51 protein-coding genes, 1 tRNA gene and 1 pseudogene (2 of these 53 running past the window's edge) are annotated in these 56,725 nt (G+C 68.8%); 28 read left to right on the top strand and 25 right to left on the bottom strand.

The genetic code is table 11. The features are described 5' to 3' along the window. A protein-coding gene (locus tag E0H73_RS36195) for an aminotransferase class V-fold PLP-dependent enzyme (RefSeq protein WP_131364145.1) crosses the window boundary here: on the top strand, window positions 1–1,024 show its 3' portion. It extends 713 nt beyond the left edge of the window; the window shows 1,024 of its 1,737 coding nt (coding positions 714–1,737); its start codon lies beyond the left edge, outside the window; its stop codon occupies window positions 1,022–1,024. Here E0H73_RS36195 and E0H73_RS36190 read toward each other — a convergent pair. Together E0H73_RS36190 and E0H73_RS36185 are read right to left on the bottom strand one after the other, a co-directional pair. After that, complete coding sequence (locus E0H73_RS36190; RefSeq protein ID WP_131364143.1) at window positions 1,021–2,118, bottom strand: ankyrin repeat domain-containing protein; 1,098 nt, start codon at window positions 2,116–2,118, stop codon at window positions 1,021–1,023. The two genes, E0H73_RS36195 and E0H73_RS36190, sit on opposite strands and share 4 nt — an antisense overlap. A gap of 116 nt (window positions 2,119–2,234) precedes the next feature. Next, a complete protein-coding gene (locus E0H73_RS36185) occupies window positions 2,235–3,197 on the bottom strand; it encodes an SMP-30/gluconolactonase/LRE family protein (RefSeq protein WP_131364141.1) in 963 nt (320 codons plus the stop codon). Between the two features lie 141 nt (window positions 3,198–3,338). On the opposite strand from E0H73_RS36185, the gene E0H73_RS36180 reads away from it, so the two are divergent. Genes E0H73_RS36180 through E0H73_RS36170 form a run of 3 tightly spaced genes read left to right on the top strand, consistent with a single transcriptional unit; the run spans window position 3,339 to window position 5,647 of the window. Beyond that, complete coding sequence (locus tag E0H73_RS36180) at window positions 3,339–4,538, top strand: sensor histidine kinase (protein WP_131364140.1); 1,200 nt, start codon at window positions 3,339–3,341, stop codon at window positions 4,536–4,538. Next, a complete protein-coding gene (locus E0H73_RS36175) occupies window positions 4,535–5,155 on the top strand; it encodes a response regulator (RefSeq protein WP_131364138.1) in 621 nt (206 codons plus the stop codon). The genes E0H73_RS36180 and E0H73_RS36175 overlap by 4 nt, the downstream gene beginning before the upstream one ends. A 9-nt stretch (window positions 5,156–5,164) precedes the next feature. Then, window positions 5,165–5,647, top strand: a complete 483-nt coding sequence (locus E0H73_RS36170; RefSeq protein WP_131364136.1) for a RidA family protein — start codon at window positions 5,165–5,167, stop codon at window positions 5,645–5,647. Window positions 5,648–5,680: 33 nt separating this feature from the next. Here the strand turns inward: E0H73_RS36170 and E0H73_RS36165 are convergent, their stop codons facing one another. The 5 genes from E0H73_RS36165 to E0H73_RS36145 all read right to left on the bottom strand — a co-directional run bounded on the left by E0H73_RS36165 (window position 5,681) and on the right by E0H73_RS36145 (window position 9,140). Continuing rightward, window positions 5,681–6,475, bottom strand: a complete 795-nt coding sequence (locus tag E0H73_RS36165) for a hypothetical protein (protein ID WP_131364134.1) — start codon at window positions 6,473–6,475, stop codon at window positions 5,681–5,683. Window positions 6,476–6,489: 14 nt separating this feature from the next. After that, window positions 6,490–6,978, bottom strand: coding sequence for a SigE family RNA polymerase sigma factor (locus tag E0H73_RS36160; RefSeq protein WP_131364132.1), 489 nt, complete (start codon window positions 6,976–6,978; stop codon window positions 6,490–6,492). Between the two features lie 404 nt (window positions 6,979–7,382). Then, window positions 7,383–7,455: transfer RNA gene (locus E0H73_RS36155), tRNA-His, on the bottom strand. Window positions 7,456–7,534: 79 nt separating this feature from the next. Then, the gene (orn, locus tag E0H73_RS36150; protein WP_131364129.1) at window positions 7,535–8,155 is read right to left on the bottom strand and encodes an oligoribonuclease; all 621 of its coding nucleotides are present in this window, start codon (window positions 8,153–8,155) and stop codon (window positions 7,535–7,537) included. An 82-nt stretch (window positions 8,156–8,237) separates the two neighbouring features. Further along, on the bottom strand, window positions 8,238–9,140 hold the full coding sequence (locus E0H73_RS36145) for a class I SAM-dependent methyltransferase (protein WP_131364127.1): 903 nt from the start codon (window positions 9,138–9,140) through the stop codon (window positions 8,238–8,240). A 133-nt stretch (window positions 9,141–9,273) separates the two neighbouring features. On the opposite strand from E0H73_RS36145, the gene E0H73_RS36140 reads away from it, so the two are divergent. The 3 genes from E0H73_RS36140 to E0H73_RS36130 are packed head-to-tail and all read left to right on the top strand — an operon-like array spanning window position 9,274 to window position 13,335. Continuing rightward, window positions 9,274–12,471, top strand: coding sequence for a tetratricopeptide repeat protein (locus E0H73_RS36140; protein WP_238164496.1), 3,198 nt, complete (start codon window positions 9,274–9,276; stop codon window positions 12,469–12,471). Window positions 12,472–12,504: 33 nt separating this feature from the next. After that, window positions 12,505–12,855: a M23 family metallopeptidase gene (locus E0H73_RS36135; RefSeq protein ID WP_131364123.1), complete on the top strand. Its 351-nt coding sequence runs from the start codon at window positions 12,505–12,507 to the stop codon at window positions 12,853–12,855. A 3-nt stretch (window positions 12,856–12,858) separates the two neighbouring features. Next, the gene (locus E0H73_RS36130; protein ID WP_238164495.1) at window positions 12,859–13,335 is read left to right on the top strand and encodes a GNAT family N-acetyltransferase; all 477 of its coding nucleotides are present in this window, start codon (window positions 12,859–12,861) and stop codon (window positions 13,333–13,335) included. A gap of 47 nt (window positions 13,336–13,382) precedes the next feature. Here the strand turns inward: E0H73_RS36130 and E0H73_RS36125 are convergent, their stop codons facing one another. Both E0H73_RS36125 and E0H73_RS36120 read right to left on the bottom strand, forming a co-directional pair. Further along, window positions 13,383–13,586, bottom strand: coding sequence for a cold-shock protein (locus E0H73_RS36125; protein WP_131364121.1), 204 nt, complete (start codon window positions 13,584–13,586; stop codon window positions 13,383–13,385). Window positions 13,587–13,776: 190 nt separating this feature from the next. Further along, window positions 13,777–15,180, bottom strand: a complete 1,404-nt coding sequence (locus E0H73_RS36120) for an MFS transporter (RefSeq protein WP_131364118.1) — start codon at window positions 15,178–15,180, stop codon at window positions 13,777–13,779. 46 nt (window positions 15,181–15,226) lie between these two features. Between E0H73_RS36120 and E0H73_RS36115 the strand changes: the two genes are divergently transcribed. Further along, window positions 15,227–15,664, top strand: coding sequence for a MarR family winged helix-turn-helix transcriptional regulator (locus tag E0H73_RS36115; RefSeq protein ID WP_131364116.1), 438 nt, complete (start codon window positions 15,227–15,229; stop codon window positions 15,662–15,664). Window positions 15,665–15,686: 22 nt separating this feature from the next. Here E0H73_RS36115 and E0H73_RS36110 read toward each other — a convergent pair whose 3' ends face one another. Continuing rightward, entirely contained in the window at window positions 15,687–16,469 is a 783-nt protein-coding gene (locus E0H73_RS36110) for a hypothetical protein (protein ID WP_131364114.1), read from the bottom strand. Between the two features lie 28 nt (window positions 16,470–16,497). Here E0H73_RS36110 and E0H73_RS36105 point away from each other — a divergent pair, with 28 nt between their 5' ends. Beyond that, entirely contained in the window at window positions 16,498–17,436 is a 939-nt protein-coding gene (locus E0H73_RS36105) for a sigma-70 family RNA polymerase sigma factor (protein WP_131364112.1), read from the top strand. Here E0H73_RS36105 and E0H73_RS36100 read toward each other — a convergent pair. Further along, a complete protein-coding gene (locus E0H73_RS36100) occupies window positions 17,419–17,985 on the bottom strand; it encodes a dihydrofolate reductase family protein (protein WP_131364110.1) in 567 nt (188 codons plus the stop codon). The two genes, E0H73_RS36105 and E0H73_RS36100, sit on opposite strands and share 18 nt — an antisense overlap. Before the next feature lie 170 nt (window positions 17,986–18,155). Between E0H73_RS36100 and E0H73_RS36095 the strand changes: the two genes are divergently transcribed. Beyond that, window positions 18,156–18,377, top strand: a complete 222-nt coding sequence (locus tag E0H73_RS36095) for a hypothetical protein (protein WP_238164494.1) — start codon at window positions 18,156–18,158, stop codon at window positions 18,375–18,377. Window positions 18,378–18,387: 10 nt separating this feature from the next. Further along, complete coding sequence (locus tag E0H73_RS36090) at window positions 18,388–19,413, top strand: 2-dehydropantoate 2-reductase (protein ID WP_131364108.1); 1,026 nt, start codon at window positions 18,388–18,390, stop codon at window positions 19,411–19,413. A gap of 45 nt (window positions 19,414–19,458) precedes the next feature. Here the strand turns inward: E0H73_RS36090 and E0H73_RS36085 are convergent, their stop codons facing one another. The 4 genes from E0H73_RS36085 to E0H73_RS36070 form a co-directional block, all read right to left on the bottom strand. Continuing rightward, complete coding sequence (locus E0H73_RS36085) at window positions 19,459–21,192, bottom strand: glycoside hydrolase family 35 protein (protein WP_131364106.1); 1,734 nt, start codon at window positions 21,190–21,192, stop codon at window positions 19,459–19,461. Window positions 21,193–21,257: 65 nt separating this feature from the next. Next, window positions 21,258–22,553, bottom strand: a complete 1,296-nt coding sequence (locus E0H73_RS36080) for an ABC transporter substrate-binding protein (RefSeq protein ID WP_238164493.1) — start codon at window positions 22,551–22,553, stop codon at window positions 21,258–21,260. 26 nt (window positions 22,554–22,579) lie between these two features. Continuing rightward, window positions 22,580–23,443 carry a carbohydrate ABC transporter permease gene (locus tag E0H73_RS36075; RefSeq protein WP_202867723.1) on the bottom strand — a complete coding sequence of 288 codons (864 nt, stop codon included), beginning with the start codon at window positions 23,441–23,443 and terminating at the stop codon, window positions 22,580–22,582. Further along, complete coding sequence (locus tag E0H73_RS36070; protein WP_131364104.1) at window positions 23,440–24,372, bottom strand: carbohydrate ABC transporter permease; 933 nt, start codon at window positions 24,370–24,372, stop codon at window positions 23,440–23,442. The genes E0H73_RS36075 and E0H73_RS36070 overlap by 4 nt, the downstream gene beginning before the upstream one ends. A gap of 127 nt (window positions 24,373–24,499) precedes the next feature. Between E0H73_RS36070 and E0H73_RS36065 the strand changes: the two genes are divergently transcribed. Continuing rightward, window positions 24,500–25,531: a LacI family DNA-binding transcriptional regulator gene (locus E0H73_RS36065; RefSeq protein ID WP_131364102.1), complete on the top strand. Its 1,032-nt coding sequence runs from the start codon at window positions 24,500–24,502 to the stop codon at window positions 25,529–25,531. Here the strand turns inward: E0H73_RS36065 and E0H73_RS47555 are convergent, their stop codons facing one another. The 4 genes and pseudogenes from E0H73_RS47555 to sucC form a co-directional block, all read right to left on the bottom strand. Continuing rightward, the gene (locus tag E0H73_RS47555) at window positions 25,532–25,795 is read right to left on the bottom strand and encodes an NAD-binding protein (protein ID WP_238164492.1); all 264 of its coding nucleotides are present in this window, start codon (window positions 25,793–25,795) and stop codon (window positions 25,532–25,534) included. It abuts the gene before it with no gap. A 65-nt stretch (window positions 25,796–25,860) separates the two neighbouring features. After that, window positions 25,861–26,115 (bottom strand): annotated as a pseudogene (locus E0H73_RS47550) (NAD(P)-binding domain-containing protein); the annotation flags it as partial. A 41-nt stretch (window positions 26,116–26,156) separates the two neighbouring features. Next, complete coding sequence (sucD, locus tag E0H73_RS36055) at window positions 26,157–27,050, bottom strand: succinate--CoA ligase subunit alpha (protein WP_131364100.1); 894 nt, start codon at window positions 27,048–27,050, stop codon at window positions 26,157–26,159. Between the two features lie 14 nt (window positions 27,051–27,064). Further along, window positions 27,065–28,228 carry an ADP-forming succinate--CoA ligase subunit beta gene (gene sucC / locus E0H73_RS36050; protein ID WP_131364098.1) on the bottom strand — a complete coding sequence of 388 codons (1,164 nt, stop codon included), beginning with the start codon at window positions 28,226–28,228 and terminating at the stop codon, window positions 27,065–27,067. A 142-nt stretch (window positions 28,229–28,370) separates the two neighbouring features. Here sucC and E0H73_RS36045 point away from each other — a divergent pair, with 142 nt between their 5' ends. The 5 genes from E0H73_RS36045 to E0H73_RS36025 are packed head-to-tail and all read left to right on the top strand — an operon-like array spanning window position 28,371 to window position 33,262. Next, complete coding sequence (locus E0H73_RS36045; protein WP_238164491.1) at window positions 28,371–29,792, top strand: OFA family MFS transporter; 1,422 nt, start codon at window positions 28,371–28,373, stop codon at window positions 29,790–29,792. Then, entirely contained in the window at window positions 29,789–30,364 is a 576-nt protein-coding gene (locus E0H73_RS36040) for a hypothetical protein (RefSeq protein ID WP_131364096.1), read from the top strand. The genes E0H73_RS36045 and E0H73_RS36040 overlap by 4 nt, the downstream gene beginning before the upstream one ends. A 39-nt stretch (window positions 30,365–30,403) precedes the next feature. Beyond that, on the top strand, window positions 30,404–31,417 hold the full coding sequence (locus E0H73_RS36035) for a Gfo/Idh/MocA family protein (RefSeq protein WP_131364094.1): 1,014 nt from the start codon (window positions 30,404–30,406) through the stop codon (window positions 31,415–31,417). After that, complete coding sequence (locus E0H73_RS36030; protein ID WP_202867722.1) at window positions 31,414–32,415, top strand: Gfo/Idh/MocA family protein; 1,002 nt, start codon at window positions 31,414–31,416, stop codon at window positions 32,413–32,415. Before E0H73_RS36035 ends, E0H73_RS36030 begins: the two co-directional genes overlap by 4 nt. 1 nt (window position 32,416) lies before the next feature. Next, window positions 32,417–33,262, top strand: coding sequence for a Gfo/Idh/MocA family oxidoreductase (locus E0H73_RS36025; RefSeq protein ID WP_165555951.1), 846 nt, complete (start codon window positions 32,417–32,419; stop codon window positions 33,260–33,262). Window positions 33,263–33,317: 55 nt separating this feature from the next. Here the strand turns inward: E0H73_RS36025 and E0H73_RS36020 are convergent, their stop codons facing one another. Then, the gene (locus tag E0H73_RS36020; protein WP_131364090.1) at window positions 33,318–33,602 is read right to left on the bottom strand and encodes a hypothetical protein; all 285 of its coding nucleotides are present in this window, start codon (window positions 33,600–33,602) and stop codon (window positions 33,318–33,320) included. A 137-nt stretch (window positions 33,603–33,739) separates the two neighbouring features. Between E0H73_RS36020 and E0H73_RS36015 the strand changes: the two genes are divergently transcribed. From E0H73_RS36015 to E0H73_RS35965, 11 genes are all read left to right on the top strand, one after another. Then, on the top strand, window positions 33,740–35,455 hold the full coding sequence (locus tag E0H73_RS36015; protein ID WP_202867721.1) for a thiamine pyrophosphate-binding protein: 1,716 nt from the start codon (window positions 33,740–33,742) through the stop codon (window positions 35,453–35,455). 12 nt (window positions 35,456–35,467) lie between these two features. After that, complete coding sequence (gene frc / locus E0H73_RS36010; RefSeq protein WP_131364088.1) at window positions 35,468–36,694, top strand: formyl-CoA transferase; 1,227 nt, start codon at window positions 35,468–35,470, stop codon at window positions 36,692–36,694. Window positions 36,695–36,731: 37 nt separating this feature from the next. Continuing rightward, complete coding sequence (locus E0H73_RS36005; RefSeq protein WP_131364086.1) at window positions 36,732–38,876, top strand: acetate--CoA ligase family protein; 2,145 nt, start codon at window positions 36,732–36,734, stop codon at window positions 38,874–38,876. A gap of 101 nt (window positions 38,877–38,977) precedes the next feature. After that, window positions 38,978–40,477 (top strand): Nramp family divalent metal transporter, encoded by a 1,500-nt coding sequence (locus E0H73_RS36000; RefSeq protein ID WP_131364084.1) that lies wholly within the window; start codon window positions 38,978–38,980, stop codon window positions 40,475–40,477. Window positions 40,478–40,479: 2 nt separating this feature from the next. Beyond that, window positions 40,480–41,022, top strand: a complete 543-nt coding sequence (locus E0H73_RS35995) for a hypothetical protein (RefSeq protein ID WP_131364082.1) — start codon at window positions 40,480–40,482, stop codon at window positions 41,020–41,022. Window positions 41,023–41,404: 382 nt separating this feature from the next. After that, window positions 41,405–43,693: a winged helix-turn-helix domain-containing protein gene (locus E0H73_RS47545; RefSeq protein ID WP_238164490.1), complete on the top strand. Its 2,289-nt coding sequence runs from the start codon at window positions 41,405–41,407 to the stop codon at window positions 43,691–43,693. 34 nt (window positions 43,694–43,727) lie between these two features. Next, the gene (locus E0H73_RS35985) at window positions 43,728–45,224 is read left to right on the top strand and encodes a cytochrome ubiquinol oxidase subunit I (protein WP_131364080.1); all 1,497 of its coding nucleotides are present in this window, start codon (window positions 43,728–43,730) and stop codon (window positions 45,222–45,224) included. After that, window positions 45,221–46,261, top strand: coding sequence for a cytochrome d ubiquinol oxidase subunit II (locus tag E0H73_RS35980; protein WP_131364078.1), 1,041 nt, complete (start codon window positions 45,221–45,223; stop codon window positions 46,259–46,261). Before E0H73_RS35985 ends, E0H73_RS35980 begins: the two co-directional genes overlap by 4 nt. Before the next feature lie 65 nt (window positions 46,262–46,326). After that, window positions 46,327–48,186: a glycoside hydrolase family 15 protein gene (locus E0H73_RS35975; protein WP_131364076.1), complete on the top strand. Its 1,860-nt coding sequence runs from the start codon at window positions 46,327–46,329 to the stop codon at window positions 48,184–48,186. Beyond that, window positions 48,183–49,514 (top strand): NAD(P)/FAD-dependent oxidoreductase, encoded by a 1,332-nt coding sequence (locus E0H73_RS35970; protein ID WP_131364074.1) that lies wholly within the window; start codon window positions 48,183–48,185, stop codon window positions 49,512–49,514. The genes E0H73_RS35975 and E0H73_RS35970 overlap by 4 nt, the downstream gene beginning before the upstream one ends. 10 nt (window positions 49,515–49,524) lie before the next feature. After that, window positions 49,525–51,078, top strand: coding sequence for a GMC oxidoreductase (locus tag E0H73_RS35965; RefSeq protein WP_131364073.1), 1,554 nt, complete (start codon window positions 49,525–49,527; stop codon window positions 51,076–51,078). Window positions 51,079–51,246: 168 nt separating this feature from the next. Here E0H73_RS35965 and E0H73_RS35955 read toward each other — a convergent pair whose 3' ends face one another. The 5 genes from E0H73_RS35955 to E0H73_RS35935 all read right to left on the bottom strand — a co-directional run. Next, the gene (locus tag E0H73_RS35955) at window positions 51,247–53,361 is read right to left on the bottom strand and encodes a winged helix-turn-helix domain-containing protein (protein WP_131364071.1); all 2,115 of its coding nucleotides are present in this window, start codon (window positions 53,359–53,361) and stop codon (window positions 51,247–51,249) included. A gap of 204 nt (window positions 53,362–53,565) precedes the next feature. After that, window positions 53,566–54,975 (bottom strand): glucose-6-phosphate dehydrogenase, encoded by a 1,410-nt coding sequence (gene zwf, locus E0H73_RS35950; RefSeq protein ID WP_131364069.1) that lies wholly within the window; start codon window positions 54,973–54,975, stop codon window positions 53,566–53,568. Window positions 54,976–55,156: 181 nt separating this feature from the next. Further along, window positions 55,157–55,912, bottom strand: coding sequence for a GntR family transcriptional regulator (locus E0H73_RS35945; protein ID WP_131364067.1), 756 nt, complete (start codon window positions 55,910–55,912; stop codon window positions 55,157–55,159). A gap of 137 nt (window positions 55,913–56,049) precedes the next feature. Continuing rightward, the gene (locus tag E0H73_RS35940; protein WP_131364065.1) at window positions 56,050–56,229 is read right to left on the bottom strand and encodes a hypothetical protein; all 180 of its coding nucleotides are present in this window, start codon (window positions 56,227–56,229) and stop codon (window positions 56,050–56,052) included. Window positions 56,230–56,335: 106 nt separating this feature from the next. After that, window positions 56,336–56,725: the 3' end of an NAD-dependent formate dehydrogenase gene (locus E0H73_RS35935; protein ID WP_131364063.1), read on the bottom strand. The gene runs 771 nt beyond the window's last position; the window shows 390 of its 1,161 coding nt (coding positions 772–1,161); its start codon lies beyond the right edge, outside the window; its stop codon occupies window positions 56,336–56,338.

Here is a 56,725-nt window from a genome sequence, read left to right as displayed (position 1 = left end):
TGCCGCCGCGGCGCCGTACGTCGAGATCGGCATGTACGCCGGCCGCGAGGTCGACCCGCTGTCCTACAAGGACGCGATCTTCCTCAGCCCGCACAAGCTGATCGGCGGTCCCGGGACTCCCGGCGTACTCGTCGCCCGGCGCGAACTGCTCCACAACCGTGTCCCCGACGTCCCCGGTGGCGGGACGGTGCGGTACGTGAACCAGTTGGAGCATCGCTATATCGACGACCCGGTGCACCGCGAGGAGGGCGGCACGCCGGCGATCATCGGGTCGATCCGGGCCGGCCTCGCGTTCCAGCTGAAGCAGGCGGTCGGCATCGACGTGATCCGCGCCCACGAGGACTCCTACCTGCGCCGCGCGGTCGAGGCCTGGAAGGCCGAGCCGAAGGTCCAGATCCTCGGCAATCTTGATGCCGAGCGGTTGTCGATCGTGTCGTTCGTGGTGAAGGCACCCTCCGGGCGGTTCCTGCACCACAACTTCGTGGTCGCGCTCCTGAACGACCTGTTCGGCATCCAATCGCGCGGTGGGTGTTCGTGTGCAGGCCCGTACGGGCACACACTGCTCGGGATTGATTTGGTGCAGTCGCACGAGTTCGAAGAAGAGGTCATGCACGGCTGCGAGGGGATCAAGCCGGGCTGGGTCCGGGTGAACTTCAACTACTTCATCTCGGAGGCCGTTTTCACCTACGTCGTCGAGGCGGTGAAGCTGGTCGCGCGGGATGGCTGGCGGCTGCTCGGTGACTACCGCTTCGATCCCACCAACGGGTTGTGGCGGCATCATCGCGGCGCGGTCGAGCCGCCCCTGCGGTTGTCCGAGGTCGGGTACGACGCCGACGGGACGCTGCGCTACCCGCGCCACGACACCACGGCGCCGGAGTCGGCGCTGCAGGACTACCTCGCCGAGGCGCGGGATCTGCTGTCCACCTGCCAGGAGGAGAGCATCCATCATGAGGGCACGGTGAATTCCGAGTTCGATCACCTCAGGTGGTTCGACCTTCCGTCGAGGTGTCTGAACCACGACTAGGCCGCGGCCTCCAGGATTGCCGCGATCTCGTCGTATCCGCGGCTGCGCGCGTGCTGGAGTGGCGTCACCCCGTCGCCGTCGGGCAGTGACTGGTCGGCGCCGGCGGCGAGGAGGATGCGGACGATCTCCTGCCACGGCTCGGTGCCCTTGCCGAGGATCACGGCCTCCAGCAGTGCGGTCCAACCGAGGTCGTTGACGTGCTTCACGTCGATCTTGGTCTGTACGACGCGACGGACGTAGTCGACGTGACCGCGTTCGCTGGCCGGGATCACCGAGATGCCGCCGAAACGGTTGCGGAGCTTGAGGTCCGGGTTCGCCGGGAGGAGCGTCTCGAGCATCGCCACGCTGCCGGTGACCCCGGTGACGAGCCAGGCCGAGTCGCGGCGGTCGTCCTGCGCGTCGGGGTCCGCGCCGAGGCCGACCAGGAGCCGGGCGACGTCGACGCGATCGTTCAGGGACGCGAGAAGGAGAGCGGTACGCCGGTTGTCGTCGCGGGACTCGAGCGGCGCTCCTGCTGCCAGCGCGGCGGCGGTCTTGTTCGCGTCGCCTGCCATGGCTGCGGCGAGTAGGGCGGAGGCTGCGGAGGTCGGGCGCGCGGTAGTGAGTACGGCGGTTACCGCGGTCTGACCTAGCTTCTGCGCACCTTGTACTGGGGTGGCTCCGTCACGTTCGGCCGGGCGGTCGCGGTCGGCGCCTGCGGCGATGAGGAGGCGGACGGTGTCGACGTACTGCGGGGTGCCCTTGCCGAGGAGGACTGCCTCGTGGAGGGCGGTCCAGCCGAGGCGGTTCACGTGGTCGACGGCTATACCGGCGCGGAGCAGGCGGGCGACTATGGGCGCGTGACCGCGTTCGGCTGCGCGGATGAGTGCTGTGCCTTGGTAGCTGTCGAGGCCGGCGACGTCGGCGCCGTGCTGGAGGGTGAGGTTGAGGAGGTCGAGGTAGCCCTCGCTCGCGGCGATCAGGAAGGCGCTCTGGACGGTGTCGTCGACCGCGTTGACGTCGGCGCCGGCGGAGATCAGGCGGCGGGCCTCGGTGACGTCGTTCTTCCAGGCGGCGGCGATGAGTTGGGTGTCGAGAGTGTCGTCGGTCGGCACGGCGGAAGTCCTTGAGGTAGTCGGCGTGGACTGTGGTGTAGGAGTTGAAGCGGTCGTGCAGCCGGTGGCTGTCGTCATCAGGATGACGGCAGCCACGGCGATCGGGCGACGGCGGGTCATCGGCGCGGCGGGGTCAGGGCGACCACCTGGTACGGCGGGAGCCCGACCGGCTCGTCGAACTTGCTGTCGACCAGCAGCAGCCGGCCCTGCGCGAGCTTCGCGGTCGTGAACACCCTCTGCGGGTCGGTCGCGGTGGCGTTCACCAGTTGCGCCGTACGACCGTCCTGGGACAGCCGGAGCGTGGTCAGCACCCTGGAGGAGTTCCGCACGACCCAGAGCGTGCGACCGTCCTGGACGAGACCGTCGGCGTTGACCAGGTCCGCCGTACCGCTGTCGATTGTCGACACCCGACCGGTCCGCAGATCGAACCGCCACAGCTTGCCAACGTTGCCCTGGGCCACGACCAGCGCGCGGCGGTCCGGCGACAGCACGATCCCGCCGAGGTTGAACCCGCTCTGCGTCGGGATGGTCGCGGTCGCGTCCACCCAGGTCCGGATCGTCCAGCGGCCGTGCTTCTCGGCGACCCGAAACACCTGTGGCGCGTTGGAGTTGGTGACGTACGCCGCTCCGTCCGGTCCGATCACCAGGTCGTTCAGGAACGCATTCGGTACGCCGGTGGGGAGCGCGGCCAGCAGCTTGCCGTCGCGGTCGTACACCCACAGGTCCGGCGCGCCCGGGTGGTCGATGCCGTTCGGACCACCGGCGACGTACACGTGTCCGTGCGAGTCCACAGTGACTCCGCGCGCGGTCCAGCGGCCGTCCGTGCCGTCTCCCTGCAACCACTCGGTCGCGGCGGCGGACCGGAGCGACCCGCGGTGGATCTCGCCACCGGTCGTCTCCGACACGTAGAACCGCTGCGTGCGTACGTCGTGCCCGATGCCCTCGAACTTGGACCCGCCGCTCGCTACCGGGTCGCCGGGCAGCTCGTACGTGCTGGTCCGGGCGGACGCCAGCGGCGCGCCGACGCCGAGCAGTACGGCGGAGAGCGCGAGAGTCGCGGAGAGGGAACGGACGGACATGAGTACCTCGCATCAAGTGTCGTGGACTGTGCCTCCAGCCTGGTCGACGGAGGACGCGGGTACGACGGGCGTTCGGGGACGATCGAGTAGCCGTTCGGATGATTCGATTGCGGGCTGACCGGGCCTACCATCGGCTGAACCATGACTACACCAGGGACCACTTCACGTGCGCCGGCCTGGACTGCCGGGATCCTGGGCCCCGCCAGCGGGCTGGTGACGGCGCTGCACACGGCGTTCGTCGTGCTGGTGGTGGCGTCCGCGGTGCGGTACCTGTCCGGCCATGGGTTCGGGGACCGAGCGCCTTGGGTGCTCGGTGGGGCCGCAGTGCTGCTGGCCACCTATGCCGCGCACCGACTGCTGCCGAGCCGGCTGTGGCTGGCGTTGCTGGTGGCGGTCTGGTTCGGTCTGGTGCTGGTGGCGCCGTCGTTCGCGTGGTGCGCCGTACCGCTGTCGTTCGTGGCGCTGCGGGTGCTGCCGTTCTGGCCGGCTTGTGCGGTGGTGGCTGGGATGGTCGCCACCACAGTGGTCACGTGGACGCGGATGACCGACCGGCTTGACCCGACGATCGTGCTGGGGCCGGTCTGCGTCGCCGTACTCGCTGTTGGTGCGTATCGAGCGCTGGAGCGGGATGCGCTCGCGCGGCAGGCGTTGCTGGACGATCTGCATGCCGCGCAGGGCGATCTGGCCGATGCGCAGCACCGGGCCGGCGTACTGGCCGAGCGGGCGCGGCTGTCGCGGGAGATCCACGACAGCGTCGCTCAAGGGCTGTCGAGCATCAATCTGCTGTTGCAGGCCGCCGAACACGAGTGGGACGACCGGCCTGCCGCGGCCCGCGAGCACGCTGCCCAGGCGGCGGCGACTGCTCGCGACGGACTGGACGAGGTACGCCGAGTGGTCCAGGACCTGGCGCCGGCGGAGTTGGCGAGCGATCTGGGGGAGCCCGCGCTGCCGGATGCGTTGCGGCAGACCTGTGAGCGACTCGCCGCGCACGCGAGTGTGGAGGTTCGTGTCCAGGTGCACGGGACGCCGGTGCCGCTTGGCGCGGAGATCGAGACCGCGTTGCTACGGACTGCACGTGGTGCACTGGCTAATGTGCTGGAGCATGCAGCTGCGAGCACAGCCGTGGTGACGCTGACCTATCAGCCGGACGCCGTCGTACTGGACGTCCGCGACGACGGCCGTGGACTGCCGGACCCCACTGGCAGCGCCGATCCGGATCGTGGACGAGGCCTGGCCGGCATCCGCGATCGTCTGCGTGGGCTAGGCGGCACTCTGGTGCTGGAGAGCGAGCCAGGCGAGGGTACGGCGCTCGCAGCGTCCGTCCCGCTGGTGCGCTCATGATCCGGGTCGCGCTCGTCGACGACCATCCGGTGGTCCGTGCGGGGATGCGTGCGCTCGTCGAGGGGCAGGAGGACCTGTCCGTGGTCGGCGAGGCGTCCGACGCGCACAGTGCCGAGCAGTTGGTCGCCGCGGTTCGGCCGGACGTCGTACTGATGGATCTCAATCTGGGCACCGGGCCGGGCGGTGCTGAGGTCACCGCGCGGCTGCGGGCGCTGCCGGAACCGCCGCAGGTCCTGGTGCTCACGACGTACGACACCGAGGCCGACATCATGAGCGCGATCGACGCCGGTGCCTCCGGCTACCTCCTGAAGGATGCACCGCCCGACGACCTGTTCCGCGCCATCCGCGGCACTGCTCGCGGCCAGGTCATCCTGGCGCCCGCGATCGCGGCCCGGCTGGTGAAACGCCCCGGACCGACGCTCACCGAACGCGAGGTCGAGATCCTCGGCCTCCTCGCGACCGGCCGGTCGAACCGCGAGATGGCCCGCCAGTTGTTCGTCAGCGAGGCCACGGTCAAGTCCCACCTGTCGCACATCTACACCAAGCTCGAAGTCGACACCCGTGCCGCCGCCGTCGCCCGCGCGATCGAGCAACGCATCATCCGACCACCGTCCTGAGGAAACTCCATGGAGATCGAGAAGAGACTGGCCGAGCTGGGACTCACGCTTCCGGAGCCGATGCAGCTGCCCGGCGTCACGCTGCCCTTCCCCTGGGTCCGCGTGTACGGCGATCGCGCGTACGTCTCCGGTCACGGGCCACTCACGGCCGACGGGAAGCTGCCGGAACCGCTCGGCAGGGTCGGTGCGGAGGTGACGGAAGAGCAGGCGTACGACGCGGCCGCGCTGACCGCGTTGTCGATGCTCGCCTCGTTGCGCCGGGAGCTGGGCGACCTGGACCGGATCGTTGCCTGGCTACGGGTCTTCGGGATGGTGAACGTCGCGCCGGGCTTCCACCGGATGCCGGCGGTGATCAACGGCTTCTCGGACGTGATCCTGCAGCTGTGGGGTGTGGAAGCGGGCCAGCACGCCCGATCGGCGGTCGGCCACGCCGCCCTCCCCTTCGACATCCCGGTCGAGATCGAGGCCGAGGTCGTCATCACCCCACGGTGAGCGGCCCGGCCGCTGTGCAGCCGGGCCTTTCAGCTACCTGCCCTTGCGCGTGGTCGAGGGCTTGTCGCCCTTCATGGGCTTGACGGCCGTGTGCGCCGGGAACTTCCAGCTCGTGCTCTGGGCCATGGTGGCGAGTTGGTCGGCGGTGAACAGCGGCTTCGCGCGGGTGTGCTTGATCCCCTTCTCGGCCGGCCCGTTGTAGCTCACGAGGCCGATGTAGCGGTCGTCGGGGTAGGACAGCTCGACGCGGTTGAGGAGGACGCCGTACTGCTCGTTCCGGGCGTCGGAGTACTCCGGCTCGTCGGAGGAGGAGTACATGCTCGAGCCATCGGGGTTGGTGCTGCAGCCGGGGCCGCTGTCGAAGCAGGGGTTCGCCGTACCGTCGGCGGCCAGTAGGACCTCGACGAAGGACGCGCCGTTGCCGTCGTCGACGAGGTACGACGCGGCGATGAAGCCCTCCTTCGCGCCCCCACGGACCGTCGGTTCGGACAGCGTGCGGCCGGGCGCCGCGATGAGACGCTTGAGGGTCGCCAGAGCTTGCTGCGGCGTCCCCGCGGCCGGTGCGAGCGGGGTTGGGGTCACGATCGGGACCGGCGTACCCGCGACGGAGGCCTCGGACGGCGTACCCAGCAGCTGGATCCCGCCCGCGACGAGTCCGGCGGTGGCCAGTACGGCGCCCGCTCCGGTCACGGAGAGCAGCGTCGTACGCCGGCGGCGTAGCCGGAGCCCCTGCTGGACGCTCCGGTCGAGAAGGTCGGTGCTGACCGGCTCGAGGTTCTCGGTGGCCCGGTCCATCAGGCTGGGCAGCGTGTCGTTCAGGTTGTTCATCATGTTCCTCTGGGTCAGTGGGCGATCAGCTGTACGGCGTTGTCACCCAGCACCACGCGCAGGCGGTCCAAAGCCCGGGCCGTCCGCGTAGTGATCGCGCTGGCGTTCTTTCCGAGATCGAGCGCGACCTGCTCAACGCTGCGATCTTCGAAGTACCGCAGCACCAGCACAGCCCGATCCAACGGCGCCAACTCACCCAGCGCCTCCCGCAATGCGACTCGAAGCTCGACATCGCCCACCCGCTCGACCTGCTCAGGCAGCTCAGCAGTAGGCCGCTCCGACCAACTCCGTCGCCGCCGCTGCGAAATGAACGTCCGGGCCATCGCAGTCCGCGCATAGGCCCCCGGATTGTCGATCCGAGCCCACGTCTTCAGCATGTTCGCGAGCGTGTCCTGCACAAGATCCTCAGCATGATGCCGGTCGCCAGTCAGTAACCAAGCCGTCCGGTACAACCGAGGTATCCCCGCCCGAGCAAACTCCTCGAAGTCTTCGGTACCCGCCATCCCCAGCCTCTCGTCGACGCCTACACCCCACAAGACGCACCGACCCCCCGACGAGATCACACCCCCAGGGTCAGAAAACCAAAGAAAGCACCCAAACACAGAACGCGAGAACCCCAACGACGAACGTCACAAGAAGAACAACCCCATACCCAAACCACACAGACCCCGAGAGTTTCACAGCCCCATCCCACCAGCCCGAACACAAAACAGACAAACCACATCAGCCACAGCAGAAGCCGACAGGCAACCCCGACCACCGCAGATGGCCGACCGACAACCCCGGCCGGGGTGTGGGGGTGTGGGTGGCGAAGCCCCCACTCCGCGGCAAGCGAAGCGCAGCCGCACAAAATGCCGAAGGCGACCAGGTCTGCGCTCTCCGCAGACACAGGTCGCCCTCGCCTTCGGGTGAGTGACGGGACTCGAACCCGCGACCACCTGGACCACAACCAGGTGCTCTACCAGCTGAGCTACACCCACCATTGCCGTCCGAGTGCGACGGCTGAGCAATCATAGCGACGATGTCCGGGGACATGAAATCGGGCCCGGACGGCCCTGTTCAGGAGGCCGGCTGGGAGTCTCCGACGGGGTCGCTGATGAGGCTGGCGGCGGCCCGGGCGGTGTCGGAGTCGGGTCCGGGCTGGGGCACGAACACGGTCCGGCGGTAGTACCGGAGTTCTTCGATGCTCTCGGTGATGTCGGCCAGGGCGCGGTGATTGCCGGTCTTGGCGGGGGTGGCGTAGTACACCCGCGGGTACCAGCGGCGGACGAGTTCCTTGATGGAGCTGACGTCGACGTTGCGGTAGTGCAGGTGGGCTTCGACCTTGGGCATGTCGCGGACGAGGAAGGTCCGGTCGGTGCCGACGGAGTTGCCGGCCAGGGCGGCTTTGCGGGGTTCTTTGACGTAGCCGGAGATGAAGTCGAGGACCTGCTGTTCGGCGTCGGCGAGCGGGATGCCGGTGGCGAGTTCGTCGAGCAGGCCGGAGGCGGTGTGCATGTCGCGGACGAAGTCGCCCATCTGCTCGAGGGCGCCTGGTGGTGGTGCGATCACCAGGTCGATGCCGTCACCGAGCACGTTGAGCTCGTAGTCGGTGACGAGTACGGCGACCTCGATCAGGGCGTCTGCCGCCAGGTCGAGGCCGGTCATCTCGCAGTCGATCCACACCAGCCGGTCGTTCATGGGCACCCACCTTACGGCGAGCCGCCGACACCTTGGCGCCCGGATGCTCGAACTCCCGGCGTGGCGTGGATCTGGAGGGTGGTCAGCGGGGTGCGTGGCCGAGGTGGATGCTACGAACGGAGAGGACGAAGAGATCGGTACGGCGGCCGAGGTACTGGTCGCTGTCCGGGTCCAGGAGCCGCTCCCAGGTGGCGAGATCCTCCGGGCTCAACCACTCACCGTCGCCTGGGCTCACGTGACCGTGACCATGCCCGTGCCCATGTGTGGGTGAGGCGTCGAGGGTGAGGCGTTCGACCCGGTGCCGGAACTGGGTGACGACGCTCTCGCGCTCCTCGTCGGACAACGGAGCCGGCGTCTCGGTCAGGATGCTGCGCGTCGTGACGCCGGTCAGGCCGGCGCGGGAGAGCGCGTCGGTCCAGCCGTACGGCATCGGCACTGTGCCCGGGAGCGACTCACGCATCGCCTTGAACCAGCGGTCCTGCGCGTGATCGAGCCGCAGTTCGAGTCCGGGCTCGCCCACACCGAGGTCCCATGGCAGGCTGCGGGCCGGCAGACCGCCCTCCGCAAGCGCAAGCCGCCCGCCTGGTGCCAGAAGCGACGCCAGCGCGTCGACCGCCGCCTGCTGGTCGGCTGCGTGATGTACTGCGGCGGCCGCCCAGATCAGGTCAGCCGGTGCGTCGATTGCCTTACGCAACGGCTCCGCACCGTCATCCATAGACGCCAGCTCACACCGAACGGCGCCTGCCGTGTGCTCGCGAGCCTGCTCCAGTACGTCCGGGTCCGAGTCAATCGCTACCACCGTCGCACCGGCCGTCAAAGCTTCAGCCAGTGCTTTGGCCATCCCGCCGCCACCACAGCCGACGTCCACCGCCACCTTGTCGCTCTCACGGACGAGACTGGTCGCGACTTCCCTGTTCCAGCCCGCTTCCCCCTCTGCCGAAGCCCGCAACCGTCCAGCCTGCTCTGCCCAATCAATCTCCACCATGCCTCCAGTCTCAACCGCCGACCGATGCTCCACCTCATCTTTTTGCCAATTCAGCAACTGGATCAGGGCTAGCACGGTTGCGGCGTACGTCTGGAGGGTGCTGTCCTGTTGGGGATCTGGGGAGGTGAGGCGGGTGGAGTCTGGGGCGGTGGGGCGGCCGAGGCTGGTGGCGTTGCTGGATGAAGGGGTTCAGCGACGGCTGCTGACGGTGGTGGCGGACGCTGGGTTCGGGAAGTCGACGCTGTTGGGCTCATGGGCGGCCGGACGAGCCTGTGCCTGGCACACCGTGCGCGCCGAGGACGGTTCGCTGTCCGCGATGGTGTCCGGCCTCGTCGGCGCCCTCCGGCGGCAAGTGCCCGAACTGGACACCATCCCGGCCGAGTTGCAGAGCCCTCGCGGGCCCGACGCCGACGCCGAGCAACAGACCAGAGCCCTCGCGTACGCCGCTCTGCTCGCCGACGCGCTGGACGCGAACCTCAGTCACGACCTGGTGCTCGTCCTCGACGACCTGCACGAGCTGCACCCGGCCGCACCCGCTACCAAGCTCGTCGAGGGCCTGATCCGTACCGCCCCGCCGAACCTGCACGTGGTCGTTGCCTCCCGCACCCCGATGCCCTTCGGGATCGATCGGCTCCGCGGCCGCGGCCAGGTGCTGGAGATCGACGCCACCGCCCTCGCGTTCACAGTCGCCGAGACCCTCGCCGTACTGGAGAACGTCCTCGGCGACGGCACTGAGGACCTCGCCGAGCCACTCCAGTCCGCGGTCCACGGCTGGCCGGCCGCCGTACGTCTCGCCGTGGAAGCACTGCGGACCGCACCAGCCGACCAGCGCGCGATCCGCCTCCGCCGGGCTCTCCGCTCGGACGGTCCGCTCTACGACTACCTGGCCGAGGAGGTCTTCGCGGCAGAGCCTCCAGCAGTACGGCGCTTGGTCGCCGGCGTGGCTGTATTACCCCGGTTCGGTGCGGAGCTGTGCAAGGCGATCGGACTTACCGACAGCGCGGAAACGCTGCAGCAGCTCCGCACGCGCGGACTGCTCGTGTCTGCCGGCGAGGACGACGGCTACGAGCTCAATCCGCTGGTGAAGAACTTCGCCGCCGACAGACTGGTCGTCGACGAGCAGGAGTTGACCGAACTGTCGCTGCAAGCGGGGCAGTGGTTCGAGTCGGTGGGGGAGCATCGCGACGCACTGGCGTGCTACCAGGCCGTCGACGCGGCCAGGGCGGCCCGCATGTTGACTGAAAGCGGGCATGCGATGGTCAGCGGTGGCATGGCCGAGACCGTGGTCGCATCCGTCGGCGCCCTGCCCGTTGAGCTGCGCGACGCCGCGATGGATCAGCTGGAAGGCGAAGCCCGGCAGGTCCTCGGTGACTGGCAGGGCGCGATGGAGTGCTTCGACCGGATCATCGAGCCGGAGGGCGAGATCCCGGTCGCCATCGCCTGGCGGCTGGGCCTGATCCATCACCTGCGCGGCCAGACGGACGTGGCGATCGCGACGTACCAGCGTGGACGGATCGACGGGCGGCACCCGACGGACGAGGCGCTTCTGCAAGCCTGGTGGGCCGGTGCGCACTGGCTGCGTGGCGAGTTCGAGGAGTGCCGCGCGCTGATCACCACGGCGTACGAAACCGCGAAAGTATCCGGCGACGACGGGGCGCTGGCGATCGTGCACACCGTCCTCGCGATGCTGGCCGCGGTGGACAGCGACCCGCGTGGCAACTCATCCCACTACGTGCGGGCACTCGAACATGCGGAGCGCGCGGGCGACCTGCTGCAGGCGATCCGGATCAGGGTGAACCGCTCCTCGCACCACATCTCCGAAGGCGACTACGCACTCGGCCTGAAGGAGCTGGACATCGCACTGGAGCTCGCGGATCGCGCGGGCTTCGCGGTGTTCCGGGCGCTGGCGTTGAACAACCGCGGTGAGGCGCTGCTCAGACTCGGCCGGTTGGACGAGGCCATCGGCGAGCTGGAGGCGTCCCGCGCGCTGTACCAGAAGCTCGAGTCCAAGCGAGTCGCTCAGCCGCTGTCGGTACTGGGCGAGGTCTACCGCCAGCGTGGCGACCGTGCCCTGGCCAGAGCTTGTTTCGAGGAAGCCATCCCGATGGCTGAGGAGACCAGGGACATGCAATCCCTCGTCCCGTCGCTGGCCGGATTGGCGAGGGTCCTGGCAGTGGAGGAGCCGGAGCGAGCCGCCGAGCTGGCCGCACTGGCACGCCAGGCCGTCGATTACGGGCCTGTCCTCGGTCTCTCCGGCGCACTGGTCGCTCTCGGCTGGGTAACCCTGCACGCGGGCAACCAGACCGAGGCGGCGGCCACCGCAGAGGAAGCCGCCGCGATCAGCCGCAAGCGGCGCGACCGAGCAGGTCTGGCAGACGCTCTGGAGTTGTACGCCGCAGCCGGCGGCGGCGAGGTCCTGCACGAGGTGCTGAACATCCGCAGTGAGTTGGGCGACCAGCTCGGAGAGGCGCGGGCCGAACTGATGCTTGCCGGGCGCACCAATGGTCCGGAAGGTCGTGAGCTCGCGCTGCGCGCACACCAGCAGTTCCTGGCGGCAGGCGCAACCCGCTACGCGGCAGCTGCGCTGGCGGCCAGTGACGCGACCGGTCCGGCGCCGGTCCGCATCGAGTGCCTGGGTGGCTTCCGCGTACTGAGGGCCGGGAAGGCGATCCAGCTCGGGGAGTGGCCGTCGAAGAAGGCACGCGACCTACTGAAGATCCTGGTCGCCCGCCGCTGCCATCCGGTCGCCCGTGTGCAGTTGCTGGATCTGCTCTGGCCGGACCAGGACGAGTCGGTCGCCTCACCACGCCTCTCGGTAGCGCTGTCGACCGTCCGCTCGGTGCTAGATCCGAATAAGAGGTACCCGGCGGACGGCTTCGTCGGTGCGGACCGGGCGACGATCTGGCTGGACGGCGAGCAGGCGGCCGTGGATGTGGAGCTGTTCCTGCACGACGCGCGAGAGGGCCTCAATACCGGCGATCTGCGGTTGCTGCGCGCAGCCGAGGCGGCGTACAGCGGGGACTTCCTGGAGGAGGACGTGTTCGCGGACTGGGCCGCGGGGATGCGGGAGGAGGCGCGGGCGCTCTACGTGCGGGTCGCGCGGGTGCTGGCCGAGCGCGGCCGGCGTGACCCCGACGCGGCGGCCGGGTACCTGCTGCGGATCCTGCAACGGGATCAGTACGACGAGCGCGCGCATCTGGGCCTGGTGTCAGCGTTCCAGGCGAGTGGTGCGCACGGTGAGGCCCGTCGGGCGTACCGCACCTACGTGCAGCGGATGGCTGAGCTCGAAGTCGAGCCGGCGCCCTATCCGGGAGTGCCGGCCCGGCTTTAAGGCTGCCTGAAGGTTCCGCCGCACGATCTGAGGATGGCTGCGCCGGTGCACAACCCTGTGGTGGTCCGCGAGTTCGGGGACGCGGGTCATTCCGGTCGCGACTACCGGACCGAACCCGGTACGCCGGTCAGGGCGACCCTGGCCGGTGTGGTGGTCCAGGCCGGTGCTGGTGAGGTTGTGGTCGAGTCGAACGCCATCTGGCACGTCTACGACCATCTGGGCGATGTCACGGTCCGCCAGGGGGAGACCGTGGAGACAGGGGACCGGCTGGGGGCGGCAGCCGGTACCTACCTGCACTACGAGGAGCGGGTGGCGCCGTACGAGGCGGACGGCCACCGGAGTCCGCAGTTCGACCTGCACACGAATGCGCGGCGCTACGGTTGAGCCGTGATCACGCCCTTCCGGACCGCCCGCCTGGCAATGCTCCCGCTGAAGGTCGAGTACGCCGCGCAGATGGCCAAGGTGCTCGCCGACCCGGCGCTGTACACCTTCATCGGTGGTGAACCGCCGTCGGTCGAACGCATCGAGGCTCGCTACAAGCGCCAGCTCGAGGGACCGGGACGTCCCGACGAGCACTGGCTCAACTGGGTGATCCAGCACGACGACGAGCTCGTCGGCTACGTCCAGGCCAGCGTCACCGGCAGTACGGCGGAGATCGCCTGGGTCATCGGCACCGACTGGCAGGGACGCGGCTACGCGAAGGAGGCCGCTCAGGGTCTGGTCGCCTGGCTGAACGCGCAGGGCATGCAGCGCATCATCGCCCACGTCCACCCGGACCACGCCGCGTCGGCAGCCGTCACCACGGCCGCCGGGCTGACCCGCACGGACGAGCTGGACGACGGCGAGTACCTCTGGACCACATGACAACAGCCCCCGACCGAAGCTCGGCCGGGGGCTGCTGTTTGCTCAGGTCAGAGCGGGCGGACGTTCTCCGCCTGCGGGCCCTTCGGGCCCTGGGTCAGGTCGAACTCGACCTTCTGGTTCTCGTCCAGCGAGCGGTAGCCGCTCGACGCGATCGCCGAGTAGTGCACGAACACGTCGGCGCCGCCGTCATCCTGGGAGATGAAGCCGAAGCCCTTCTCGCTGTTGAACCACTTCACTGTGCCGCTGGCCATGATCTTGTTCCTTCTGTGGGTCCTGATGGGTGTCGGTTGCCGCAACCAGCCCTCCCACACAAGGCCTCGATCAGGCCCGGAATGAGAAAACGCCCGGCGGATCACAAATCCGCGGGCGTCTTGAACGTACGTGGAACTGCAAAACTGCAACCGCTGGAAACCGTAGCACACCTGGGCGTCCGCGGCGTGATCACCAGGAGCCACGGTGGTCGGGCACGAACAGCGTCAGCGGCAGGATCAGCAGCAGTACGACGGCGAAGACGACGAAGCTGTTGGCCTGGGCCAGGCCGCCGTTCTGGGCGTGCGCCAGCAGCGCGGTGGTGATCGAGACCGCGACGATTCCACCCGACTGCCGGAACATCCCGCGCAGCCCGGCGATCGCCGAGATCTGCGCCGGCGCCAGCTGCAGACTGGCGTTGTTCGACGCCGGAATCGACAATCCCATCCCGATGCCGGTGATCCCCGCCGCCAGCGCGAGCCACGCGTACGGCGTCAATCCGTGCGGGGCGAGCGACATCACCGTCATCCCGGCCGCCACCAGCACGAACCCACCGATCATCGGCGTCCGGTACCCGGTCCGGCGCAGCGCGAAGACAGCCAGGCCTGCCACACAGATCATTCCGACGGCCCTTGCCGTGAGCAACGTTCCGGCCTGGAGCGGCTGGATCCCGTACCGCGATTCGGCATAGAGCGGAACGAGCGCGCCGAAGCCCAGCACCGCCGCGCCGAACAGGAAGTTGATCGCGTTCATCGCCCCGAAGCCACGCCCGCGCAGCAACGAGATCGGGATGAACGGCGCGGCCCGGCGGTTCGCGTGCCGGACGAACAGGACGCCGAGCACGATCGCGATCACCTCGGCGCCGATGAAGAACGGATCGGCGGGCGTCGCGCCGTTCCCGCCGAGCAGCGTGATCCCGTACATTCCGAACAGGATGGTCAGCCCCAGCAGGACGGCGCCGAACCCGTCGACCCGGGCGGCGCGCTGCGGCACACTGCGCGGGATGAACCGCAGACCGAGCACGATCAGCAGAACGCCGATCGGCACGTTGACGATGAAGATCTCCCGCCAGGACCAGTAGGTGACGATGATGCCGCCGATGATCGGGCCGAGAATGCCGCCGATCGGGAAGATCGAGGTGAACATGCCGATGGCCCGGTCCCGGTCGCGCCCGAACTGCTCGGACACGATGCCGGTCGCGGTCGGCATGAAGGCGCCGCCGCCGATCGCCTGCAGGGCCCGGAACACCACCAGCAGGTAGATGTTGTCAGCCAGGCTGCACAGCAGTGACGCGACGGTGAAGAGCACCGCCGCGCCGAGGAAGATCCGCCGCCGGCCGAACTGGTCACCGAGCCGGCCGGCCAGCGGCATCACGATGATCTGGCCCAGCGCGTAGATGGTGATCGTCCAGCCGCTCCAGGTCAGCTCCGCGTTCAGGTCGCCGCGGATGGCGTTGAGCGCGGTCGCCACTATGGTCTGATCAATCGAAGCCATCAGGAGAGCGATCGAGACGATGCCGAAGACGACCCGCCGGTGGGCCAGTGGTTCGTCCGCGGCCGGTTCGGCGATCTGCTGGGGTGCACTCGACGATTCCATCGATGAACAGATTACATTGCTTGCCGGCAGGCAATAAAGGGGTGACATGACGGATACCGAGACGTTGAGCCGGCTCCGCGGCGTGATCTCCAGGCTCGCGCGGGAGCTCAACGCCACGGCCACCGGCGAAGGGCTGACGCCGACCCAGGCGTCCGTGCTGGGCCTGATCGCGTTCCGCGGTCCGCTCGGCCTGACCGAGCTGGCGCAGCTCGAGGGCGTCAATCCGACGATGCTGTCGCGGGTCGTCGGCCGGCTGACGGAGCTCGACCTGATCCAGCGCGACCCGAACCCGGAGGACCTGCGGGTGATCCAGGTCGAGGCGACCGAGGCCGGGCGCGAGGTGCACGAGCGGGTCAAACTGCTGCGCACCGAGGCGATCGGTGCCTGCCTCGACGAGCTCCCGGACAAGTCGGCCCGGCAGATCATCGACGCGCTGCCGGCGCTGGAGGAGCTCGCCCTGGCCCTCCGCGCAACCCACTCCTAGTGCGTGACGACGCGACACACTCCTAGTGCGTGACGAGTAGCCCGTCGACAGCGTCGTACGCGTCGGGTGTCCCGGACCAGGTCTCGGCGCACCCGGAGCTGCCGCACTCGCACGCGAACGGGTACGGCGGCAGCTCGGCCAGTCCGATGTCCGCCTGCCACAGTCGTCCCTGACGACACGCGGCCGCGTTCTCGAACTGCCGCTGGGCGCTCAACGCCGGACCTGCAGGTAGCCGCGGCAGCTCGCCCAGTGCAGACTCCACCCCGCGAGCGATCGCGGCCCAATCCGGTGTGGCCGGTACTTCGATGAGCGTCCGCCCGTACTCCGCCGCCTCACGCCGTACCCGGTCAGCCAGTACGGCGTCCCGCGCCAGCAGACCCTCCAACCGGGCGCGCCCCTCCGGATCGTGAGCCCGGGCCAGCCGCTCCTCCCGCGCCCGCCGCGTCTGTTCCGCGTCCGGCACCAACCACACCGCTGCCATGACCGACTGATCGGTCATCGACGGGTACAACTGCGGCCCCTCCACCAGAGCCGGTACGTCGCCCAGCCGGCGCGCCCGCACGTCCTCGGCAACGAGCTCCAGCCGCGTCCGCGCGATCCGCACGAACGCGTCGGCGGCGTACTCCGGCCCGTCGGCCAGATCCTCAGCCAGCGACCGCATCGGTGGCATCCGCCCGACATGGTCGTACGTCCACAGGTCCACCGGATGCAGCGGAAGGTCCGAGCACCGCGCAAGATCCCGCGCGATCGTCGACTTCCCCGCTCCCGGTGCCCCGCCGATCCACACCGTCCGCGGCCAGGTCATCGCCCCATCCTGCCAACACAATGGTGCAGTGACCTTTGACGGGAGCTTCGAGACGAGCACAGCGCCGTACCGGCGGGAACTGCTGCACCACTGCTACCGCATGTCCGGCTCGATCCACGACGCCGAGGACCTGCTGCAGGAAACCATGGTGCGTGCCTGGCGTGCCTTCGACCAGTACGACGGGACCAGGGCGTCGCTGCGCACCTGGCTCTACCGGATCGCCACGAACACCTGCCTGACCGAGCTGAAGAACCGCGGACGCCGCCCGCTGCCGTCAGGACTGGTCGCCCGCGGTGAGGATCCGGAGGGGGCACTTGTCCGTGGTGAGGAGGTGCCGTGGCTGCAGCCGTTCCCGGACGACCCCGCCGCCGTGGCGGGGGAGCGCGGCAGCCTGCGGCTCGCCCTGATCGCCGCACTGCAGTTCCTGCCCGCGAAGCAACGCGCCGTACTGATCCTGCGCGACGTACTGGACTGGTCGGCGGCTGAGGTCGCGACCGCCCTCGAGGTGACGCCGGCCTCGGTCAACAGCGCGCTCCAGCGCGCCCGCGGGAAGCTGGCGGACACCGGACTGGCCGAGGACGACGTACTCGAGCCCGATGACCCGCGCTCCCGGCAGCTCGTCGAGAAGTACATCGCCGCGTTCGAGAAGGCGGACGTCGCCGCGTTCGCCGAGCTGCTCACGGCGGACGTCGTACTGGAGATGCCGCCGTTCTACAACTGGTACGCCGGACGCGAGGACCACCTGCGGTTCGTGGCGCGGGTCTTCGCGCTGCGTGGCACCGACTGGCGGGTGTTCCCGATCGCGGCCAACGGCCAGGCCGGGATCGCGGTCTACCGCGGTGAGGGCGAGGTTCACAGGCTGCACACCCTGCATGTCTTCACCGTCACCGCGGCCGGCATCAGCCACAACCGGGTCTTCCAGGACGAGGCCGTCTTCGCGGCGTTCGGGCTAGCTCCCACTCTCTGACCGCTGGTACGTCGCCAGCGTGGCCGCGCCGGCCTGGTCGACCGAGTCCAGCCGCAGGTGCACCGGTGACTCCAGGTCCGGAAACAACTTGGTGCCGGTGCCGATGATCGACGGGAAGGTGAGCAGCCGGTACTCGTCGACGAGGTCGGCGGCCTGGAGTGCGTGGACGACGCTCAGGCTGCCGGTGACGACGATGTCGCGGGTCTCGGTGCGCACGTAGTCGGTCAGCGAGCCGTCGAGCACGCTCGAGTTGGACCAGGCGGACACGTCGGTCAGCGTGTGCGACGCGACGACCTTGGCCATCTTGTTCATCCGGGTGGAGAACTCGTCGGTGCGGTTCGGCCAGAGCCGGCTGAACAGTTGCCAGCTGGTCCGGCCGAGCAGCATCACGCCCTCGTCCATCACCCGGCCCAAGCGGAACTTGTCCCCGGCGACGGTCTCCGGCCCGTGCCGGAACGCCCAGCCGCCGCCCGGCGTACCGGCCGATCCGTCCGGATCCGACACCACACCGTCCAGGCTGACGAACTCGATCACGATGACGCGTCCCATGACGTACTCCCTTGGTCTTGAGGAACTGACACGGGTACGTACCGCCGGGACGGCCCGGATTCATCGGGCGAGCGCTTACCCAGGATGTGATCTGCGTCATGTCTTGACCGGATACAGGCGCCCGCCTACTGTATCCGGTATACCAAGCCCCTCCGGAAGGTGGGACACGCATGGACACCGCACGGTTCGCCGTCAACTGCTCGATCCTGTTCACCGAGCTCCCGCTGCTGGAGCGGCCCGCCGCGGCGCGCGCCGCCGGATTCGCTGCGGTGGAGTTCTGGTGGCCGTTCGACACTCATCTACCGGGTGACGCCGAGGTGGACGCGTTCGAGCGCGCCATCCGCGACGCCGGAGTACAGCTGGTCGGACTGAACTTCGGCCCGAGGGACTGAGGAGGTAGCCATGAAAGTTGCGGTTCTCGGCGCCGGTGCGATCGGCGCGTACGTCGGCGCGGCTTTGCATCGCGGTGGGACGGAGGTCCACCTGGTTGCCCGCGGCGCCCATCTGGACGCGATCCGCTCCGGCGGTGTGAAGGTGCTCAGTCCGCGCGGCGACTTCGAGGCACGAACGCCGGCCACCGACGACCCGGCCGAGGTCGGTCCGGTCGACTACATCTTCCTCGGGCTGAAGGCGAACTCGTATGCCAGCGCCGGCCCGTTGGTCGAGCCGTTGCTGCATGACAAGACCGTCGTCATCGCGGCCCAGAACGGCATCCCGTGGTGGTATTTCCACGGCCTGAAGGGACCGTACGAGGGCCGCCGGATCGAGTCCGTCGACCCTGACGGCTCGGTGACGGAGGTGCTGGCGCTCGACCGCGCGGTCGGCTGTGTCGTCTACTGCTCGACCGAGCTCGAAGGGCCGGGCGTCGTACGCCATCTGGAAGGCACGCGCTTCTCGATCGGCGAACCCGGCGGCGGTGTCTCGGACCGGTGTACGGCGTTCAGCGAGGCGATGATCGCGGGTGGGCTGAAGTGCCCGGTCGAGGCGGACATCCGCAAGGACATCTGGATCAAGCTGCTCGGCAACGCGGCGTTCAACCCGATCAGCGCGCTGGCCCGGGCGACGATGGTGGAGATCGCCCAGCACCAGGGGACGCGGGCGATGATCCGGCTGATGATGGAGGAGACGCTGGAAATCGCGGCCGCGGTCGGCTGTCACCCGGACATCTCGGTGGACAAGCGGATCAACGGCGCCGAGCGGGTCGGGGAGCACAAGACCTCGATGCTCCAGGACCTGGAGAAGGACAAACCGCTCGAGCTCGACGTGATCCTCGCCGCGGTCGTCGAGTTGGCCGACCTCACCGATACCAAGGCGCCGACCCTGCGCGCGGTCCACGCCGTCGCCGACCTGCTCGCCAGCAAGATCGGCACCGGCCCGTCGCTGGCCCACGCCCCGACCTCAGCCCCCGCGCCGGCGGTGCATTCCTGAGCCAGGTGGGTCCGGCTACAGCGACGCCGGACCCACCTGTTCCACCTACAGTTCGAGCGGCCCGAGCGAGGGCCCGGCTACGAAGTGCGCCACCGGCTCAGCCATCACGTCCAACTCGAGAACGACGAGTTCGTTGCGGCCAGGACGAAGTACCGGACCGGGCACGTACAACGTCTCTTGCGGACCCCGCCGCCAGTACCGCCCGAGGTTGAACCCGTTCACCCAGGCAATCCCCTTGCCCCAAGCAACGGTCGAGAGGAAGTGGTCCACCGGCTCCTCGACCTCGAACGACGCCCGCCAAGCCGTCGGCCCGACACCGTTGACATCCGGCCGCACGGAGTCCCACAACAGCGGCACAGCCTCCACATCGATCGCACACACCGACCACCCGGTCAGCTCCGCCGACCCCACCCGGACCGGACCGATCAGCCCTTTGGGCTCGCCGATCCGCCGGCCGTAGTTCACCCGCCCCTGATCCTCGACCACGATCTCGAGCCGCCCACCACGCGGCAGCATCAGCGCACGATCGTGCCGCTCCCGGTCGAGGACACCGACCGGAGCACCATCCAGGAACACATACGCCCGATCCCGCACCTCCCCGACACTCAGCAGCACCGGCTCCTCCGCGGCGACCTCGGTGCGGAACAACGCCAACCGCGCGTCGAGCTCGTCCAGCGTCGGCAGTACGTCGTACGGAGACCAGTCACCCCAGGTATCCGCAAGCAACCGGACCGGTGAGCCGAGCACGGCCGAGGTCTCCGGCGCCCGCACCCCCGACGCCGGGACAACGTCGGGGACGCGCGCGTACCGCGAGATCACCTCGCGGAAGGCGTGGAACTTCGCGGTCGGGTTCCCCGCCTCGTCCAGCGGCGCGTCATAGTCGTACGACGTGATCGTCGGCCGGTAGACGCCCTTGTCGTTGGCCCCACTGGTCAGCCCGAAGTTCGTGCCGCCATGGAACATGTAGATATTCACCGACGCACCGGCCGCCAGCAGCGCGTCGAGTTCAGCCGCCGAGTCGGCGGCGCTGGTCGTATGGTGTGGCCCGCCCCAGTAGTCGAACCACCCGTCCCAGAACTCCATGCACATCAACGGCCCGCTCGGCTGGTGCTTCCGCAGCGTCGTCAGCCGCTCACCTGCCCGCGACCCGAACGACGCGGTCCGCAGTACGCCGTCCAGTCCGCCGGCCGCCAGCATCGCGTCGACCGGCTGGTCGACGGTCACCAGCGGCACCGTGATCCCGGCGTTCCGGATGATCTCGGCGACCGCCTTCAGATAGGTCTGGTCGTCGCCGAACGCGCCGTACTCGTTCTCCACCTGGACCAGCAGGACCGGTCCGCCCTCGTCGACCTGCAGCGGCCGGACGATCCGCAGTACGGCGTCCAGGTACTCCTCGATCGCGGCCAGGAAGCGCGGTTCGTTGCGGCGCACCCCCACGCCCGGCTCCCGGAAGAGCCAGGCGGGGAGGCCGCCGTTGTCCCACTCCGCGCAGATGTACGGACCCGGCCGGACGATCGCGTACAGGCCGGCCGCGGCCACCTCCCGCAGGAATCGCTCGAGGTCGAGTATCCCGGTGGTGTCGAAGACACCGGGCCGGGGACTGTGCGCGTTCCAGGGGACGTACGTCTCGATGGTGTTGAGCCCCATCAGGCGGGCCTTCTCGATCCGGTCGGCCCAGCTGTCCGGGTGCACCCGGAAGTAGTGCAGTGCGCCGGACAGGATCCGGAAGGGCGCGCCGTCGAGAAGGAAGTCGGACTCACCGATCGCGAAGTGGGACACAGGTCAGCCGTTCACCTGGAAGCCCTGCTGATTGCCGTAGGCAACCAGAGCGTCCTGCCAGGACTTCAGGCCGGCGTCCAGGTCGGACTTGGCCTGGTACGACTTGCCACGGTGTCGCCGTAGATGCTGTTCGCGTACAGCTCGTACGGCAGGTAGGTCCAGCCCTTGACCACCGTGCCGGCCGCGCCGGTGAGCACCTCGTTGATCTTCTGACCGCCGAAGTAGGCGCTGGCCTTGCCGACGAACGCCGGGTCCTTGAGGTCCGCCGTGGTCGCCGGGAAGCCGCCGCTCGCGAGGAACGGCTTCACGCCTTCGTCGTGGTTGAGCCAGCGCACGAAGGCGGCCGCCAGTGCCGGGTTTGCACTCTGCTTCAGGACGGACTCGGTGCTGCCGCCGTTCTCCGCGGTGGCCGGCTGGCCGTCGTAGGTCGGCATCGGGGCGACCCGCCACTTGCCCGCGCCGGCCTTGACCGACGCCTCCATCACGCCCGGCATCCAGGCACCGGTCGGCAGGGTCGCGATGGTGCCGTCGCCAAGGGCCTTGAACCACTCGTCGGTCCAGCCCGGGATCGCGGAGACCAGGCCGCCTTCGACGAGCTGGTTCCAGGTGCCGGTCCACTTCTTCGAGCCGTCGTCGGCCAGGTTGATGCTGATGTTCTTGCCGTCGGTCTTGAACGGCGTACCACCGGCCTGCCAGATCATCGACGTGGTGAAGCCGGCGTCACCGGAGTCGTTGGTGATGTAGGCCTTCGGGTTGGCCGCGTGCAGCTTCTTGGCCGCGGCGACGTACTCGTCCCAGGTCTTCGGCACGGTCAGGCCGTACTTGTCGAAGACGTCCTTGTTGTAGAACAACGCCATCGGCCCGGAGTCCTGCGGCAGGCCGAAGAGACCGCTGCCGGCGTGCACGGCGGCCCAGGTCGAGGCGGTGTACGCCGACTCGTACTGGCTGAAGCCGTACTGGTTCAGGTCGACGAGCGAGCCGGGCAGCGCGAACTGCGGAAGCGCCTGGTACTCGATCTGGGCCACGTCCGGAGCGCCCGAACCGGCCTTGATCGCGTTCTGCAGCTTGGTGTAGTGGTCGTTGCCGGTACCCGCGTTGACGTAGTTCACCTTGACGTTCGGGTACTGCGCCTCGAACGCCTTCACCTGCGCCTCGGCCGACGGCGTCCAGCTCCAGTAGGTGATGGTGCCGCCCTTCTCCAGTGCCGCGTTGACGGCGTCGGGGGAGCCGGCGGTCTGGCTCCCGCTGCCGCTGTCGGTCTTCGATCCGCCGCAGGCGGCCACGGCCCCGAGCGCCGTGAGAGCGGCTCCGGCAACCACCAGCTGCCGGATGCGGTGCCAATGTGGCCGATGTGACTTCATGGTGTTCCCTTTCACTTGACCCCGAACTATTTGACCGAGCCCGCGGACAGGCCGGACTGCCAGAACCGCTGGAGGAGGAGGAAGGCGACCACGAGGGGCACGATGGTCAGCAACGACCCCGTGATCACCAGGTTGTAGATGGGGCGGGCACCCACGCCGGTTGCCTGGTTGCTCCACTGGGTGAGCCCGACCGTGAGTGGGTAGAGGTTGGGTTTGCTGAGCATGATCAGCGGCAGGAAGTAGTTGTTCCACGTCGACACCACCGCGAACAGCAGAGTGGTGACGATGCCCGGGGCAAGCAGTCGTAGCGCGACGGTGAAGAACGTCCGGACCTCCCCGGCGCCGTCGATCCGGGCCGCCTCGAGGAGCTCGTGCGGTACGGCGTCGGTGGCGTACACCCACATCAGGTACAGCCCGAACGGGCTCACCAGGGACGGGATGATGATCGCCCAGACGGTGTTGGTCAGCCCAAGGTTCGAGAACATCAGGAACGTCGGCACGGCCAGCGCGGTCCCGGGGACGGCGACCGCACCCAGCAGCACCGCGAAGACGGCGCGGCGGCCGGCGAACTTGTACTTCGCCAGGCCGTAGCCGGCCGCGGTCGCGAGCAGTGTCGCCCCACCGGCACCGACGACGACGTACAGCACGGTGTTGCCGAGCCAGCGCAGGAAGATGCCGTCGTTGTAGGTGAGGGTGTCCTTGATGTTGGAGAAGAACGCGAAGCTCTTGCCGAACCACAGTCCTGGACTGGACAGCAGGTCCGCCTGGGTCTTGGTTGCGCTGAGCAACAACCAGAGAAGCGGCACCAGTGTGTAGACCAGGTACACCACCATCACGCCGGTCAGCAGCCGTGACCGCTTCGGGCGCAGCGGTGAGATCGTCGTACTCACAGGGCCTCCCGGGATCCGCGCAGCTGGACGACGTACGCGATGATCGCGGTGATGACGCCCATCACGATCGCGATCGTGGCGGAGTAGTTGAACTGCTGCCCGGCGAAGGACAGGTTGTAGGCGTACATGTTGGGCGTGTAGTACGTGGTGATCACGTTCGGCGCCAGGGTGCGCAGGATGTTCGGTTCGTTGAACAACTGGAAGCTGCCGATGATCGAGAAGATGGTGGCGATCACGATCGCGCCGCGCAGCGCCGGCAGCTTGACCGCGCGGATGGTGCGGAACGTCCCGGCGCCGTCGATCGCGGCCGCCTCGTAGAGCTCGCCGGGGATCGTGCGCAGCGCCGAGTAGAAGATCAGCATGTTGTAGCCGACGAACTCCCAGGTGACGATGTTCGCGATCGACGGCAGCATCCAGGACCCGCTCAGCGGCTGGATCGCGGTGGTGCCGAACAGGTCGTTCAGGTCGGCGGCGAGCCCGAAGTTGTTGCCGTAGATGTAGCCCCACATCAACACGGCGACCACGCCCGGTACGGCGTACGGCAGGAAGATCACGATCCGGAAGAAGCTCGCGGCGTGCAGCCGGGCGCTGTCGATGGCCAGCGCGGCCAGCAGCGCGAGGATCAGCATCACCGGCACCTGGACGACCAGGAAGACCGCGACCCGGCCGAACGCCTCCCAGAACTTCGAGTCCTGGATCGCGTCGACGTAGTTGTCCAGCCCGACGAACACCCGGCCGCCGAAGAACGCCTGCTCACGGAACAGGCTGAGGTAGATCGCGTACCCGATCGGGGCCAGGAAGGTGAGCGCGAACACGGCCAGGAACGGGCCGACGAACAGCCACCCCTTGCCGTCCCGGCCGGCTCGGCGCCGCCGGGTGCCGGTCGCGCGCAGTGGTCTGATGTGGTCGTGGGCCACGGACTCCGCCATACGTCCGTCGACCTCCTCTCGCTCCCGCGTCACCGCGACGCGCGCAATGTTGACGTCAACATCGACGGCGTGACGGTAGCGTGTTTACGTCAACATGTCTAGACTCCAGGCAACGCGAGGGAGGGTCATGGCAGCGGAGGATCCATTGGTACGACGGCGGCGCGGTCCGTCGATGGCCGACGTGGCCCGGCTGGCCGGCGTGTCCGGGCAGACGGTGTCACGGGTCGCGAACGACCGGCACAACGTCGACGCGGTGACCCGGGACCGGGTCCGGGCCGCGATGCGCGAGCTCGGCTACCGCCCGAACGGCGCCGCCCGCGCGCTGCGCAACGGCGAGTTCCGCAGTATCGGCGCGATTGTGTTCGAGCTGTCCAGCTTCGGTACGACGCGCACCCTCGACGCGATCGCGAAAGCGGCGACGATGAGTGGCTACTCGATCAACCTGCTGCCCGTGCTGGACGTCAGTCAGCGCGCGGTGACGAACGCGTTCAGCCGGCTGGGGGAGCAGGCGGTGGACGGCGTGATCATCCTGATCGAGGCGCACACGCTGGACGAGGCCGGCGTACAACTGCCGGACGGTCTGCCGGTCGTGGTCGTCGACTCGAGTGCCCACTACGACTACCCGATCGTCGACACCGACCAGGCGCAGGGCGCGCGGCTTGCCACGGAACACCTGCTGCAGCTGGGACATCGGACGGTCTGGCATCTCGGCGGCCCGCCGACGTCGTTCGCGGCCGACCGGCGCCGGCAGTCCTGGGAGCAGACCCTGCTCGACCACGGCTGCGAGGTGCCGCCAGTGCACGACGGCGACTGGACCGCCAGCTCCGGGTACGACGCGGGCCGCGCCCTGGCTGCCAATGACGACGTGACGGCGGTGTTCGTGGCGAACGACCAGATGGCCCTCGGTCTGCTGCGTGCCCTGTACGAGCGCGGCCGCGCCGTACCTGGCGATGTCAGTGTGGTCGGCTTCGACGACATGGAGGAAGCCGCGCACTTCTGGCCTCCACTGACCACCGTCCGCCAATCGTTCGCAGAGGTGGGACGTCATAGCGTCGACGCCTTGATCAGCGAGATCCAGGCGGGGGAGCACCACCACAGTCCGGTCTCTGTGGCGACCGAGCTGGTGGTCCGGGGCAGCACGGCGCCGCCCCGGACGTGATCAGCGGGCTGAGAGCTGCTCCACGACTTTGAGTAGCGCGGAGTGGTCCAGGGATCCGTGTCCTTGGGCCCGGGCCGCAGCTACCAGCTGAGCGACGACGCCGGTGACGGGGAGAGCGACGCCTGCGGCGCGCGCCGAAGCCAGCGCGATGCCCATGTCCTTGTGGTGAAGGTCGATCCGGAAGCCGGGCTCGAACTCGCGAGCCAGCATGCCGGCCGCCTTGAGGTCGAGGATGCGGTTGCCGGCCAGGCCGCCGGCGAGCACCTCGAGCCCGCGTCCAGCACCCGCACACCGCGCTCTGTTCCAGCGGCTGCCACTGCCAGCGACGTCTCCGGCGCGATCGAACTCATGTCGATCAACAGCACGCCCGGCTGGACGGCGGACAACACACCACCCGGCCCGAGCACGACCTCCGACACCTGCGGCGAGTCCGGCAGCATCGTGATGACCACCTCGGCCCCAGCCACCGCCGACGCGATGTCCGCCGCGGGCTTCCCGCCGGCCTGCGCCAACCGATCCACAGCAGCCGGTACGACGTCGTACCCGGTGATGGAATGGCCGGCCCGGACGAGGTTCGTCGCCATGTGCGAACCCATGATCCCCAGCCCGATGAAGCCGATCGCCGTCATACGCCGACCTCCTCCACCGCCAGTACGGCGCGCATCAGGTCAGCGGTCTCCGTGGGGGTCTTGCCGACGCGTACGCCGGCAGCTTCGAGGGCCTCCTGCTTCGCGGCCGCCGTACCCGACGAACCGGACACGATCGCGCCGGCGTGGCCCATCGTCTTGCCCTCCGGCGCGGTGAAGCCCGCGACGTAACCGACGACCGGCTTGGTCACGTTCTCCTTGATGAACGCGGCCGCCCGCTCCTCGGCGTCACCACCGATCTCGCCGATCATCACGATCGCGTCGGTGTCCGGATCCTCTTGGAAGGCCTGCAGCGCGTCGATGTGGGTGGTGCCGATGATCGGGTCACCGCCGATCCCGATCGCGGTCGAGAACCCGAAGTCGCGCAGTTCGTACATCATCTGGTACGTCAGCGTGCCCGACTTCGACACCAGGCCGATGCGGCCGGGACCCGCGATGTCGGCGGGAATGATGCCCGCGTTCGCACGCCCCGGGCTGATGATCCCCGGACAGTTCGGACCGATGACCCTGGTCCCCGCGGCCTGTGCACGCGCGAAGAACGCGGCGGTGTCCTGGACCGGCACGCCCTCGGTGATCACCACGACCAGCGGTACGCCGGCGTCGACGGCCTCGGTCACGGCGCCGAGCGTGAAGCGAGGCGGCACGAACACCACCGACACATCCGCAGCGGTCGACTTCACCGCGTCCGCGCACGAGCCGTAGACCGGGATCGAGCGCTTCGCGAAGTCGACCGACTGACCGCCCTTGCCGGGTGTCACGCCGCCGACGATGTTGGTGCCGGCGGCAAGCATCCGGCTGGTGTGCTTCTGTCCCTCGGAGCCGGTCATGCCCTGCACGATGACCCGGCTCTTCTCGGTCAGGAAGATCGCCATCTCTGTCCCACCTCTCAGTTCTGTGCCGCGACGGCGGCCAGTTCGGCCGCGCGGGCGGCGGCGCCGTCCATGGTGTCGACCACGGTCACCAGCGGATGGTTGGCCCGGGCAAGGATCTTGCGGCCCTCGTCGACGTTGTTGCCGTCCAGCCGGACGACCAGCGGCTTGTCGGCCTGGTCGCCGAGCAGTTCGAGTGCCTGGACGATGCCGTTGGAGACCGCGTCGCAGGCGGTGATGCCGCCGAACACGTTCACGAACACGCTCTTCACCTGCGCGTCGGACAGGATGATGCCGAGTCCGTTCGCCATCACCTCGGCGCTCGCGCCGCCGCCGATGTCGAGGAAGTTCGCCGGTTTCACGCCGCCGTGTGCCTCACCGGCGTACGCGACGACGTCGAGCGTGGACATGACCAGCCCGGCGCCGTTGCCGATGATTCCGACCGAGCCGTCGAGCTTGACGTAGTTCAGGCCCTTCTCCTGGGCCGCCGCCTCGAGTGGGTCCGCGGAGGCCTTGTCCTCGAAGCTCGCGTGGTCCGGATGCCGGTACGCCGCGTTCTCGTCGAGCGTGACCTTGCCGTCGAGGGCCTCCAGCGTGCCGTCGGCCAGCTTGACCAGGGGGTTCACTTCGACCAGCGACGCGTCCTCGGCGATGAACGCGTCCCACAGCTTGCGGACGACGTGCTCCGCGCCGACCGGGAAGCCGGCCGCGGCGACGATCTCGGCGGCCTTGGCGTCGTCGACGCCGACGGCCGGATCGATGGCGACCTTCGCGATCGCGTCCGGGTTGGTGTGCGCGACCTCTTCGATCTCGACACCGCCCTCGGTGCTGGCGATGCACAGGTAGTTGCGGTTGGCCCGGTCGATCAGGAAGGAGAAGTAGTACTCCTCGGCGATGTCCGCGGCCGGCGCGAGCAGCACCCGGTGGACCGTGTGCCCCTTGATGTCCATGCCGAGGATCTCGCCGGCCGTCGCCACCGCTTCGTCAGGCGTGGCGGCCAGTTTGACGCCGCCGGCCTTGCCGCGGCCGCCGGTCTTCACCTGCGCCTTCACCACCACCCGGCCGCCGAGTTCCGCGGCTGCAGCGGCGGCGTCGGCGGGGTCGTCGATCACCCGTCCGAGCGTCACCGGAACACCGTGCCGGGCGAAGAGTTCTTTGGCTTGGTACTCCATCAGGTCCATGGGAAGTCCTTCGATCGCTGCCGGTCGTATGGCGACTGTATGCTGTATGCATTCCGGTTCACAAGAGCTCCGAGCTCTGGACAACGCGGACGCGGAGGGGTACCACAGATCTCATACGGTATGCAGTAGTCAGGAGGCGGATATGAATCACGTGATGCCCCCCGGCCGGGACGGTGGGGTGGCGCCGTCAAATGTGCAGCCCCGGGATGTGCGTGACGTCTACGGCCGGCGGTACCGGATCGGCGAGGAGGCCCGGGATCTGACCGGACATTCGCGGCGCTGGCAACTGTGGGCCGCCTGGGCCTGCATGGTTGCCATCAGCCCCCTGCAGTACAGCTTCGGCACCGCCGCGCTCGGCCTCGACTCCGACCGCGGCTGGGGCTTCGCCCCGACCATGTGGCTGCTCGCGGTGTTCGTCGCCTGCCAGGCCCTGGTCGCCATCCCGGCCGCCTGGGCCCACCGGGTACGCCGTGCCACACCGACGCAACTGGTGATCGTCGGAGGTGTGCTCGCGGCGATCGGGCTCGCCACGCTCGCGCATGCGGGCAGCTACTTCGTTGTCGTCCTCGGCTACTCGCTGCTCGGCGGCAGCGGCGCAGGTCTGGTGTACGCCGCCTGCATCACCACGTCGGCCCGATGGTTCCCGGACCGTCGTACTGCGACGATCGGCTTCGTCACCGGTGGTTTCGCGGTCGGCGCCGTACCGAGTATCGCGTTGCTGGCGCTGGTCGACTCACCTGGCGGGCGTCGACTGGTGTTCGATCTGACCGCGATCGTCGCCGTTGCGATCGTGGTGACCGCGGGTGGGTTGCTGAAGGACCCGCCGCGACACTGGTGGCCGGCCGACATCGACGCGCAGGCGTGGGCCATCGACCGGAAGCTGAACCGGAGCATCCCGCACAACGCGCCCGCGGTCCGGCACTACCGTCCGGCCGAGGCGATGCGGACCGGCGCGCTGCCGCTGATGTGGCTGACGCTCGCTCTGTGTACGGCGCTGTCGTTGTTCGGTATCGCTTTCGTCGTGAGCTATGCGGTGACGGCCGGGCTGGGCATGGCAGTCGCGGGCTTCGCCGCCGGAATGCTTGCCGCGGTCAACGGTCTCGGCAGGTCGTTCGCCGGTAACCTCTCGGACCGGTTCGGCCGGCGTCGGGTGCTGGCCGCCGTACTCATGGTCGAAGGCTTCACCCACGTCGGCCTGGTTGTCGCCGGCGAGGCGGGGGCGGGCTGGGTCTTCGTGCTGTGCGCGATGTTCGCCGGTCTCGGTGGTGGCGCGTTCTACGCGATCATGGCCAACCTGGTGCTCGAGTTCTTCGGCGAGAACAGCCTGCTGCAGAACCAGGCGATCCTGTACTCCGCGAAGGCCGTCGGCGGACTGGTCGGAGTTGGCGTTACGGCGTCCTTGATCGCCGAGATCGGCTACCGGCCGTTGTTCCTCGGCGCCGGGCTACTCGGCGTGATCACTGCGCTGAGTGTGCGGTTGCTGAAACAACCCGGGCGACCGGCACTACCGGTCCGGCCACAGCTGGGTACGCCGGTCAGCGGAACAGTGCGGTCCGGCGAGTGAACGGCTACGGGAAGGTCGCCCGGTCCGATCCGTGTGTCATGGAACTGGTGTCGAGGCTGGCCCGTGAGCCCTGGACGGACCGGCCCACCTGTGTGCATCCCACTCTGAGCGCGGTCGCGAGGGCGGTCCACGACCACAGCAGCTCGTCCGGGCGCCGTGCGCTGCTGCCGCTGGCGCCGAGTTTCCTCGGCACCGCGCAGCCCGGTTTCGAACCGACCGCGCGATTGGTCTCGTTGTGCGTGTCCACAGCGCTGGTGGGCGGGGAGTTGACGACGGACGAGCGGAGAAGGCTCTCGAGGGCGCATCAGACCGCGGTCCATTTCCTCACCGGGCAGGAGGACCTGGCGGGATCGGCGCGCTGGTGGTTTCCGATCCTGGATCGGGTCTGCCGGAGCGAGTCGTTCTACCGGACGTTCGTCGCTCCCGAGCACGCTGCCGAAGCCGTATCCGTCACGGCCCGGGCCGCAGACGACGTACGGCTGCGCGGGTTGCTGAAACAGTGTCTGGCGGTGGCCGGCTCCGCTGTCACCGCTGCGCCGTCGATCGGGGGAGGCGGTCAGGCGCCGGTCTGACCTTTGACGTAGCAACCGGTTGCAGGGTTGACTCGGTCCATGCCCGCACCCCTCCGGCTGGCCGTGATCGGCGCCGCGCACGCTCATGTCAGGTACGCGCTGGACGAGGTGACACTGCGCGAGGATCTCGTGCTGGTCGCTGTCGCGGATCCGGATCCGGCGACGGCGGGCCGGTACGCCGCTGAGTTCGGCGTACCGGCGTACGACGATCACCGGCGGCTGCTCGACGAACTGCGGCCCGAGGTCGTCATGATCGCCGGCATCTACGCGGACCGGGCCGAGGCGATCGTGGACTCGCTCCGCGCCGGCGCGCACGTGCTGGCCGACAAACCTCTCTGTACGACGCTCGCCGAACTCGACGCGATCGAGGCCGCGCAGCGCGAAACCGGCCGCTTCGTTTCCCTGCTGCTGGAGAAGCGGCACTATCCCGAGACCCTGGCCGCTTGCGCGCTGCTGGCCGACGGCTCGCTGGGGGAGTTGGTGCAGGTCGCGTCGACCGGTCCGCACAAGCTCAACCGGCCGACCCGGCCGGACTGGTTCCTCAGCAGGAAGGGGTACGGCGGGATCCTCGGCGATCTCGCCGTCCACGACATCGACCTCGTCCTGCTGCTGTCCGGAGCGACCGAGGGAACGGTCGCCGGGCTGGCGGACAGCACCGATCCCGAGTTCGCGCTGCACGGATCGCTGCTGCTCGGAGCCGGCCCGGTCGTCGCGACGATCGAGGTCAACTGGCTGACACCCGCCGCATCGCCGTACCACGGTGACTACCGGATGCGACTCACCGGCACCGAGGGCACGGCGGAGTTGTTCTGGGCGCAGAACAAGTTGATCGCGGCAACCACCGACCGGCCGCCCTGGGAGGTGGAGCTGCCGCCCGGCCGGCGCCCGGCGGCCGAGGCGCTGGACGCCCTGTCGGCAGGCCGTGAGCCCGAGACGAGTACGGCGGCGGGGTTCGTGGCGACGCGGGTCGCGCTACTCGCTCAGCAGAGCGCCGACGCCGGTGAAGCCGTGCTGCCGTGGACCGACGGACAACAGAGAGGACAGGCCGGATGAAGTTCGCTGTGGTGGGTGCCGGAGTCATCGGTGAGACCCATGCCCGCCTGATCACGTCCCTCCCCGAGGGCTCGGAGTTGATCGCGATCGTCGATGTGGAGGCGGAGCGAGCGGCGGCTCTGAGCGGCAAGTACGGCGGTGAGCCGATGACGGATCTGAAGCAGGCCTGCGCCCGGCCGGATATCGACGCGGTCAGCATCTGCTTGCCCAGCGGGTATCACGCCGACAACGCCATCACCGCGCTCGAGGCGGGGAAGCACGTCATCGTGGAGAAGCCGATCGACGTCTCCCTGGCAGCGGCCGACCGGCTGATCGATGCGGAGGAGCAGACCGGACTGACCGTGGCCGTGATCAGTCAGCGCCGGTTCCAGTACGCCCCGGCCTTCATGCACCAGGCTGTCGCCGATGGCAGACTGGGCCGGATCACCACTGGACTGGCCGAGTCGGCCTTCTGGCGTTCGCAGGAGTACTACGACTCCGGCGGCTGGCGGGGCACGGTTGCGCTCGACGGCGGCGGAGCGCTGATGAACCAGGGCATCCACGTCGTCGACCTGCTGCTGTGGATGCTGGGCGAGCCCGTCGAAGTGCAGGCGTACAGCGACCGGCTCGCGCACGAGCGGATCGAGGTCGAGGACACGGTGGCGGCGACCGTCCGGTTCCGCAGTGGCGCGATCGGGTCGATCGTGGCCACCACGTCGGCGTACCCGGGCCGCCCGGTGCGGCTGTCCGTGTACGGCGACCGCGGCAGCGCGGTGATCGAGAACGACGACCTGATCGCCTTCGAGACTGCCGGTGCGGTGCCGGCGGGGCAGGCGAGCGGGACGACGTCGGTCGCCGATGCCCATCGGGATCAGTACCTCGACTTCATCGAGGCGGTCCGCGACGGCCGCGCGCCGGCGATCGGCACCCGGGACGCCCGGCGTGCACTCGAAGTGGTGCTCGGCAGCTACGAATCCGCCCGGACCGGTCGTCCGGTCCAGCTCACCGGGAGAGACTGACGTGCGCATCGGCATCATCGGGACGGAGAACTCCCACGTCGACCACATCATCGACTACCTGAACGTCGAGCGGAGGGCGGCCGACACCCGCGTCGTCGCCCTCAGTGGCGGCGCGAGCGAACGCAACGAGAAGCTCCGCGTCACCGGGCAGCTCGAGCGGCTTGTCGACGCACCGACCGACCTGCTGGGTCTGGTCGACGCCGTGATCATCACCGATCGGCACGGCGGTCTGCACCGGGAGCACGCCGTACCGTTCCTGGCCGAAGGTCTGCCGGTGTTCGTGGACAAGCCGCTCGCCTGCACCGGGGCCGATGCCCGGGCGATCGTTGCCGCGGCGCGCGAACACGATGCACCGTTGACCTCCTCCTCGGCTGTGCGCTGGGTGCCGGACACAGACGCGCTGGCCGAGCAGGCAGCGTCGCTCGGTGCACCGCAGACGGTAATCACCACCGGTCCGGCAGACCCGGACAGTGAGTACGGCGGCATCTACTTCTACGGGATCCACCCGGTCGACGTCGCGCTCAGGCTCGCGCCCGGCGCCGTCGGTGAGGTCAGCGTGGAAAAGTTCGCCGACACGATCGTCGCGGGCGCCGACGTCGGTGGCATCAGGGTCGTCGTGCAGTTCGTGCGACCGAGTTCGGATGGGCGGGTCCCGTTCCACGGTCTGGTCGTCGGGCGGTACGGCCTGGCGGCTCGCGAGCTCGTCCTCGGCCCGTCGTACGTCGAACCGGGGCTGCGTGCGTTCCTGGAGATGGCCAAGACCCGCCGGCCGCCGATCGACTACGACGACCTGGTCCGGCCCATGCAGTTCCTCGATGCGGTCGTCGAGGCGATTCGCTCGTACTGATACTTGCCGTCGCAGATCCGGGCCCCGCAGACACGGTCTGCGGGGCCCGGATTCGTTACGGAGCGCGTCGGCCCGGGCCTCCGACTCCTTCGTGATCGACGTCCCCGGCTCCCCAGAGCCCGTGGTCGTAGTCACCGTCCGGAATCACCACGAGCTCCTGCCGGCGGGGTGCACCCACCTGCTGCTCGAGCCGGCGGAGGTCGGTCGAACACCGATCGAGGTCGTCGAGCAGCCGCAGTACGTCGAGATGCGGGCCGAGCCGATTCCTCAACGCCACAAGGGTTTTCTCCAGCGCCCGCACGGCCTGACGGGTTGTGGCGAGTTCGTCGTGAATCGTCATCCCAGCCTCCTGGCGCCGAGCTCTGGACAACCACTATGGGCTGGGGTAAGACTACGACTACACCATACGGTATGCAATCTACAGACGAAGCTGTACCAACAAGCCGCACCCCGGCCCTTCCGAGGAGATGACTGCAGATGGCGCAGACAGTGTCGGAGACCCAACCAGCCGCCGACTCACCGAAGCCGGAGCCGGCGACGATCTCAGGTGGACACCTGGTCGCCAAGGCACTGAAGGCCGAGGGCATCGACGTGATCTTCACCCTGTGTGGCGGTCACATCATCGACATCTACGACGGCTGTGTCGACGAGGGCATCGCCGTCGTCGACGTCCGGCACGAGCAGGTCGCCGCGCACGCCGCGGACGGCTACGCGCGGGTGACCGGCAAGCCCGGCTGCGCGGTCGTCACCGCCGGCCCCGGTACGACGGATGCCGTCACCGGCGTCGCGAACGCCTTCCGTGCGGAGAGCCCGATGCTGCTGATCGGCGGCCAGGGCGCGCTGAACCAGCACAAGATGGGGTCCCTGCAGGACCTGCCGCACGTCGACATGATGACGCCGATCACCAAGTTCGCCGCGACCGTGCCGCACACCGCGCGCGCCGCCGACATGGTTTCGATGGCGTTCCGTGAGTGCTACAACGGCGCGCCCGGCCCGTCGTTCCTGGAGATCCCGCGCGACATCCTGGACAACTCGGTCCCGGTCGACTCGGCGACGGTCCCGGAGGCCGGTCACTACCGGGCCTCCACCAAGAGCATCGGCGACCCGGCGAACGTCGAGGCGCTGGCCGACCTGCTGGCCCGGGCCGAGAAGCCCGTCGTCCTGCTGGGCAGCCAGGTCTGGACGTCTCGCGGCAGCGAGGCCGCGACCGAGTTCGCCCGCACGCTCGACATCCCGGTGTTCATGAACGGCTCGGCCCGCGGCACCCTGCCGCCCGGCGACCCGCACCACTTCCACCTGTCCCGGCGGTACGGGTTCAACAACGCCGACCTGATCCTGATCGTCGGTACGCCGTTCGACTTCCGGATGGGCTACGGCCGCCGGCTGCCGAAGAGCGCGACCGTGGTCCAGATCGACATGGACTACCGCACCGTCGGCAAGAACCGCGACATCGACCTCGGCCTGGTCGGCGACCCGGGCGCGATCCTGGCCGCGGTCACCCAGGCGGCGTCGGGCCGGGTCAAGAAGGTCGACCGCAAGGCCTGGTTCGCCGAACTGCGTGCCGAGGAGGACGCGGCGTACCAGAAGCGGCTGCCGCGGCAGTTGTCCGACGCGAACCCGATCCACCCGCTGCGGCTCGCGCACGAGATCAACGAGTTCCTCACCGAGGACTCGATCTACATCGGCGACGGCGGCGACATCGTCACCTTCTCCGGTGGCGTCGTCCAGCCGAAGTCGCCCGGCCACTGGATGGACCCGGGCCCGCTCGGGACCCTCGGTGTCGGCATCCCGTTCGTCCTCGCGGCGAAGTACGCGCGACCGGACAAGGAAGTGGTCGCACTCTTCGGCGACGGCGCGTTCTCCTTGACCGGCTGGGACTTCGAGACGCTCGTCCGCTTCAAGCTCCCGTTCGTCGGTGTCGTCGGCAACAACTCGTCGATGAACCAGATCCGCTTCGGCCAGGAGGCGAAGTACGGCCACGACCGCGGCCGGATCGGGAACACGCTCGGCGACGTGAAGTACGACGAATTCGCCAAGATGCTCGGCGGGTACGGCGAGGAGGTCCGCGACCCGAAGGAGATCGGGCCGGCCATGCAGCGGGCCCGCGAGTCCGGGCTGCCCTCGCTCATCAACGTGTGGGTCGACCCGGACGCGTACGCGCCCGGAACCATGAACCAGACCATGTACAAGTAGGGGAGGACCAGTATGAGCAAGGCCCTCGACGGGGTCCGTGTACTCGACATGACGCACGTGCAGTCCGGACCGTCCTGTACCCAGCTCCTCGCCTGGCTCGGCGCCGATGTGATCAAACTCGAGGCGCCCACCGGCGACATCACCCGCCAGCAGCTGCGCGACATCCCCGACGTCGACAGCCTCTACTTCACGATGCTCAACTGCAACAAGCGCAGCATCACGCTGAACATGAAGTCCGAGCGGGGCAAGGAGATCTTCACCGACCTGGTCAAGGACGCCGACGTCCTGGTGGAGAACTTCGCCCCCGGCGCGATCGACCGGATGGGCTTCACCTGGGACCGGCTGCAGCTGATCAACCCGAAGCTGGTCTACGCCTCGATCAAGGGCTTCGGCCCCGGCCGGTACGAGGACTTCAAGGCCTACGAGGTGGTCGCCCAGGCGATGGGCGGTGCGATGAGCACCACCGGGTTCGAGGACGGCCCGCCGACCGCCACCGGCGCGCAGATCGGCGACTCGGGCACCGGCATCCACCTGGTCGCCGGCATCCTGGCCGCGCTGCTCCAGCGGACCAACACCGGCAAGGGCCAGCGCGTGAGCGTGGCGATGCAGGAGGCCGTGCTCAACCTGACCCGGGTCAAGCTGCGCGACCAGCAGCGGCTCACGCACGGTCCGCTGCCCGAGTACCCGAACGAGAACTTCGAGGACGAGGTGCCGCGGTCCGGCAACGCCTCCGGTGGCGGCCAGCCCGGCTGGGCGCTGCGGTGCGCACCGGGCGGGCCGAACGACTACATCTACGTGATCGTCCAGCCGCCCGGCTGGGCACCGATCGCGAACCTGATCGGCAAGCCGGAGCTGGCCGACGACCCGGACTGGGCGACGCCGGCCGCGCGGCTGGACAAGCTCGACAAGATGTTCGCGCTGATCGAGCAGTGGACCGAGCAGCACACCAAGTTCGAGGTGATGGACAAGCTCAACGCCCTGAACGTGCCGTGCGGGCCGATCATGTCGACCCGCGAGCTGATCGAGGACGAGACGCTGGCCGAGCTCGGCGCCGTGGTCGAGGTGAAGCACCCGCAGCGGGGCAGCTTCAAGACCGTCGGCTGCCCGCTCAAGCTGTCCGACTCCCCGGTCCAGGTCGAGACCTCGCCCGGTCTCGGCGAGCACAACTCCGTCGTCTACGGATCGCTCGGCATCGACACCGCCGAGCTCGAGGAACTCAAGGCAGCCGGCGTCATCTGACGCCGACCTCTCCCCGCATCCCTGAAGGAGCGCAGGCATGACCTATGACAAGGCAGCAGTCCGAACCATCCTCGACCAGGCTCTGGCGGACGGCCGCACCTCTCTGAGCGCGCCCGAGGCCAAGCTGGTCGCGGACGCGTACGGCATCCCGACGCCGGGTGAGGGGCTGGCCACGACTGCCGAGGGAGCCGCCGGTCTCGCGGCCGAGATCGGTTTCCCCGTCGTGCTGAAGATCGTCTCGCCGGACATCCTGCACAAGACCGATGCCGGTGGCGTGGTCGTCGGCGTCGACAGTGCCGAGGCGGCCAAGGCGGCGTACGAGAAGATCATCGCCAACGCCAAGGCCTACCAGGCCGACGCGGAGATCGTCGGTGTGCAGGTGCAGAAGATGCTGGTCACCGGCGGTGACGTGCAGGAGGTCATCGTCGGCGCGGTCACCGACCAGACGTTCGGCAAGGTGGTCGCGTTCGGGCTGGGTGGCGTCCTGGTCGAGGTACTCAAGGACGTCACCTTCCGGCTCGCCCCGCTGACCGGCGACGAGGCCCGCGCGATGGTCGACGGGATCGGTGCGCACGAGATGCTGAACGGCGTCCGCGGCGCGAAGCCGGTCGACAAGGACGCGGTGGCGGACCTGATCCAGCGGCTGTCGGACCTGGTCAACGACTTCCCGCAGTTCGCCGAGGTGGACCTGAACCCGGTGCTGGCCGGGCCGGACGGTGCCACCGCGGTGGACTTCCGGATCATCGTGGACGCCGAGGCCGGCAAGCCGGTCGAGCGGTACAGCCAGGAGGAGATCCTGACCGCGATGACGCGGATCATGAAGCCGCGTGCGGTGGCCGTGATCGGGGCGTCGAACGAGACCGGCAAGATCGGCAACTCGGTGATGAAGAACCTGGTCAACGGCGGGTACGCCGGGGACATCTACCCGGTCAACCCCAAGGGCGGCGAGGTTCTCGGGCTGAAGGCGTTCCCGAGCATCACCGATATTCCCGGTGATGTCGACGTGGCGGTGTTCGCCGTACCGGCCAAGTTCGTCGCCGGAGCGCTCGAGCAGTGCGGCCAGAAGGGTGTCGCGGGCGCGATCCTGATCCCGTCCGGGTTCGCCGAGACCGGCGAGCAGGAACTGCAGGACGAGGTCGTTGCCATCGCCAAGAAACACAACGTGCGGATTCTCGGCCCGAACATCTACGGCTACTACTACCTGCCGGAGAGCCTCTGCGCGACGTTCTGTACGCCGTACGACGTCCGCGGCAGTGTGGCGCTGTCGTCGCAGTCCGGTGGGATCGGGATGGCGATCCTGGGCTTCAGCCGGTCCAGCCGGATGGGCGTCTCCGCGATCGTTGGGGTAGGCAACAAGGCCGACATCGACGAGGATGACCTCCTGACGTTCTTCGAGAGCGACGACAACACCAACCTGATCGCCATGCATCTGGAGGATTTGAAGGACGGCCGGGCGTTCGCCGAGACGGCGGCCCGGGTGTCGAAGAAGAAGCCGGTGGTCGTCCTGAAGGCCGGCCGCACCGACCTGGGCGCGCGGGCCGCGAGCTCGCACACCGGCGCCCTGGCCGGCAACGACAAGGTGTACGACGACATCCTGCGGCAGAGCGGTGTGGTCCGGGCGCCGGGGCTGAACGAGATGCTCCAGTATGCCCGCGGCATCCCGCTGCTGCCGACGCCGAAGGGCGAGAACGTCGTCATCATCACCGGCGCGGGCGGTTCCGGCGTACTGCTCTCCGATGCCTGTGTCGACGCCGGCCTGACTCTGATGGACATCCCGGCCGACCTGGACGCGGCGTTCCGCACGTTCATCCCGCCGTTCGGTGCCGCCGGCAACCCGGTCGACATCACTGGTGGCGAGCCGCCGTCGACGTACCGCAACACGATCGCGCTCGGGCTGGAGGACGAGCGGATCCACGCGCTCATCCTGGGCTACTGGCACACGATCGTGACGCCGCCGATGGTGTTCGCGAAGCTGGTCGCCGAGGTGGTGGAGGAGTATCGCGCCAAGGGCATCGACAAGCCGGTGGTGGCCTCAGTGTCCGGTGACGTCGAGGTCGAGGAAGCAAGTCAGTACCTGTTCGATCACGGAGTGGTCGCTTACCCGTACACCACCGAGACACCGGTCCAGGTGCTCGGTGCGAAGTACCGCTGGGCCCGCAACGCCGGGCCGCTCGGTTCCTGAAAGTCCCCAACCTGTTCGGAGGAAGCCGGTGATGCTGTTGGTCAGGGGGGAGTGCACGGGGGAGCGTCAAGCCAAGCTGGCGTCGATCTAAGGAGTCCGCCTTGGACGTCACAAGCAAGACCTCAGAAGTACCAGAAGAGCCGGCCTCGACGGCCGTCACCGAGAAGGTCTGGAAGGCCGGCCGGCTCGAACCGATGCCGATCCGGAAGCTCCCGGACGCACCGCCGTCCATGCACATCCTCGGTCCGACCGTGTTCCTGGTCGCGCTGGGCGTGGGCATGGGTGAGTCCTACATGTGGCCCCGCCTGGTGCTGGTGTTCGGCCCGGACATCCGCTGGTTGTTCCTGGTCGGCGTCACCCTGCAGGCGTTCGTGCTGCTGGAGATGGCCCGGTACGCGATGGCGACCGGGGAGAGCATCTTCTTCGGCGCGGCGCGGGTCTTCAAACCGATGATGTGGTTCTTCTACGTCGCGGCGATCCTGATCTATATGTGGCCCGGGCATCTGTCTGCCGGGGCCGCTGCCTTCGAGGAGATCACCGGCATACCTTGGCAGGTCACCGCGTGCGTGGCTCTGGTGTTCGTCGGTGTGCTGTTCAGCCTGCTGTCGGTGATCTACAACTTCCTCGAGAAACTCCTCGGTCTGCTGATCGGCCTGCTCGTCGTCGGTACGTCGGTGATCGCCGCGATCGTGGGCAACTGGGACGATCTGGGCCAGACCCTGCAGGGCATGTTCGCGTTCGGGTTCTTCCCGGAGAAGGCACTGTCCGAGGCCTGGTTCCCGATCGTGGTCGGTTCGATCGCGTTCGCCGGCCCGTCCGGTATGCAGCAGATGTGGTACACGCTGCAGTTGCGCGACAGCGGTGCGGCGATGGGGTCGCACATCCCGAAGATCCGCGGTCTGCGGTCGGCCGACCAGGCCGAGTCGATGCCGTCGCGGGGCTTCATGTTCGACACCGAGGACCCGGCCGAGATGCAGAAGTGGAAGGGGTGGCGCAAGTGGGTCACCTTCGACGCCCTGCTGCTGTTCTGGGGCATCACCATGCTGGTCACGATCTCGTTCACCGTGCTGGCCATGTCGGCGGCCCGGACGAACCCGGACGTGGCCAGCCTGATCGAGGGCGGTGACCGGGACGCGGCCCTGTCGGCCATGTCGGACGCGTTCGCGTCGGCCGGCAGCCCGATCCTGGGCACGCTGTTCTTCGCCTTCATCGCGCTGATCGGGCTGAACGCGACCCTGGGTCTGTTCGACTCGTTCTCCCGCGGTCAGGCCGACATGACGTACTACTTCGTGCCGGGGGCCAAACGGTTCTCGATGTCGAAGCTGTACGCCGGGTTCCTGTGGGGCGTGATCACGTTCGGGATCCTGATCCTGCTGTTCGGTCCGGCCGACGGTCCGGCCGGGATCCTGGACATCCTCGCCTTCTTGTCCACGTTCGCGATGGGTGCCTACTGCATCGTGTTGCTCCTGGTGAACAACAAGCTGCTGCCCAAACCGATCCGGCCCGGGCCGGTGCGCAACGTGATCATCGGGTTCGGCGCGGTGTTCTATCTCGGCATGCTGTTCTACAGCCTGATCCGCTTCGGTGTGGTTGTGAGCTGACCATGACTCAGACAGCTGATCTGAAGCAGCTCGCGGAGTTCTCGGTGCCGGCCGTCTCGGTGGGCGCCGCAGCCGGAGTGATCGCCGGAGGGTTGGCCGCGTTCGTCGGCCAGCCCTTCGGCTGGGCGGTCGCGACCGGGCTCGGCCTGGGCGTCCCGCTGATGCTCTTCGGTGCCGGGTACTCCGTTCTGATGGGCATGGGCAAGATCCCCGCCGGGGTGTTCGCGCCGGCGGCGGTCTACTGGGTGATCGCCTTCCCGCTCTCCCTGCTGGTGCATTCCGTCGTGACCGAATGGGTGGTGACCGGTACGCCGGGCCTGCCGCCGGACCCGTGGAAGTTCCTCGCGTTCCGGGCCCTGGTCAGTATGGGCTTCGCGATCGGCTTCCTGTGGATGCACGAGCAGATCGGGCGGCACTGGTGGCCGCACATCCTGGAACGCAACATCTATGCACGGCGGACGGTGGAGCAGTACGCCCATCTCGCCGCCGCTCTCGAGGCACGCAAGGCCGCGACCGGACGTGGTCGCAAGAAGCGTGTCGCCTGAAGGAATCCCCCGCCGGTAGCCCGCAGCCAGCCTCTGGTTGCGGGCTACCGTTCGCCCTTCGCCGGATTCGGTTTCACCCCATCGGGGCGATGCCGGGTGTCCGCCGGGAACCCCACAGTCGAAAAGGGACCGGGTCGCACCGTCCGCTCTTTGCCGGACGGTGCGGGGCAGGCTGGCGGGAGGGGGCCGCGGTATGAGGGTGGATTTGCGTGCGGAGCGGATCGGATCGCACACGGCGGGTAGGCCCGCGCTGAGATCCGTCATCGAACCGGCCATCCCGCTCAGTCGGATCCATCCGCCGGCGCCGCCCTTCCTCGTCGTCCAGCGGCCACGGTTGCTCGACCGTATCTCGCAGGCCGTTCGGGAGGCTCCGCTGACGCTGGTGAGCGCCCCTGCCGGGTCCGGCAAGACGGTGCTGGCGGCGGCGTGGGCGAGGAGCCACCGACAGGCACAGGTGGCCTGGCTCTCACTGGCCGACCGTGACGACACGTTCATCCCGGATGTGCGCTGCGCGCTCACCGAAGCCGGCGCCGGGGTCGCGGACACCGGCTGTCCAACGGGTGCGGAGGTCGACGTGTTGGCCGAGCAGTTGCTGCTTCCTGACGGACCGGTGGTCCTCGTACTCGATGGCGCCGAACGGGTACAGCAGCCGTTGGTCTTCGAGCAATTGGGCCGGTTGCTCGACACGACCGGGGACCGGCTCCGGGTACTGATGACGACCCGGGTAGATCCGCCGCTGCCGTTGCACCGGTACCGGCTGGAGGGCAGGCTCGCTGAGCTCCGGTCCGACGACCTTGCTCTCACCGGTCCAGAAGTCGAAGCGTTGCTCGGCCTGCACGACATCACGCAGCCGGAGGCAGCGGCTCGGGACGTGCTCGACCTGACCGAGGGCTGGGCGGCCGGAGTACGGCTGGCGGCGCTGGCACTCCGTGCCGGTGACCATCGGACCCTGCCGACGGGGTTCTCGACCGACTACCTGGCCGCGGAGGTGTTCGGTGATCTCGCCGCGGACGATCGAGACTTCCTGCTCAGGATCAGTCTCGTCGACGACGTCATCCCGGAGCTCGGTGCCGCGCTGACGGACCGCCCGGACGCGGACGAGGTGCTGCGGCGGATGGCGATCGGCAACACCTTCGTCCGACCGGTGCCCGGACGCGCTGGTCACTACCGGATCCACCCGCTCTTCCGTGAATTCCTTCGCACCAAACTGGACCGCACGCTGCCCGCCGCGATCGGCAACCTCCAGCGGCAGGCCGCGGACTGGTACGGCGCGAACGGCCGAATGCTGCCGGCCGTCAGGCACACCGCCGAGACGGGGAACTGGGAACGTGTCGCCGGCTTCGTCGTCAACGGCCTGGGCGTTGGTGATTTGCTGCTGCCGACCCGGGTGGGTTCGGAGCTGGCCGGCTGTCTGTCGGCCATGCCAGACCTGGACTCCGCTGACGTGCAGCTCGTTCGCGCCGCGATCGCCCTCGCCGACCACGATGTCGCCGCGGCCGCGGGATGCCTTGCGCGCTGTGCAGAGGACCCGCCGGTCAACAGCGGATGGCGTGTGTCGGCCGCTGTCGTGACCACACTGATGCACCACGGGTCAAGCAGTATCGACCAGACCTTGCTCGCCGCACGTGGGGCGCGGGAGGAACTGGCCGCGCACGGGAACGACGTACTGAAGGCGCTGGTGCTGAGTGCGGAAGGTACGGCGTACCTCCGCGGTGGCTACCTCGACCTTGCGTGTGCTGCGCTCGCCGACGCGGTCCGGACGGCCGCTGCGGATGGCTGCGAGGATCTCCGGTTGCGATGCCTTGCCACGCTGGCGCTCGCCGAAGCCTGCCGTGGGCATCTGTCCCGCGGACAAGCCCTCGCGGACACCGCCGAGCGACTCGCCGGAGAGTCCGTCGCCGCGGCGGAGCGTCCTGCCGCAACACATCTGGCGCACTCGTGGGTCGCGCTCGAACGTCAGGACCTCGCCCAGGCCCAGCATTCCCTCGACCGCGCTCGCCGGCTCCGCGAGACGCAGGACGACAGCCTGCTGAGCGCAGTGTGCTGGCTGTTGCGCGTGCGGCTGTTGCGGGACCGGGGCGACTGGGTCGGTGCTCGGTGTGCGCTGAGGAACCCGGAGCCGCCGGACAGCTGGCTGCGCGGGTACATCGACGCCGAGGCGGTGGGTGTCGGTCTGGACCGGGCCGGGGCGAACGACGTGATCCACGGCCGGACGACGACCGCATCGCAGCGAGTGCAGGAACTCCTGGATCACGCGCAGGCCGAATGGCTCGGGGGGAATGTCCGCAGTGGCCGGTCCGGGGTCGCCAAGGCGCTGCTGCTGGCTCGCGGCGAGCGGATCCGCCGCCCGTTCACGCACACCCCCGAGCGGTTGCAGGCGGTCATCCGCAACGATGCCGGGCTGCGCTCGCTGGCCGGCTGGCTGCGCCCGGCCCAGACCACGGACACGGATCCGGCCGACGACCCGGCAGCGGTCTTCGAGGAACTGTCGGAGCGGGAGCTCGACGTACTGCGGTTGCTCTCGACGCTGCGCACCACCCACGAGATCAGTGCCGAGCTGTTCATCTCGGTCAACACGGTGAAGACGCACGTCCGCAACATCCTGCGGAAACTCTCGGTGTCGAGCCGCAACGACGCCGTCCGCCGGGCCTGGGATCTCAACCTGATCTGACCAATCACTGCGCCGGGGCACAAGGAGGGCTCGGATGATCGTGGGGGAGAGCGTCACCGGTCTGGTCGTCGCGGCCGCCGTGAACCCGGTCCCGTGGGCGCGTGCGCAGATGGCGTTCACACTTGCCTTCCACATCATCCTGGTGCCGCTCGGGGTGTCGTGGGCGTTCATGACGCTGATCGCCAACTACCGCGGGATCAGGCGCGCCGACCACGACGCGCTGGTGCTGGCGCAACGGTGGTCGAAGTACATGGCCGTGACGTTCGCCGTCGGTGCGGTGACCGGGACCGTGCTGAGCTTCGAGTTCGGTCTGCTCTGGCCGCGGTTCATGGGCGTGTACGGCGATGCGTTCGGCATCCCGTTCGCCTTCGAGGGGCTGTTCTTCTTCACCGAGGCGATCTTCGTGGCGATCTACATCTTCGGCTGGCGCCGGCTGAAACCGTGGGCGCACTTCTGGACCGGCGTACCGATCGTGATCGCCGGCATCTTCGGCTCGATCTCGGTGGTCGCGGCGAACGCCTGGATGAACGCGCCGGCCGGCTTCACGATGAACGCGAACGGCGAGATCACCCAGGTCGAACCGCTCGAGGTGATCTTCAACGACGCGATGCCGTTGCAGGCCGCGCACATGCTGATCGCCGCGTACCTCGTCGGCGGGTTCCTGGTCGCGTCGATCTACGCGGCCGGGATCCTGCGCGGCCGCGACGACCGGTACCACCGGATCGGGTTCACCATCGCGTTCACGGTCGCCGCGATCATGACGCCGATCCAGATGGGGGTCGGCGACTCGCTGGCCCGGTGGGTGTACAACAACCAGCCGGTCAAGTTCGCCGCGATCGAGTTGGTGCCGACGACGGCTTCCGACGTACCGGAGACGTTGCTCGGCCGGCTCAACGCCGACGGGACGATCTCCGGCGGCATCCCGATCCCCGGGCTCGCGTCCTGGCTGTCGGATCCGAGCAGCGGCAAGTCGACCGTCGTACAGGGTCTGGACACCGTGCCGGTCGACGAACGGCCGACGATCCGGGAGACGAACACGGTCCACCTGGCCTGGGACGTCATGGTCGGTCTCGGTACGGCCCTGTTCCTGCTCTCGGTCTGGTACGGCCTGACCTGGCTCTTCCGCCGCAGGATGCCCCGGAGCCGGTGGTTCCTCCGCGCCGCGGCCTGCGCCGGGGTCCTGGCTGTGATCACGATGGAGGCGGGCTGGATCGTCACCGAGGTCGGCCGGCAGCCGTGGATCGTCTACAACCGGATGAAGGTCGAGGAGGCCGCGACCGCCAACGCCGGTGTCTGGATCACCTTCATCGCCGTCTTCGTGCTGTACGCCGCGCTCGGTGTCACGACGATCCTGGTGCTGCGGGGGATGAGCCGGCGCTTCCGCCGGGCGGGCGGTTTCGTCGAGGGTGACACGCCGTACGGCCCCGCGCCGGACGCTGCCGTGGAGGAGGCCGCCGTCGAGGAGGGCCTGGGGGAGGACGCCGAACAGGTCGGCCAGGAGCCCGCGGTGGTCGAGGAGCGGGCACCGTGAGTACTGCGATCGCGGTCGTGCTCCTGCTCGCCCTGGCGGCGTACGCCGTGTTCGGTGGAGCGGACTTCGGTGCCGGGTTCTGGGACCTGACCGCGGGCGGCCCCGAGCACGGCGCGGAACCGCGCGCGGTGATCGAGCAGTCGATCGGTCCGGTCTGGGAGGCGAACCACGTCTGGTTGATCTTCATCTTTGTCGTCACCTGGACCGCCTTCCCGGCTGCGTACCAGTCGATCATGCTGACGCTGTTCGTACCGCTCACCGTGGCCGCGCTGGGGATCGTCCTGCGCGGCGCGAGTTTCGCCTTCCGGAAGTCGGTGGTGACGCTGCGGTTCCGGCGGGTCTTCGGTGGTGCCTTCGCCTTGTCGTCGGTGCTCGTGCCGTTCTGCCTGGGTGCGATCGCGGGTGGCATCGCGTCGGGGCAGGTGCCATCGGGTGGCGAGGCCGGTGACCCGGTGGACAGTTGGCTGAACCCGACGTCGCTGGTGACCGGAGTGCTCGCGGTCGTGGTGTCGGCGTACCTGGCGGCCGTGTACCTCGTCTGGGACTCCCGGCGCCTGCGCAGGTACACGATGGGCGAGTATTTCCGCCGCCGGGCGCTGGTGAGTGCGATCGTCGCGGCGGTGGTCGCGGTGGCCGGTCTGGTCGTCCTGAACGCCAAGGCGTCGCATGTGTTCGACGGCTTGACGTCGAGAGCCCTTCCGGGCGTGATCCTCAGTGTGCTGTGCGGATTGGGCGCGCTGGTGCTGTTGATTCGGTACGCGGGCCGTGGTGCGCGGGTTCTCGCCGCGCTCGCGGTGGCCGGACTGATCATCAGCTGGGGCATCGCCCAGTGGCCGTACCTCCTGCCGGAGAGCCTGACCGTCTCGGCGGCTGCCGCTCCCCAGGGCACGCTGGCGACGTTGCTCGTGGCGGTTGGGCTGGCCATTGTGATCGTCGTGCCTGGTTTCGTCCTGCTCTACGTGCTCGACCAGCGTGCACTGCTCCCCGAGGAGGGGACCGAGGACGTCGGTGACCGTCCAATCACCTCCGGCGGGTGATTCGTCGTTCCGTTCGACCGGCCGATGGTGGGGGTTAGGCCCGCGACTGCGAAGGAGCCCCGGCCATGACCTCGTCCTCACCGTTCCCGCCGATCGCCGACTACGCGTTCCTGTCGAACTGCCATACCGGCGCACTGGTCGCCCCGGACGGATCGGTCGACTGGCTGTGCACGCCCGCGTTCGACGCGCCGAGTACGTTCGGCAACCTGCTGGACCGTGGCGCCGGGTCGTTCCGGTTCGGTCCGTACGGCATCAACCAGCCGACCGCCCGGATCTACGTGCCGGGCACGAACGTCATGACGACCACGTGGCACACGCCGGCCGGCTGGCTGCTCGTGCACGACGCGCTGACCATGGGTCCGTCGCGCGGCCCCGACCTGGTCACCCCGCACACCCGCCCGCCGGCCGACGACGACGCCGATCACATGCTGATCCGAACCGTCGAGTGCCTGGACGGCTCGGTGGAGATCGAACTCGTCTGCGAACCCGCGTTCGACTACGGCCGGATCCCGGCCGAGTGGACGATGGCCGACGGCAGCGCGCACGCCGCGGACGCGTCCGGGGCCGGCCAGACGTTCCGGCTGAGTACGGACATGCAGATCGGGATCGAGGGTGCCTCCGCCCGGGCCCGGCACGTCATCTCCAAGGGAGAGAAGGCGTACTGCGCCCTGTCCTGGGCGGACGGACTCGAGTCACCGGCGGACCTGGCCGACGCGGAGGCACGCATCGCCGCGACGATCAGGTTCTGGCGCAACTGGCTGTCCCGGGCCCGGATCCCCGACCACCGGTTCCGGCATCCGGTGGAACGCTCGGCGCTCACGATCAAGGGCCTGACCTACATGCCGACCGGAGCGACGGTCGCCGCGCTGACCACGTCGTTGCCGGAGACACCGGGTGGCGAACGCAACTGGGACTACCGCTACACCTGGATGCGCGACAGCACGTTCACGTTGCAGGCGCTGCACTACCTCAACCTGGACTGGGAGGCCGACGAGTTCATGCAGTTCATGGCCGACCTCGAGCCGAACCCGGACGGCGCGCTGCAGATCATGTACGGCGTCGACGGGCGCCGCGACCTGGCCGAGTCGACCCGCGACGACCTCACCGGCTACGAAGGCGCCGCCCCGGTGCGGATCGGCAACGGCGCCTACGACCAGAAGCAGAACGACGTGTTCGGGGCGGTCCTGGACTCGGTCCTCCTGCACACCATCCGGAGCAAGCGGCTGCCACGCCGGCTGTGGCCGCTGGTCCAGTCACAGGCGCAGTGCGCGATCGCGACCTGGCGCGATCCCGACCAGGGCATCTGGGAGGCCCGCGGCGAACCGCAGCACTACGTCTCCTCGAAGCTGATGGGCTGGGTGGCGCTGGACCGTGCGGCCAAGCTGGCCCGGATCCGCAACGAGGAGGACCTCGCCGAGCTGTGGGCGAAGACGGCCGAGGAGATCCGCGAGGACATCCTCGAGCACGGGGTGAGCGACCGCGGTGTGCTGCGGCAGCACTACGACACCGACGCGCTGGATGCGTCGATCCTGCTGGCTCCGCTGTTCGGCTTCCTGCCGGGCACCGACGAACGGATGCGGGCGACGGTCGAGGCGATCGACACCGAGCTGACCGAGAACGGGTTCGTGCTGCGCTACAAGACCGACGAGACCGACGACGGTCTGTCCGGCAAGGAGGGCACGTTCCTGATCTGCTCGTTCTGGCTGGTTTCCGCGCTCGCGATGATCGGCGAGATCGACCGCTCCCGGAGCCAGTTGGAGCGGCTGCTGCGGATCGAGTCGCCGCTCGGCCTGTACGCCGAGGAGTACGAAGTGGACCGGGCCCGGCACCTGGGCAACTTCCCGCAGGCGTTCTCGCATCTCGCCCTGATCGGGGCGGCCGGCCGGATCATCCTGGCCGACTTCCGGGAGGAGCTGTCACTGTGACCGAGCAGAGGGAGAGCCCGCACGTCGTCGTACTCGGCGGCGGGCTGGCCGGAGTCGCCTGCGCACACCGCCTCGGAGACGAGGGTGTCCGCGTCACGCTGGTCGACCGCAACGACTACCACCAGTTCCAGCCGTTGCTCTACCAGGTCGCCACGTCGCAGCTTCCGGCCGAGGACATCGCCCGGCCGCACCGAGCCATCTTCCGCGAACATCCGACCGTCCGGATCCACACCGCCGATGTCGCGGAGATCGACGTCGAGAACCTCGCTCTGACATTGTCCGACGGCGAGCGGATCACCGGCTCACACCTGGTCATCGCGGCCGGCGCGCGACCGGAGTACTTCGGGGTTCCGGGCGCCGCCGAGCACGCGTTCGCCCTGTACTCCGTCGCCGACGCCGAGCGGTTGCGGCGGCACCTGCAGTCCACGATCCGCTCCACCGATCCGGACGAGGGTGCCCTCGATGTCGTCGTGGTCGGGGGCGGTCCGACCGGAGTCGAGATCGCCGGCGCGCTCACCGAACTCATGACCGCACTGGTGGCCACGGAACGGCTCTCGAAGCCGGGGAAGATCACCGTGGTCGACCGAGGTGATGCTTTGCTCGGCGCGTTCTCGGACAAGTCGCACGACTACGCGCACGAGCGACTCACCCGGCAGGGCGCCGATCCGCGACTGGGGACAGGAGTGGCCGCGGTCCACGCGGACCGGGTCGAGTTCGACGACGGGTCGACGATCGCCACCCAAACCGTCATCTGGGGTGGCGGCGAGTCGGCCGCTTCGGTGGTGGGGAGTGCGACCGGACTGACCACCGGTCGGGGCGGGCGGATCGACGTACAGCCTGACCTCACCGTGGACGGGCATCCGCAGGTCTACGCGATCGGCGACGTCGCGAACATCCCCGCCAAGGACGGCACGATCCTGCCGCAACTGGGCTCGGTCGCGCAGCAGTCCGGTACGTGGGCCGCCGACAACATCCTGCGTGAGGTGCACGGCGACAAGGCCAAGCCGTTCCACTACAAGGACAAGGGCATCATGGCGATGATCGGCCGGAACGCCGCCGTCGCCGAGGTCGGCCGGCACCGGCACCAGATGGAGGGCCCGCTCGCCTTCGCGGCCTGGCTCGGCGTGCACGCGATGCTGCTGAGCGGTGCGCACAGCAAGACCGACGCGTTCATGTCCTGGGCCTGGGACTACTTCGACCGTGACCACGCCGCGACCGTCGAGTGGTCCACCGCCCCGCAGCGGATCGCCTGGGGTGACGACTCCGCCGACGTCCCGCACATCATCGTCGACCGAGGCGACTCGACCACCTCGGCCGGCAGCAACTGAGGAGAAGGTCATGGCCGAGCAGTACGACGTCATCATCGTGGGATCGGGCGCCGGTGGCGGCACGCTCGCCAACGCGCTCGCGCCGTCGGGACGGCGGGTTCTGATCCTGGAGCGTGGTGACTGGCTCCCGCGGGAGGCGGAGAACTGGGATGCCGAGGCGGTGTTCGTCGACAATCGCTACGTGTCGCCGGACCAGTGGTTCGACAGCGACGGCAAACCGTTCCAGCCGCAGGTGCACTACTTCGTCGGCGGCGCGACCAAGTTCTACGGCGCCGCGCTGTACCGGCTGCGCGAGCGCGACTTCACCGAGCTCAAGCACCACGGGGGAATCTCGCCGGCCTGGCCGATCGGGTACGACGTGATGGAGCCGTACTACAACCGGGCCGAACAGCTCTACCAGGTCCACGGTGCGAGGGGCGAGGACCCGACGGATCCGCCCGCCTCGGCTCCGTACCCCTATCCGCCGGTCTCGCACGAGCCGCGGATCCAGAAGCTGTTCGACGACATGGCCGCGGTCGGGCTGCACCCCTTCCATGCGCCGTGCGGGGTGATGATCGACGAGAGCCGGCCCGCGTTCAGCGCCTGCATCCGGTGCGCGACCTGCGACGGGTTCCCGTGCCTGGTCCACGCGAAGGCGGATGCGGACGTCATCGCCGTCCGGCCCGCGATCGAGCACGACACCGTGACGTTGCTGCGCAACACCGTCGTACGGCGCCTCGAGACCGACCCGACCGGCCGGACCGTGACGGCGGTCGTCGCCGAGGTGGACGGTGCGGAGCAACGGTTCAGCGGCGACATCGTGGTCCTGTCGGCCGGTGCGGTGAACTCGGCCAAGATTCTGCTCGCGAGCGCGAACGACCGGCATCCGCGCGGGCTTGCGAACGGGTCCGACCAGGTCGGGCGCCATTTCATCTTCCACAACAGCCGTGCCTTCCTGGCGGTCTCGACCGAGGAGAACGACACCCGGTTCCAGAAGACGCTCGGGATGAACGACTACTACTTCGGCGACGCCGACTTCGACTACCCGATGGGCAACCTGCAGATGGTGGGCAAGTCGTCGGCACCGATGTACCGCGGTGAGAAGCCGGTCGAGACCCTGCTGGCGCCGACGTTCGCGCTGCGCGACGTCGCCGAGCATGCCGTCGACTTCTGGCTGTCGACCGAGGACCTGCCGGATCCGGACAACCGCGTGACGCTCGACCGCGACGGCAACGTGGTGCTGTCGCACACACCGAACAACGGCGAGCCGATGGAGCAGCTGTACAAGCGGGTCAAGAAGAACCTGGGCAAGCTGGGCATGCACCCGCATCACCTGATCCCGCGCAGCATCTACATGAAGAACGACATCCCGGTCGCGGGGTGCGCACATCAGGCGGGCACCGTCCGGTTCGGGCACGATCCGGAGACCTCGGTGCTGGACTCCGACTGCAAGGCTCACGAGCTCGACAACCTCTACGTGGTCGACACCAGCTTCTTCCCGAGCATCGGCGCGGTGAACCCTGCGCTGACCGCGATGGCGAACGCGCTGCGCGTCGGTGACCACTTGCTGGAGCGACTCGGTTAGGGCGTGTCTGCTGACTCCCCGCCTACTGCGCGGCACTCGGCACGGCACCTCGCCGCACTGGCGCAAAGGCCACGATGCTCCGCATCGAGACCTTCGCTCCAGCACGCCGATGCACCGCACCGAGCACCTGCTCGCGACGGCGCGGAGTCAGCAGACACGCCCTAGACCTCAGCGTTGCATGCCGATCTCGGCCAGGATCTCGACCGCCTCCCCGCGGGAGGAGACGCCGAGCTTGCGGTAGACCGACTGCACCTGCGACTTGACGGTGTGCCGCGAGACGTACAGCTGCTTGGCGATCTGCGGGAACGACAGGTGGGTCGGCAGGAGCCGGACCAGCCGCAGCTCGGCCGTCGTCAGCGCGGAGATCCCGGGGGACGCGGCCACGATGATCTGATCGACGCGGTTGCGCAGTTTCCCGATGGCCGCCGGCAAGATGCCGAGTCCCGGCCGCCGGCGCAGGATGTTGTCGGCCTGTTCGAGGACGGCACTCGCACCCGACGGGTCGACGAGGGCCATGTAGGTCTGGGCGAGCTCGAGCAGGGTCTGGACGGACACGCTGGGGAGGGCGTAGGTCAGCAGCGGTCGTAGCTCGGCGGCACGGCGAACGAACTGGCGGGACTCGCGCATCTCGCCACGGCGGGCGGCTGCGTGCGCGGCGGCCGCGAAGACCAGGGCGCTGGTCCAGTACGCCTCGAAGTGTCCGGTGTCGACGAGTTCGAGGGAACGCTTGAGCATCGCCTCGGCGGCGGCTCGCTCGCCCCGCTCGGTCGCGATCAGGGACCGCTCGGTCAGGATCAGGGCCGCGAGCGGGGTGACGCCGAAGCCGGTCGCCACGTCGTACGCATGGATGAACCCGGAATCGGCGCGCTCGAGGTCTCCCTCGAGGTACCAGGACATCGCCTCCGAGTGCAGCATCGTCGCGCGGAACGGGCTGGCCGGGCTGAGCCCGTCGAGGGCCAGGACGCTGTCCGTGCGCATCTCCGCGGGGCCTTGCCGGCAGAGGTTGGCTCGCATGTACGCGAGGGTCGCGGCGACCGTCGTGCCGTCGGACAGCGTGCCGCTCACGGGCAGACTCTCGGCGACACCGACCCAGCGTTCTGCCTCCCGCGGCCGGCCGAGCAGGGCGAAGATCAATGCGCTGTGTGCCGCGATCGCGGCGTAGTGCTGGCCCGGCGGGTAGCGGTCGAGGAGTTCCATCCAGCCGCGCACGGTGTCGACCCGGCCGCTGGCCCAGACCGGTTGCATGAGTTCGAGGACGAGCCGGGTGACTCGTTCGGTGTCGCCGGCCGCGGCGGCGTGGCCGACGGCGGCTTCGGCCATCCCGTTCGCCTCGTACCAGTCGGCGGCGCGAGCGTGCAGCCCGCTGCCGAGATCGGGATCGCCGCGCCGGAGCTCGGCCTGGAGGAGTTCGCGCAGCAGATGGTGATACCGGTACCACTCGCCGCGACGGTCGAGCGGGACGACCAGCAGGTTGTGGCGTTCGAGGTCGACGAGCATCCGGGCCGACTGTTTCCCGCCGACGACGGCGTCGCACAGGGGCCCGGTCATGCGGTCGAGGATCGAGGTACGGACGAGGAAGTCCGCCTGGTCGGGGGACAGCCGCGCGAGCAGCTCGGACCGCAGGTAGTCGTCGACCAGCCGGTCGTCACCGGTGAAGCCGAAGCCCGTCACCGGCGAACCGGACCTCATCGCCAGCGCGGCGAGATACAGACCGGCCGGCCAGCCCTCGGTACGGCGAACCAGTTCGTCGACCTCGGCAACGGGTACCTCGGCGCCGGCCGACCGCAGCAGCGCAGCCGCCTCGGCACCGCCCATCGCGAGGTGCTGGACACCGATCTCGACGATCCCGCGGCCCATCCGCAGCCGGGACAGCGGCAGCGGCAGCGCGTCCCGCGATGCGACCGCGAGCCGCCAGCCGGCGGGTACCCGGAACGCGAACTCGGCGATCGACGTCGAGCAGTCGGGGCTGGTGATCTCCTCGACGTGGTCGAGCACGACCAGCACCGGCGCGCGCAACGCGCTGATCGACTCGACCAGCCGGGGTACGACGTCGACGCTGCCACCGGACGCGGCCAGCAAGGCGCGCGCGTCCCTGCCGACCGGCTCGATCTGGTCGAGGGCGTCGAGGATGCCCGTCCACAACGCGACCGGGTCGTTGTCGGACCGTTCGCACGACACCCAGGCCACCCGCGGCCCGAACCGATCGGTCCACTGGGACAGCACTGTCGTCTTGCCGTAGCCGGGTGGCGCCACGACGGCGACCACCGGCTCGTGCGATTCCATCAAGCGATCGATGACTGCGGTCCGCGGTACCAGGCGCTCACGCCCACCACGCACTCCTGACCCCACGCTGTGGCCCCCAGGGGTCACGATCGGTGGTGCAACGGGAACGGAGGCTGCACCCGAACCAGTGTCCGGCCCCTGCACATGGCAGACGATACGCCAGCTCTCTGAACGCGCCAGGGACTTTCGGCCCGGACCTAGTTGTCAGTTCGGGATCCAGGGTGTCCGCCAGCCGCCGTATCCGGCCGGTACTTCGCCGGCCGCGGCCGGCCCCCAGGTGCCCGGTTTGTACGGGTGGATCGGCGTCGGTGCGTCGAGCAAGGGCTGCATCACCCGCCACGTTTCCTCGACGGCGTCCTGGCGGGTGAACCGGGTGCTCTGCCCGGTCATGGCCGCATGCAACAGCACCTCGTACGGCGTGGGGCCTTCGCCACCTTCTTGGCCGAACTCCATGTCGAGCTCGATCGGCGCGATCCGGGCCAGGTCGGCGCGATGGGCGTCCACTTGGATCCGCACTCCGGTTGTCGGGTCGAGCCTGACCACCAGCTGGTTGGGCTCGGCGATGTGGCCGCGGGGTCCGAAGCCCAGGCGTGGTGGTCGTTTGAAGACCAGCCGGAGCTCGGTCTGGGTCACCGGAAGTCGTTTGCCGGTGCGGATGAAGAACGGAACGCCGGCCCAGCGCCAGTTCTCGATGTTGAGCCGGAGTGCGGCGTACGTCTCGGTGGTCGAGTTCTTCGCGACGCCGTCGATGGAGAGGTAGCCGTCGTACTGGCCGCGGAGGTAGTGGGCCGGGTCGGCTTCCTCGACTGCGCGGAACAACGCGGTGGTCGAATCCTTCAGCGTGGTCGGATCGCCGCGTGACGGTGGTTCCATGGCGGCGGCCGCGACGACCTGCATCAGGTGATTGACGACCACGTCGCGCAGTGCGCCGACCGGGTCGTAGAAGTGGCCGCGGTCCTCGACTCCGAAGTCCTCGGCCATCGTGATCTGGACGCAGTCGAGGTAGTTGCGGCTCCACACCGGTTCGAGGACGGCGTTCGCGAACCGGAGGTAGAGGATCTCCTCCAGTCCCATCTTCCCGAGGTAGTGGTCGATCCGGTACAGCTGCGACTCGTCGATGTACTGGTGCAGCTGGTCGGCCAGGTCCCGCGCGGACTGCTGGTCGTGGCCGAACGGCTTCTCGACCACGACCCGGGCACCGGTGGTCAGCCCGGCCTCGGACAGTCCCTGCACCACCCGGCCGAACAGGAACGGCGGGATCTCCAGGTAGAACACCGGTGTCTGGGCATCTTTGATCGCCTGGCCGACGCGCTCGTAGACCGACGCCTCGGTGAAGTCGCCACCGACGTACGACAACCGGTCCGCGAACCGGTCGAAGACGGCCTTGTCGATGGTGACACCCGTGCCCTCGATCGACGTCCTGGCCCGTTCGACCAGTTGGTCGAGGGTCCAGTCGTCGGCCGCCACCCCGACGATCGGGCAGCTGAGCAGACCGCGCGCCTCCAACTGGTACAGCGAGCGGAACGTCATCACCTTGGCCAGATCACCGGTGATCCCGAAGATCACCAGTACGTCCGCGACCGGTGCCTGCGAACCCGTCGACGTCAGTGTCATGCCGGCCTCCCTCGATGCCGGGCATCGAACTGCAATCGCAGCCGATCCTCACCGGCAATCGCAGCCAATCCTCATCCGCCGGCTGACCGAGGGCCATCACCCCCGGCGGGTGATTCAGCGTCCGGCCGCGGGGTCAGTTCACCGCTCGGTGGCGCGGTCAGTTCACCGCTCGCCCGCGCGGTCAGTTCACCGCGCGGCGACGCCGGCGGGGGGCGGCCTCGGCAGGCGCTTCGTCGGGCTCGGCGCCCGCCTGGAGGTCGTGGTAGGCCTTGCGGGTGTGTTCGGTGTGCTCGCGCATGATCTGCGCGGACTTGTCCTCGTCGCCCTCGCTGATCGCCTTCACCAGCCGGGCGTGCTCGCGCCAGGAGGCGCCACCGCGGACCGGGGCGACCGGGGTGTAGTACCAGCGGACCCGGCGGTCGACCTGGCCGGCGAAGTCCACCAGGAACCTGTTGCCGGACATCTGGGTGATCAGGCTGTGCAGCTCGCCGTTGGTCCGGACCGCGCCGTCGATGTCGCCGGCCTCCTGGAGCGCCGTACCCACCTTGCACAGGTCCTTGAGCCGGGCCACGTCGTCCTTCGAGGCGTGCCGGGCCGCGAGCCGCGCGGACTCCGACTCCAGGGCGGCACGGGCCGCGAGCAACTGGTCCACCTCGTCCTCGGCGGGCACGTGCACCATCGCGCCGAAGCCCGGCCGGAGGTCCACCCAGCCCTCGTTGTTGAGCCGCTGGAGGGCCTCGCGGACCGGCTGGCGGGAGACGCCCAGCATGCCGGCCAGCTCGACCTCGACCAGGTGCCGGCCGCGCTCGAGGGTGCCGTCGATGATCATCTCGGTCAGGGCCTCGTAGACGGACTCACGCAGTGGCGTCGGCCGCTTGACGTGTCGCACACCGGCCGGTTCCGCCCCCGCCCCTGGGCCTGCGCTGATGGTGGTCATGAGGTCCTTCCCGGAACTTGCGCTGACAAAGGCATGGCACTTGGTAGACAGTCTACCAAGTGCCGCGCCTTTGGCCGGGCCTTCGGCACCGGCGTGGTCATGGGGCCTTGCATCCATGACCTCATAGGGCGACCGGGTTACGCCGCCGACTCGTCGGCGTGGGGACGGTCGTCGTGAGCGGTGCGAGTCTGGTCGCCGGTGAGCTTGGCGAGCTCGGCGTCCAGGTCGACCGGGGTGTTCAGCTCCTGCTGCAGCTCCGGGGCATCCGGGAACTGCGGACGAGCCGCCAGAGCGCCGAACCTACGGGTGAAGATCATTGTTGCCCTTTCCTTGAATTCTGGCTTCTGTATACATCCAACCAGCCGTACTCACCGGTTATGCCCGCGTCTCACGTGATCCCGGTTACGTACGACGTGACGCCGCTTACACGCGGGTCGAGTACGAATGCGCTCCGGCACCGGCCAGTCGCCCACCGTCGACAATCAGGTACTCGTCGCGGATCGGCGTACCGGCGAACCACGACTCCAGGATCTCCCGGGTGCCGGCGGCGTACCGGGTCTGGGCGGACAGGGTCGAGCCGGAGATGTGCGGGGTCATGCCGTGGTGCGGCATGGTCCGCCACGGGTGGTCGGCCGGCGCGGGCTGCGGGTACCAGACGTCGCCGGCGTACCCGGCCAGTTGACCGCTCTCCAGTGCCTTCACGATGGCGTCCCGGTCGGCGATCTTCGCCCGGGCGGTGTTGATCAGGTAGGTGCCGCGCTTCATCGTGCTGAGCAGCTTCTCGCCGAACAGGCCCTCGGTCTCCGGGTGCAG

It is taken from the genome of Kribbella pittospori, from assembly GCF_004331465.1.
Taxonomy (GTDB): domain Bacteria; phylum Actinomycetota; class Actinomycetes; order Propionibacteriales; family Kribbellaceae; genus Kribbella; species Kribbella pittospori.
The sequence above is the reverse complement of the archived record's forward strand: the minus strand, read 5'-3'. Positions and strand labels throughout refer to the sequence as shown.

What these genes read in the sequence shown, in the direction of transcription:
- E0H73_RS36185 (WP_131364141.1), bottom strand. Translation starts at nt 3,197, where the DNA reads ATGTCCGTCCGTTCCCTCTCCGCGACTCTCGCGCTCTCCGCCGTACTG.
- E0H73_RS36180 (WP_131364140.1), top strand. Translation starts at nt 3,339, where the DNA reads ATGACTACACCAGGGACCACTTCACGTGCGCCGGCCTGGACTGCCGGG.
- E0H73_RS36175 (WP_131364138.1), top strand. Translation starts at nt 4,535, where the DNA reads ATGATCCGGGTCGCGCTCGTCGACGACCATCCGGTGGTCCGTGCGGGG.
- E0H73_RS36170 (WP_131364136.1), top strand. Translation starts at nt 5,165, where the DNA reads ATGGAGATCGAGAAGAGACTGGCCGAGCTGGGACTCACGCTTCCGGAG.
- E0H73_RS36165 (WP_131364134.1), bottom strand. Translation starts at nt 6,475, where the DNA reads ATGAACAACCTGAACGACACGCTGCCCAGCCTGATGGACCGGGCCACC.
- E0H73_RS36160 (WP_131364132.1), bottom strand. Translation starts at nt 6,978, where the DNA reads ATGGCGGGTACCGAAGACTTCGAGGAGTTTGCTCGGGCGGGGATACCT.
- orn (WP_131364129.1), bottom strand. Translation starts at nt 8,155, where the DNA reads ATGAACGACCGGCTGGTGTGGATCGACTGCGAGATGACCGGCCTCGAC.
- E0H73_RS36145 (WP_131364127.1), bottom strand. Translation starts at nt 9,140, where the DNA reads ATGGTGGAGATTGATTGGGCAGAGCAGGCTGGACGGTTGCGGGCTTCG.
- E0H73_RS36135 (WP_131364123.1), top strand. Translation starts at nt 12,505, where the DNA reads ATGGCTGCGCCGGTGCACAACCCTGTGGTGGTCCGCGAGTTCGGGGAC.
- E0H73_RS36125 (WP_131364121.1), bottom strand. Translation starts at nt 13,586, where the DNA reads ATGGCCAGCGGCACAGTGAAGTGGTTCAACAGCGAGAAGGGCTTCGGC.
- E0H73_RS36120 (WP_131364118.1), bottom strand. Translation starts at nt 15,180, where the DNA reads ATGGAATCGTCGAGTGCACCCCAGCAGATCGCCGAACCGGCCGCGGAC.
- E0H73_RS36115 (WP_131364116.1), top strand. Translation starts at nt 15,227, where the DNA reads ATGACGGATACCGAGACGTTGAGCCGGCTCCGCGGCGTGATCTCCAGG.
- E0H73_RS36110 (WP_131364114.1), bottom strand. Translation starts at nt 16,469, where the DNA reads ATGACCTGGCCGCGGACGGTGTGGATCGGCGGGGCACCGGGAGCGGGG.
- E0H73_RS36100 (WP_131364110.1), bottom strand. Translation starts at nt 17,985, where the DNA reads ATGGGACGCGTCATCGTGATCGAGTTCGTCAGCCTGGACGGTGTGGTG.
- E0H73_RS36095 (WP_238164494.1), top strand. Translation starts at nt 18,156, where the DNA reads ATGGACACCGCACGGTTCGCCGTCAACTGCTCGATCCTGTTCACCGAG.
- E0H73_RS36090 (WP_131364108.1), top strand. Translation starts at nt 18,388, where the DNA reads ATGAAAGTTGCGGTTCTCGGCGCCGGTGCGATCGGCGCGTACGTCGGC.
- E0H73_RS36080 (WP_238164493.1), bottom strand. Translation starts at nt 22,553, where the DNA reads ATGAAGTCACATCGGCCACATTGGCACCGCATCCGGCAGCTGGTGGTT.
- E0H73_RS36070 (WP_131364104.1), bottom strand. Translation starts at nt 24,372, where the DNA reads ATGGCGGAGTCCGTGGCCCACGACCACATCAGACCACTGCGCGCGACC.
- E0H73_RS36065 (WP_131364102.1), top strand. Translation starts at nt 24,500, where the DNA reads ATGGCAGCGGAGGATCCATTGGTACGACGGCGGCGCGGTCCGTCGATG.
- sucD (WP_131364100.1), bottom strand. Translation starts at nt 27,050, where the DNA reads ATGGCGATCTTCCTGACCGAGAAGAGCCGGGTCATCGTGCAGGGCATG.
- sucC (WP_131364098.1), bottom strand. Translation starts at nt 28,228, where the DNA reads ATGGACCTGATGGAGTACCAAGCCAAAGAACTCTTCGCCCGGCACGGT.
- E0H73_RS36045 (WP_238164491.1), top strand. Translation starts at nt 28,371, where the DNA reads ATGAATCACGTGATGCCCCCCGGCCGGGACGGTGGGGTGGCGCCGTCA.
- E0H73_RS36035 (WP_131364094.1), top strand. Translation starts at nt 30,404, where the DNA reads ATGCCCGCACCCCTCCGGCTGGCCGTGATCGGCGCCGCGCACGCTCAT.
- E0H73_RS36030 (WP_202867722.1), top strand. Translation starts at nt 31,414, where the DNA reads ATGAAGTTCGCTGTGGTGGGTGCCGGAGTCATCGGTGAGACCCATGCC.
- E0H73_RS36020 (WP_131364090.1), bottom strand. Translation starts at nt 33,602, where the DNA reads ATGACGATTCACGACGAACTCGCCACAACCCGTCAGGCCGTGCGGGCG.
- E0H73_RS36015 (WP_202867721.1), top strand. Translation starts at nt 33,740, where the DNA reads ATGGCGCAGACAGTGTCGGAGACCCAACCAGCCGCCGACTCACCGAAG.
- frc (WP_131364088.1), top strand. Translation starts at nt 35,468, where the DNA reads ATGAGCAAGGCCCTCGACGGGGTCCGTGTACTCGACATGACGCACGTG.
- E0H73_RS36005 (WP_131364086.1), top strand. Translation starts at nt 36,732, where the DNA reads ATGACCTATGACAAGGCAGCAGTCCGAACCATCCTCGACCAGGCTCTG.
- E0H73_RS35995 (WP_131364082.1), top strand. Translation starts at nt 40,480, where the DNA reads ATGACTCAGACAGCTGATCTGAAGCAGCTCGCGGAGTTCTCGGTGCCG.
- E0H73_RS35985 (WP_131364080.1), top strand. Translation starts at nt 43,728, where the DNA reads ATGATCGTGGGGGAGAGCGTCACCGGTCTGGTCGTCGCGGCCGCCGTG.
- E0H73_RS35975 (WP_131364076.1), top strand. Translation starts at nt 46,327, where the DNA reads ATGACCTCGTCCTCACCGTTCCCGCCGATCGCCGACTACGCGTTCCTG.
- E0H73_RS35965 (WP_131364073.1), top strand. Translation starts at nt 49,525, where the DNA reads ATGGCCGAGCAGTACGACGTCATCATCGTGGGATCGGGCGCCGGTGGC.
- E0H73_RS35955 (WP_131364071.1), bottom strand. Translation starts at nt 53,361, where the DNA reads ATGGAATCGCACGAGCCGGTGGTCGCCGTCGTGGCGCCACCCGGCTAC.
- zwf (WP_131364069.1), bottom strand. Translation starts at nt 54,975, where the DNA reads ATGACACTGACGTCGACGGGTTCGCAGGCACCGGTCGCGGACGTACTG.
- E0H73_RS35945 (WP_131364067.1), bottom strand. Translation starts at nt 55,912, where the DNA reads ATGACCACCATCAGCGCAGGCCCAGGGGCGGGGGCGGAACCGGCCGGT.
- E0H73_RS35940 (WP_131364065.1), bottom strand. Translation starts at nt 56,229, where the DNA reads ATGATCTTCACCCGTAGGTTCGGCGCTCTGGCGGCTCGTCCGCAGTTC.